This is a genomic window from Sphingomonas sp. NPDC079357 (assembly GCF_044901155.1).
Classification (GTDB): domain Bacteria; phylum Pseudomonadota; class Alphaproteobacteria; order Sphingomonadales; family Sphingomonadaceae; genus Sphingomonas.
Genome location: NZ_JBJDOM010000009.1, coordinates 57,672 through 115,247 on the forward strand (window position 1 = coordinate 57,672; position 57,576 = coordinate 115,247).

Below are 57,576 nucleotides of genomic sequence, written 5' to 3' on the forward strand. Positions count from 1 at the left end.
CGAACCTGCACTTCCTGTCGGCGCTGATGCAGCATCCGCGCTTCCGCTCGGGCGAGATCACCACCGGCTTCATCGCCGAGGAATATCCCGACGGCTTCCACGGCGCGCCCGCAAGCCCTGCGCTCAAGACGACGCTCGCCGCAGTCGGCGCTGTCGCCGCGCATGCACAGGTGACGCGTGCAAGGCTGGTCGATGGACAGCTCGGCCACGTCCTGTCCGCGCCCACCGACTGGGTCGCCCGCGTCGACGGCCACGACAACGCCGTCACGATCCGCGACGGCCGCGTGACGGTCGACGGCACGCCGCTCGACGCCGCGATCGCCTACACCCCTGGCGCGCGCAATGCACAGGTTGACGGCGACGACCCGCTGACCGTCGCGATCGCCAAGGGGCGCGACGGCTTCACGCTCACCGCGCGCGGCGCACGCCACAAGGTCCGTGTGCTGCCCGCGCATGTCGCGCCTTATGCCGCACATCTGATCGAGAAGGTCCCACCGGACCTGTCGAAGTTCCTGATCGCGCCGATGCCGGGCCTGCTCGTGCGGCTCGACGTCGCGGCGGGCGACCGCGTCGAGGAAGGGCAGGCGCTGGCGGTGGTCGAGGCGATGAAGATGGAGAACATCCTGCGCGCCGAGAAATCCGGCACGGTCGCCTCGGTGCAGGCGCAGGCCGGCGACAGTCTCGCGGTCGATCAGGTCATTCTCGAGCTGGAATGATGCGGCCGCGACATATCGCGACATATTAGCGCTGGACGCGCGCCTTATGGCTGCGTCATGCACGACGACATGAGGCGCGTTCTTCTCTGCACGACGATGGCGCTGGCGATGGCCGGCTGCACCGTCGGCCCCGATTATCGTCCGCCCGCCGCCGCCGAGCTGGCGGTGCCCGCCGGCTATTCGGTGCGCGCCGCACCGACGCCCGAGGATCTGACACGCTGGTGGCAACGGTTCGACGATCCCGTGCTCGGGCAATTGGTCGAGCAGGCGTCCGCCGCGAACACCGATGCCGCGCAGGCGGTCGCCCGGCTGCGGCAGGCGCGCGAGGCGCTGGTGCAGAGCCGCGCCAATCTGCTGCCGACGCTCAGCGGCAACACTGGCTACAGCCGGTCGGAGACGCTGCGCGGCGGTGGCCAGACGATCACGCTGCCCGACGGCACCGTCCAGAACATCGGCGGCGGGGGCGGGGCGAACAATTTCTCGCTCGGCGGCAGCGCTTCCTACCAGCTCGGGCTGTTCGGCGAGGTACGTCGCACGATTGAGGCGAGCCGCGCGCAATATGAGGCATCGGGCTTCGATTATGCCGCCGCGTTGCTGACCGTCCAGCAGGAGACCGCGCGCAACTATATCCTCGCGCGGCTATACCAGCAGCAGCTCGCCAATGCCCGCGCCAGCCTCGCGTTGCAGGAAGACAATCTCGAGATCGCGGGCTTCCGCCTCCAGGCCGGGCTCGTCTCGTCGCTCGATCAGGAACAGGCGCGGCAACAGCGCGCGCAGACCGCCGCGACGATTCCGACGCTCGAACAGCAATATAACGCCGCGGTCTCGCGGCTCGGCGTGCTGACCGCACAGGCGCCCGGCGCGCTCAAGCCGTTGCTCGCCACGGTGCGCGCAATCCCGACCGGCACGCCGCCCGCCGGGATCGGCATCCCCGCCGACGTGCTCCGCCAGCGCCCCGACGTGCGCGCCGCCGAGCGCGCGCTCGCCGCCGCCACCGCGCAGATCGGCGTCGCACAGGCGGCGCTCTATCCCAATTTCGCCTTCAGTGGGAACATCAACGCCCGCGCCAACAGCGTCGGCTCGCTGCTCGACACCGTGACGGGCGGGCTGTTCGCGGGGCTGACGCAGGCGATCTTCAACGGTGGCCGGCTACGCAGTCAGGTGCGCGGGCAGGAGGCTGCCGCCGATGCCGCGCTCGCCGCCTACAAGGGCATTGTGCTGACCGCGCTGGAGGATGTCGAGAATGCCGTCGTCGCGCTCGACACCGCCGATCGCCGCGAGCGCGAACTGGCCGTCGCCTATGACGCCGCCGGCAACGCCGCCTTGCTGTCGCGCGAACAATATCGCAGCGGATTGAGCGATTTCACGACGCTCAGCCAGCAGGAAGCGACGCTGCTCACCACCCGCAACAGCGCGGCACAGGCGCGCGCCGACGAGGCGACCGCGCTGGTCCAGCTCTTCGCGGCGCTTGGCGGCGGGTGGGACAGCACGACCGTGCCGACTGCCCCGCCGCGCGTCGCCCCCGCGCCGACGCTCGCCCAACCCGCCCCGACGCCCGCCCCCACCAACGGGAATCCCTGATGGCCGATCCCAATCTCGACGATTTCCTCGGTGTGAAGCCGCAGCCGGCGTGGCGGCGCTGGGGCAAATGGGTGCTGGTGCTCGCCGCCGTCGTGCTGGTCGGGCTGTTGCTGTCGCGCTGCGTGTTCGGCGATCCCGACAAGGTCGATTACGCCACCACGCCGGTGACGCGCGGGCGGCTGACCGTCTCGGTTTCGGCGACCGGCAAGCTGGCGCCAACCAATCAGGTCACGGTCGGCTCGCAGCTGTCGGGGCTGGTCACCAAGGTGGTGGTCGACGTCAACGACCGCGTCACCGCCGGGCAGCCGCTGGCGCTGATCGACCCCGAGCAGATCGACGACCAGATCAACGCCGCCAAGGCGACGCTCGCCGCCAACGAGGCGCAGGTCGCGCAGGCGCGCGCGACGCTGGCCGAGTCGCAGGCACAGCTCGCGCGGCTCAACGAGGTCTACCGGCTGTCGAAGGGCCGCGTTCCGTCGAAGACCGAGCTTCAGACCGGGCAGGCGGATGCGCAACGCGCCCGCGCTGCGCTCAACGTCGCCGAGGCGAACGTCACCGCCGCGCGCGCGCAATTGTCGCAGCAGCAGACGCAGCGCGCGCGCGCGATCATCCGCTCGCCGGTCAACGGCGTGGTGCTGGCGCGACAGGTCGATCCGGGCCAGACCGTCGCGGCGTCGTTCAACACCCCGACCCTGTTCGTCATCGCCGAGGACCTGACGCGCATGAAGCTGGAGGTCGCGATCGATGAGGCCGATGTCGGCGAGGTGCAGGTCGGGCAGAAGGCCACCTTCACCGTCGACGCTTTCCCCGGCAAGACCTTCCCGGCGGCGATCACCCGCGTCGACCTCGGCTCGAACCTGACCGTCAGCAACGCGACCGCGTCGTCGTCGAGCAGCACAAGCAGCACCAGCACGAGCGGGCAGGTGGTGTCCTATGCCGCCGACCTGACCGTCGCCAACCCGACGTTGCAGCTGCGCCCCGGCATGACCGCGACCGCCGACATCGTCACCGCCGATCGCCAGAACGTGCTGCTCGTCCCCAACGCCGCCTTCCGGTTCAAGCCGAGCGCGGCTGGTGGCAAGCGCGGCGGGATCACCGGCACGATCCTCGCCGGGCCGCCACGCCGCAACGCCGCGCAACGCAGCGCGACGCTCGGGCGCGGCGCGACCCAGACCGTCTACGTCAAGGGCGCGGACGGCACGCCGCAGCCGGTGCAGGTGACGACCGGCGACACCAACGGCACGCTGACCGAAGTGACCGCCGGCGCGCTCCAGCCGGGGCAGCAGGTCATCACCGGGCAACTCGCGGCGGGCGAGAGCGCGGGCGCGGCGGGCGGCGCGACGAAGGGCGGCCGGTCGCGTGGCCAGTGAGGCCGCGCCCCTGATCGCGTTGCGCAACGTGACCAAGGTCTATGGTCAGGGCGCGACGCAATTTCAGGCGCTCAAGGGCGTCGACCTCGACATCGCTTCCGGCGATTTCGTCGCGGTGATGGGGCCGTCGGGGTCGGGCAAGTCGACGACGATGAACATCCTCGGCTGCCTCGACGTACCCTCGGCGGGCACGTTCCTGTTCCGCGGGCATCACGTCGAGACGCTCGACCGTGACGAGCGCGCACTGCTGCGCCGCCGCTATCTGGGCTTCGTGTTTCAGGGCTTCAACCTGCTGAGCCGCACCACCGCGCTCGAAAATGTCGAGCTGCCCTTGCTCTACCGCGGCGACGAGAAGCGCGCGCGGCGCGCGACTGCGATGGCGGCGCTGGAGAAGGTCGGGCTCGACCGCTGGTGGGATCACACCCCCGCCGAACTGTCGGGCGGCCAGCAGCAGCGCGTCGCGATCGCGCGCGCGATCGTCACCCGCCCCGACGTGCTGCTCGCCGACGAGCCGACCGGCAACCTCGATTCGGAGCGCTCGATCGAGATCATGGAATTGCTCACCGACCTCAATCGCGAGAGCGGGATCACCGTGCTGATGGTCACCCACGAACCCGACATGGCCGCCTTCGCGCGCACCGTCGTCCACTTCAAGGACGGGCTGGTCGAGCGGATCGAGGCTCAGCACGCGCAGGGGGAGAAGGTGTCGTGAAGGTTTTCACATCCCTCGCCCCTGAAAGGGGAGAGGGTTGCGGGGACTTGGCGGCTATGCCGCCTAGTCGCAGTTGGGTGAGGGGTCAGCGGCGTGCAGCGCCGCGCGCGCCCGAGGCGCGCTCGACCCCTCACCAAGCTTCGCTAGCGAGCAAGCTCGCAAGCTGCGCTATCCTCTCCCCTGTCCAGGGGAGAGGGAAGTAACATGTTCGGCACCACGCTCCTCCTCGCGCTGCGCTCGATCCGCCGCCACATCCTGCGCTCGTTCCTGACGATCCTCGGGATCGTCATCGGCGTCGGCGCGGTGGTGACGATGGTGACGCTCGGCAAGGCGACCACCGCCGCGGTCCAGTCGCAGATCGCCGCGCTCGGCACCAACATCCTCCAGATCCGCCCCGGGCAGGGCTTCGGCCGCGGCGGCGGCGGCCCGCGCCCGCCCGACTTCACCCCCGAGGACGTGACCGCGATCGCAACGCAGATCGCCGGCGTCACTGCGGTCGCCCCGCAGGCGCAGGCCAGCGCGACCGCGATCTACGAAGGCGCCAACTGGTCGACGACGATCAATGGCACCACCGCCGCCTATTTCCAGGTCCAGCCATGGCCGCTCGCCAGCGGGCGCTACTGGACGACGCCCGAGGAACAGGCCGGCAAGGCGGTGTGCATCATCGGCAATACCGTCCGCCAGAACCTGTTCCGCGGCGGCGAGGCGGTCGGCGAGCGCTTCCGGCTCGGCGATGTCAGCTGCGACGTGATCGGCACGCTCAGCACGCGCGGGCAGGCCGGGTTCGGCGGCGATCAGGACGATGTCGTCATCATGCCGATCAAGGCGGTCCAGCGCCGCTTCACCGGGAGTCGCGACATCCGGCTGATGCTGGTCGGCGTCGACCAGCGCTACCAGACCGCCGGGGTGCAGTCCGCGATCACCGATCTGCTGCGCGAACGCCGCACGATCACCGACGGGCGCGAAGACAATTTCAACATCTTCGATACCAAGCAGATCAGCGACACGCTGACCGGCACCACCACCGCGCTGACGCGGATCGTCGCGGCGGTGGCGGCGATCAGTCTGGTGGTCGGCGGGATAGGAATCATGAACATCATGCTGGTCAGCGTCACCGAACGCACGCGCGAGATCGGCATCCGGCTCGCGATCGGCGCGGTCGCCAACGAGGTGCTGCTGCAATTCCTCGTCGAGGCGGTGGTCTTGTCGTGTCTCGGCGGGCTGATCGGGCTGGTGATCGCGCAGGCGGTGATCGCCGGGCTGACGCCGCTGCTCGACGTGCCATGGACGTTCGATCCGCAGATCAACATGGTCGCCTTCGCGATCTCGGCGGTGATCGGCGTCGTCTTCGGCTATTTCCCGGCGCGTCGGGCCGCGGCGCTCAACCCGATCGACGCACTTCGACACGAATGACGGCGGTGCGGCTCGCTACGGCCTGCTCCACCTAGTCTGCTTCGGTGAACAGACTTTACAGCGTCCCGTCGAACGCCGCGCGGCGCTCCTCGCTCGATCCGGCCCGCAGCAGGTGCGAGTCGGGGCGCATCAATGCCTCCGGCGCATGGACCAGCTCGCGGAGCCGCTCCAGATCCTCGCGCGTGTCGACGTCGATCAGCTCGGCGGCATTCGCGACGACATGCCGGCCCGCCTGGATCAGGTCGCGCGCGCCCTGATCGCCGGTGATCGCCAGCACGTCATCGAACCGATCGCACCCGAACAGCACCGGGGGGCGTGGGGTGGTGCCGTCGCTTGACGCGACCACGGCCTTGCCATCCAGATCGGCGGCGGCGTCAAACAGCCGGTAGATATGCGCCGCGGTGACTCGCGGCATGTCGGCGAGCGCGATCATCACCGCCTTGGCGTCACGCGCCCGCGCACAATCGACCCCCATCCGCACCGACGACGCCATGTCGCGATCCGTGGCGTTGTTATGCAGTACCGTGAAGCGATGAGCGGCATAGTCGATCGTGCAGCCGTCGACGACGACGATCCGTTCACGAAACGGCATGTCCTCCAGCGCGACCGCGACATGCAGCCCCAGCGGGCGCGCAAGAAATTGCTGCTCCAGCTTGTTCCCCTCGCCGAACCGGTCGGAGCGACCAGCGGCCAGCAGGATCAGGACGGTGTCTTCAACGGCGATCATGAAAGGCTCCCACCATCGCGGCGGCGATCGACAATGCGATTTCCGCCGGGCCGATCGCGCCGATGTCGATGCCCACCGGGCCATCGATGCGGTCGAGCTGATTGGGGTCAACGCCCGACGCCGCCAGTCGCTCCCGCCGCGCGGCATGGCTGCGGCGACTGCCCAGCGCACCGACATAGGCTGCGTCGCTCGCCAGCGCGGCGATCAGCGCGGGATCGTCAATCTTGATGTCGTGGCTCAGCGTCACGACCGCGGTCGCACGCCCCGGCTTCCACGCCGCCACCGCCTCGTCGGGCCAGCGATCGTCGAGCGTGATGCCCGGAAAGCGCTCCTCGGTTAGGAACCGCCCGCGCGGGTCGATCACCACCACCTCTATCCCCAGCGTCGTCGCCAGCGCAGCGAGGCTTTGCGCGATCTGCACCGCCCCGACGATCAGCAGCCGGCGGGGCGGATCGTAGCGGTTGACGAACATCTCGCCCGTCTCCTGCGGGCGCAGATCGGCGTGCCCGGTGGACAGGTCGGTGGTGACGGTCAGCGACTCGCCAGCCGCGCGCGCCGCGGCGATACGGTCGAACAATTCGGGGTCGAAGCCCTCCGCGCTGACCGGCTGGACCATCACTGAAATTTCGCCGCCGCACGGCAAGCCGACCTGCCACGCACTGTCGTCGGCGACGCCATAAGTCTTCACCGTGAACGGCGCGCCCGCGATCACCTGCGCGGCGGTGTCGAGGATATCGCCCTCGACGCACCCGCCCGAGACCGAGCCCTCGAACCGTCCGTCGGCGTGGACGAGCATATGGCTCCCACGCGGCCGCGGTGCCGAGCCCCAGGTCGAGACGACCGTGGCAAGCGCCAGCGGCTCGCCCTTCCAGACGGCCGCGGCGGCGAGGACGGAATCATTATCGGCCATGAGGTTCTTTCGGGTGAGTCCGTCACTGTGAGCGTAGCGAAGCAATCCAGTGATCGCGAGACGCCCTGGATTGCTTCGCTTCGCTCGCGATGACGAATTAGACCGCCGGCAGCTCCGCCAGCAACTTGTCGCAGGTGATCGGATAGTCGCGCACCCGTACGCCGGTCGCGTGGTAGATCGCATTCGCGATTGCCGCGCCCGCGCCCGAGATGCCCAACTCGCCGATCCCCTTGGCGTGGATCGGGTTCGCATGAATATCGCGTTCGTCGAGGAAGGCGACCTCGATTTGCGGAATGTCCGCGTTCACCGGCACATGATATTCGCCGAGATCGCGGTTCACCACCTTGCCGTTGCGCGGGTCGTGGACCAGCTCCTCGGTCAGCGCGGCGCCGATCCCGAACGTCATTCCGCCAAGGCATTGCGAGCGCGCGGTCTTCTCGTTCAGGATGCGCCCCGCCGAGAAGACGCCCAGCATCCGCTCGACGCGCACCTCGCCGGTCGTCACGTTCACCTTCACCTCGGCGAAATGCGCGCCATAGCTCGCCTGGCGGTGCAGCTTCTCCTGCTTGCCCGGCGCGATGCTCCCGGTGACGGCCATGCCCTCGCCGACCAGCTCGGCGATCGCCACCGCCCGGTTCTCGGCGATCGCGCGCCCGTCCTTCAGCGTCATCGCGTCGACCTCGACGCCCATCGCCTTGGCCAGCTTCTCGCGCAGCCCGTCGCACGCCAGATACACCGACGAGCCGGACGAGCCCGCGCCCCACGAACCGCCCGATCCCGCCGAGGGTGGGGCCGCGCCGTCGCCGAGTTCGACCGTCACGCTCTCCAGCGGCAGCCCCAGCGTCTCCGCCGCGATCTGCGCGAGGATCGTATAGGTGCCGGTGCCGATATCGGTCATGTCGGTCGAGACGATCGCGCGCCCGTCGCTGGTCAGCTCGACGCGCGCCGACGATTTCTGGAGCATGTTCGACCGTACCGCCGCCGCCACGCCGACGCCGTGCAGCCACTCGCCGCGCCGGTCGCTCGCCGGTGAAGGCTTGCGATCGGCCCAGCCGAACAGCTCGGCGCCTTTGTCGAGACACGGCACCAGCAGGCGTGACGAGAAGGGGATATCCTCCTGCGGGTCGGTCGCCGGCTCGTTACGGCGGCGCAGTTCGATCGGGTCGATCCCGACCTTGTACGCCAGCTCGTCCATCGCCGCCTCAAGCGCCAGCATCCCGACCGCTTCGCCCGGCGCGCGCATCGACCCGGCGAGCAGCCAGTTGAGCCGTACCAATTTGTGGTCGATCAGCCGGTTCTCGGCAGCATAGGCGAATTGCGTGCCGATCCCGGCCGGCTCGAAATAGTCCTCGCCCGGCAGGTTGCTGGCCAGCGTCTCGTGCGCCAGCCCGGTCAGCTTGCCGGTCGCGTCCGCCGCCAGCCGGATGCGCTGCTCGGTGTTCGAGCGGCGCACGGTCGCGTCGAACACCTGCTGGCGCGCCATCGCGACCTTCACCGGCCGGTCGAGGCGCTTGGCCGCGATCGCCGCCGCGACGCTCTCCGGCGCGATCCCCAGCTTCGACCCGAAGCCGCCGCCGACGTAACGCGAGACGATCCGCACCTTGTCCTTCGCGACGCCCAGCGCCGCGGCCAGCTGCATCTGGTCGGACGCGATCATCTGATAGCTGCCGTGGAGCACCAGCGTCCCGTCCTGCCATTCGGCGATCGAGGCGTGCGGCTCCATCGCCGCCGAATTCTGGCTGGGGGTCGTATAGGTTTCGTCGACCGTGAAGGCCGCCTCTGCCATCGCGGCGTCGACGTCGCCCGCCTCGCTGCGGGCCGGCATCTGGTCGTCGGGCGGGCGGTCCGCCTGATCGCGATGCGCGGCGAAGACATAGGCGCCCTCCGCCGCATCATGCTCGACCCGCACCCGCGCCGCGGCGTCGCGCGCCGCCTCGAAAGTCTCGGCGACGACGATCGCGACGATCTCGCCGTGATAGTCGACCTTCTGAACCCCCTGCGTCGGCGCCTTTTGCACACCGCCCTGCTGCGGGTTGCGGATGAAGCTGGGGTAGTCGGTGATGACGTCGATCACGCCGGGCAGTGCGCGCGCCTCGTCGGCCACCACGTCGCGGATCTTGCCCGATCCAAACGGCGCCCGCACCAGCACGCCATAGCTCAGCCGCTCGATCGGATATTCGGCGGCATAGGTCGCCTTGCCGGAGACCTTCAACGGCCCCTCGACGCGGTCGAGCGGCTTGCCGATCACGCCCTGCGTGCCCGCATCGAGCCAGCTGTGCGGATGCGGCTCGTTCATTGTCAGGCTGCGCGTATCCTCGCGCCCGAGCACCTTGCCGATCAGGGTCATTGCGTCACCTCGCGCAGGCTGGCGATCAACGTGCGCCGCGCCAGCGGGATCTTGAAATCATTGGTGCCGAAGCCCTTCGCGCCGTCGAGCAGGGCATCGGCCGCGGCGTTGAAGGCGTCCTCCGAAGGGGCCTTGCCGACCAGCGCCGCCTCGACCGCCGGGTTCCGCCACGGCATGTGCGCGACTCCGCCGAACGCCAGTGACGCCTTTGCAATGACGCCATTCTCGACCGTCACCACCGCCGCGACCGAGAAGAGCGCGAAGGCATAGGACGCGCGGTCGCGCACCTTGCGATACAGATGCCGCCCGCCCGTCGGCGCGGGCAGCTCGACATGCGTGATTAGCTCGCCCGCCTCCAGCACGTTCTCGATGTGCGGCGTGTCGCCGGGCAGCCGGTAGAAGTCGCCGATCGGCACGCGACGCTTGTCGCCGTCCGCCTTCTGCGTGACGATCACCGCATCGAGCACGCGCATCGCCACCGGCATGTCGCCGGGATGCGTCGCGATACACTGGTCGCTGGTGCCAAGGATCGCGTGGATGCGGTTGAACCCGCCGATCGCCTCGCACCCGCTACCCGGCTGGCGCTTGTTGCAGCCTGCGGCGGTGTCATAGAAATAATAGCAGCGCGTCCGCTGGAGCAGATTGCCCCCGGTCGTCGCCTTGTTGCGCAACTGCCCCGACGCGCCCGCGAGCAGCGCGCGGCTCAGCACCTCGTACTTGGCGATCACGCGCGGATCGGCGGCAAGGTCGCTGTTCGGTACGAGCGCGCCGATCGTCAGCCCGCCGTCCTCGCGCTCCTCGATCGTGTTGAGGTCGAGCCGGCTGATGTCGACCAATTTGTCGGGCGTCTCGACCTGCAATTTCATCAGGTCGAGCAGATTGGTGCCACCCGCGATGAACCGCCCGCCCGCGCGCACGGCGTCGGCGACACTGTCGGCGCGCGTATAATTGAAGGTCTTCATGCGTCCACCTTCGCGCTGGTGTCGGCGACCTCACGAATCGCATCGACGATATTGGGATAGGCGGCGCACCGGCAGATATTGCCGCTCATCCGCTCGCTGATTTCGGCATTGTCGAGTTCGGCATTGGCCAGATCGGCGGAGGCATGGCTCGGCCAGCCCTTCTTTACCTCGTCGAGCATTCCGACCGCCGAGCAGATCTGCCCCGGCGTGCAATAGCCGCACTGATAACCGTCGTGTCGCACGAAGGCCGACTGCAGCGGATGGAGGTTCTCGGGCGTGCCCAGCCCCTCGATCGTCACGATCTCGTCGTCCTGATGCATCACGGCCAGCGTCAGGCAGGAATTGATCCGCCGCCCGTTGACCAGCATCGTGCACGCACCGCACTGGCCGTGGTCGCAGCCCTTCTTGGAGCCGGTCAGCCCCAGATGTTCGCGGCACAGATCGAGCAGCGAGGTGCGGACATCCACCTCCGCCTCGTGCGACTGGCCATTGATCGTGAAGTACATGTGTTCCGCCTCTCGCTTACCCGCCAAGAACGTCAGTGGATCGGGGGAGGTCCGTGCGAACGATTCTCAAAGGATTCGTTCAGCTTTACGTTGCTATGCGGCGCGGAAAGGCGGGAGGTCGGTATGATGCGTAAGGTGATCTTGGCAGGTGCGGTGCTATTGGCGACCAGCGGCTGCGTGCGGACCGCGTGGAACGTCGCGACGCTGCCGGTAAAAGCGGTTGGCAAGACCGCCGACCTGATGACGACCAGCCCGAAGGAGCGCGACGAGAAATACGTCCGCAAGATGCGCAAGGAACAGGAAAAGCGCGACAAGGAATGTCGCAAGCACCCTGAAACCTGCACGGCGAATGGCGATCAGGACCAGCGCCTGCCGCCGGGCTATTAAACCCGTCGTCATTGCGATCGTAGCGAAGCAATCCGGGGCGTCCTGATCCGGTCCTGGATTGCTTCGCTATACCCGCAATGACGAACCTGTGGGCTCACCTCATTCCGTCGACGGCGCGTTGGGCTGATGCCCATCCTTTTCGTCGCCAGCCTGCTTGCCGCCATGATAGCCGCGTTCGCTCTGGCCACCCTGAAAATGTCCGCCGTCCTTGCCGCTATGCGGGTTTGGATAGGCACCGCCCTGGCTTTCGCCGCTACTGTCGCGCCGGCTCGCCACTTCGCCGCTGCCGTCGGGATCATGCGGCGTCGTGCCCTCGCCATCGGCCTGCATCGGTTGCTTGTCGGTCATGAGATCCTCCAGACCTCACCTACGCATCGGCACGGCAAAGGGTGCGTCTTCAGCTCCTATCGCCTCGCCCGGACTTGATCCGGGACCCCGCTTCTTCTTCGCGACCGAGGCAAGAAGAAATGGGATCCCGGATAAGTAACGGATGACGAGCCCCTACATCACACCAGCTCGGCCAGCGCGCTCGCCTCGAAGCCCTTCAGCCCCGCCGCGTCGCCCGCACGCACCTTCGCCACCCATTCCGGGTCGCTGATCAGCGCACGACCGACCGCGATCAGATCGAATTCGTCACGCTCCATCCGCGTCACCAGCCGGTCGAGATCGGTGCTGGTCGACCCTTCGCCGCCAAATGCCGCGAGGAACTCGCCCGACAGCCCGACCGAGCCGACGCTGATCGTCGTCGCGCCGGTCAGCTTCTTGGCCCAGCCCGCGAAGTTGAGGCCCTGCTCGCCGTCCAACTCGGGGAACTCGGGCTCCCAGAAGCGCCGCTGCGAGCAATGCAGCACGTTCGCGCCCGCCTCGACCAGCGGCAACAGCCAGTCGGTCATCGCCTCGGGCGTCTCGGCGAGCCGCGCGCGATAATCCTGCTGCTTCCACTGGCTGACGCGCAGGATCACCGGCATGTCCGGCCCGACCGCCGCGCGCACCGCCTTGACCACCTCACCCGCGAACCGCGAGCGCTCGCGGATCGTCGCGCCGCCGTAAGTGTCGTTGCGCTGGTTGGTGCCGCCCCAGAAGAACTGGTCGATCAGATAGCCGTGCGCGCCATGGATCTCGACCGTGTCGAAGCCGAGCGCCTTCGCCTCGGCCGCCGCGCGCGCGAAGGCGGCGATCGTGTCGGCGACATCCTCGTCGCTCATCGCCTGACCGCGCGCTTCCGCCGGCGCGTTAAAGCCCGACGGGCTCTCGACCGGCTGCGGCGGCGCCCAGTCCCCTGCGGGCGGGCCGCTGGTCGCGCCGGTGTGCCAGATCTGCGGCCCCATCTTGCCGCCCGCGTCATGCACCGCGTCGATCACGCCCTTCCAGCCCGCCAGCGCTTCTTCGCCGTGGAAGAAGGGAATGCCCGGATGGTTGCGCGACGATGGGCGGTCGATCACCGTCCCTTCGGACAGGATCAGCCCGACGCCCCCTTCGGCGCGCCGCCGATAATAAGCGGCATTCGCATCGCCGACCACGCCGCCCGGCGCCATCGTGCGCGTCATCGGTGCCATGACGATGCGGTTGGGCAGCTCCAGCGAGCCGAGCGAGAAGGGACGGAACAACGTATCGACCGAAGCGGAGGACATCCACGGCGCCTTTTCTTGTGATTGCGACCCTTCAGGTATATATCGGAAACCTGAGGTCAATAACGCACCTGCGATCACCTAGGTATACTCATGGAAACCGTCACCACTTGCCAGCACTTTCACGTCGATTGCCCAAGCCGCGCGCTGCTCGACCAGATCGCCGACAAATGGTCGATGATGGTGCTGACCGTTCTCGATGCCGGTCCGATGCGCTTCAATGCGATCCGCCGTCATCTGGAGGGCGTGACGCAAAAGGCGCTGACGCAATGCCTGCGCCGGCTGGAGCGCAACGGCATGGTCTCGCGCCGCGTGATCCCTGCGTCGCCGGTCGCGGTCGAGTACGCGATCACGCCGCTCGGCCACTCGCTGCACCAGCCGTTCAAGGCATTGTACCGCTGGACGATCGAGAACATGCCGCACGTCGAGCAAGCCCGCCGCAGCTTCGACGAGAAGGTGGCGGCGTAACGTCAACCCCGTTGTGCGGACCTCCTCCAACTCCGTTCGTGCTGAGGAGCCATCGAGCGAAGTCGAGATGGCGTCTCGAAGCACCGCCCCGCACGGGCCCTTCGAGACAAGGCTTCGACAGGCTCGGCCTTTCCTCAGGGCGAACGGAAAAAGGATAATGATGTGAAAAAAATCGGCTTCCTCTCCTTCGGCCACTGGTCGAACGCGCACGGCTCCGCCACCCGCTCGGCCAGCGACGTTCTCCTCCAGTCGATCGACCTCGCGGTCGCGGCGGAGGAACTCGGCGCGGACGGTGCCTATTATCGCGTCCACCATTTCGCGCAGCAGCTCGCCTCGCCGTTCCCGCTGCTCGCCGCCGTCGGCGCGCGCACGCGGTCGATCGAGATCGGCACCGGCGTCATCGACATGCGCTACGAAAACCCCTTCTACATGACCGAGAATGCGGGCGCGGCGGACCTGATCGCGGGTGGCCGGCTGCAACTCGGGATCAGCCGCGGCTCGCCCGAGCAGGTGATCGAGGGCTGGCGCTATTTCGGCTACGCCCCCGCCGCCGGGGAGAGCGACGCCGACATGGGCCGTCGCCACGGCGAATTGTTCCTGCGGCTGTTGCAGGGCGAGGGTTTTGCCAAGCCCAACCCGCAACCGATGTTCCCCAACCCGCCCGGGCTGCTCCGCCTCGAACCGCACGCCGCCGGTCTGCGCGACCGCGTCTGGTGGGGGTCGGCGTCGAACGCCACCGCCGTCTGGGCGGCGCAGATGGGGATGAACCTGCAAAGCTCGACGCTGAAGGCCGACGAAAGCGGCGAGCCGTTCCACGTCCAACAGGCCAGACAGATCCGCGCCTATCGTGAAGCGTGGACGGCGGCGGGCCACACCCGCACCCCGCGCGTCTCGGTGTCGCGCTCGATCTTCGCGCTGACCGACGACCGCGACCGCGCCTATTTCGGACGCGACGGTGGCGGCGACCAGATCGGTGTGATCGACAACATGCGCGCGGTGTTCGGCCGTTCCTACGCCGCCGAGCCCGAGCGGCTGATCGAACAGCTCCGCGCCGACGAGGGCATAGCCGAGGCCGACACGCTGCTGCTCACCGTCCCCAACCAGCTCGGCGTCGATTACAACGCGCACGTGCTGGAGAACATCCTCCACCACATCGCGCCCGCGCTGGGGTGGCGCTAGGAGGATTGCCTCCTCTTCCTTCGTCATCCCGGCGCAGGCCGGGATCCAGGCGTGCCGTAAAAGCCGAAGCGGCGGCTCTTGCGGCGACATGGACCCCGGCCTCCGCCGGGGTGACGCCGTGTGTAACGACCTGTCCTACGTCACCCGTTACCGGATAGAAGAGCAATTCGACCCGCTTTCAACCGTCCTCACACCCCCGCTATCGTCTCAACATTCGCAACATTCGCCTCGCCCTGCGAACCCCGCTAAAGCCCCGCCCTCATGATCCGCATCACCGACCTGAAACTGCCGCTCCACCATGCCGACGAGGCGCTGCCCGCCGCCATCGTCAAGCGGCTGCGCATCACCCCGCGCGACCTGATCCGCTTCACGGTGGCGCGGCGCGGCGCCGATGCGCGCGAGCATGGCCGCATCCAGCTCGTCTACACGATCGACGTCGCGGTGAAGAACGAGGGCACCGTGCTCGCGCGCAACCGCCGCGACCGCGACGTCTCGCTCACCCCCGACACCCGCTACCGCGCGCCCGAACCGGCGAAAGAGGGCGCTCCCCGCCCGGTGGTGATCGGCGCGGGCCCATGCGGATTGTTCGCCGCGCTGATCCTCGCGCAGGCCGGCTACCGCCCGATCATCCTCGAGCGCGGCAAGGTGGTCCGCGAGCGGACCGAGGACACCTGGGGGCTGTGGCGACGCAGCGTCCTCAACCCCGAATCTAACGTGCAATACGGCGAGGGCGGGGCAGGGACCTTCTCGGACGGCAAGCTCTACAGCCGCATCAAGGACCCGCGCCACCTCAACCGCAAGGTGCTGACCGAATTCGTCAAGGCCGGCGCGCCCGAGGACATCCTCACCGAAGCGCATCCGCATATCGGCACCTTCCGGCTGGTGACGATGGTCGAGAGCATGCGCGCGACGATCGAGGAACTCGGCGGCGAATATCGATTCTCGACCCGCGTCACCGGCTTCGACGTCGCGGAGCAGGGCGGGGAGCGCCGCATCCGCGGCCTGCATCTCCACGACGGCGGCTATCTGGAGGCCGAGCATGTCGTGATGGCGATCGGCCACAGCGCGCGCGACACGTTCGCGATGCTGGTCGAGGCCGGCGTCCATGCCGAGGCCAAGCCCTTCTCGATCGGCGTCCGCATCGAGCATCCGCAATCATGGATCGACCGCGCGCGTTTCGGGCCCGATGCCGGCCATCCGGTGCTCGGCGCGGCCGAATATCACATCTCGCACCACTGCTCGAACGGGCGGACGGTCTACAGCTTCTGCATGTGCCCCGGCGGCACCGTCGTCGCCGCAACCAGCGAGGAAGGCCGCGTCGCCACCAACGGCATGAGCCAATATTCGCGCAACGAGCGCAACGCCAATTCCGGCTTCGTCGTCGCGATCGACCCGGAGCGCGACTATCCCGGCGACCCGCTCGCCGGACTCGCCTTGCAGCGGCGGATCGAGGCGGACGCCTATGTCGCGGGCGGCTCGAACTATCATGCCCCCGCGCAACGCGTCGGCGATTTCCTCGCCGGCCGCGCCTCGACCACGCTCGGCAGCGTCGTGCCGTCGTACAAGCCCGGCGTCACGCCGACCGACCTCTCCGAATGCCTGCCGGATTTCGCGATCGCGGCGATGCGCGAGGCGATCCCGGTGTTCGGTCGCCAGATCAAGGGCTACGACCATCCCGACGTCGTGATGACCGGGGTCGAGACGCGCACCTCCTCGCCCGTCCGCTTCACGCGCGGCGAGGACATGCAGAGCCTCAACACCCGCGGCCTCTACCCGGCGGGCGAGGGGGCGGGCTATGCCGGCGGCATCTTGTCGGCGGCGGTCGACGGCATCCGCGTGGCGGAGGCGGTGGCGCAGCAGATCGCGCGCGCATGACGCTGATCCTGTTCAACAAACCCTATGACGTGCTGAGCCAGTTCACCGATCGCGGCTCCCCGACGACCCGCGCGACGCTGTCGGACTATATCGACGTCCCCGGCGTCTATCCCGCCGGGCGGCTCGACCGCGACAGCGAGGGGCTGTTGCTGCTCACCGACGACGGTCGCCTCCAGTCGCGCATTGCGGACCCGAAGTTCAAGCTGCCCAAGACCTACTGGGTTCAGGTCGAGGGCGTTCCCGACGATGCCGCGCTGGCGGCGCTGCGCACGGGCGTGCTGCTCAAGGACGGCATGACCCGTCCCGCCGAGGTCGAACCGCTCGACGCACCCGCCGTGTGGCCGCGCACGCCGCCGATCCGCTACCGCGCGAGCATCCCCGACGCATGGATCGCGCTGACGATTCGCGAGGGGCGCAACCGGCAGGTCCGCCGCATGACCGCGGCGATCGGCCACCCGACGCTGCGGCTGATCCGCTGGCGGGTCGGCGACTGGTCGCTCGGCGACCTCGCACCGGGGGCGTGGCGCCGCGCATGAAGATCTTCTTCGACGGCGGCTACTCGCCCGCCGGGATGGAATATGCGCTGGTCGCGGGCGGGCGGACGTACATGCGCCGCGATCTCGGCGAGGGCAGCAGCATGGAAGCCGAGTGGCTGGCGCTGATCGCCGCGCTGACGCTCGCCATCGATCTGGCACTACCCGAAGCGGTGCTGCTCGGCGATGCCGCGGCAGTGATCGCACAGGCGCACGGCGCGATCCGCTGCCCGCCGGCGTATTGCGATCATTATGAGCGTTTCCAGTCGCTCCCGCGCCCCGCCGGGCGGCTGCGCATCCGTTACATCAAACGCACGCAGAATCTGGCGGGTATCGCATTGGAAGCGGTGCAGGAAATGAGCATGTCGAACTCTCTCCCCCGTTCGCTCTGAGCGTGTCGAAGCCTGTCCTGAGCGCCTGCCGTGGCAGGCAGTCGAAGGGGGGGCCGCGGACGATGCGTTTGCGGCACGTGCGTCGACAGGCTCAGCATTAACTGGCTGAGCGTTACGGACGACCCAGGGACAGGCCCGCTACCCCGCCGCCGCGCGCTCGCACGTCAGGAATGCCACGAACCGGTTGGTCGATCCGTGCAGATCGCGCGCACTCGTCGCCAGCGCGCTCGCGCTGTTGCGCACCGTTGCCGACAGTGTCGAGGCCTTGCCGACCGTCTCGACCAGCGCGCCGATCCCGCCGCCGATCGCCTCGGCCATGTCCGCCGCGCGCGTCGCGCCGCCGTCGACCTCCAGCGCGCTGTTCCGCTGTTCGACCACCGCCACCGCGATGCCGCGTGCCGCGCACGACACTTCGGCGATCGCCTGCGTCACGTTCCGCAGCTTGTTGCCGGTATCCGCCACACCCTCCCGTATCCCGGCGATGAGCACCCCGATCCGGTCGCTCGCGCGCGTCGTGTCGGCGGAAAGCGCCTTCACCTCGCCCGCCACCACGGCGAAGCCGCGTCCCGCATCGCCCGCGCGAGACGCCTCGATCGTCGCGTTGAGCGCCAGCAGATTGGTCTGCGCCGCGATCCGGCGGATGTCGGCGAGGAAGCCCTCGATCTGCACCGCCTGCTCCTCCAGCATCGCGGCGGTCTGCACGCTGCGCTGCGCTGCGGTGCTGACCCCGTCGGTCAGCTGCGTTTGCCGTTCGGCGGCGACCGCGATCGTCTGCACCGATTGCGACAGGTCGCGGACTGACGTCGCGACCTGCGCGATGTCCGCCGCCGCCTCGGTCGCGCGCATCGCGGTCGATTGCGCGTCGCCCCGGGCGGTCGCCGTGCCGCCCTCAAGCTGGATGGCGGCCTGTTCCAGCTGCTCGCTCGCCTGCGCGATCCCGCCGACGATCGACGTGACCGAGCGTTCGAACTCGCCCGCCAGCATGATCAGTTCGCCGCGCCGTTCCAGCGCCGCGCGGGCAGCCTGATCCTCGCGCGACTGCCGCTCGCGCGCTGCGCGCTCTTCGGCGAGCCGCGCCATGTTGAGCGCGCTTTCGGTGGCCTTGCGGCCGTCCTCGGCGATCGCGGTCAACTCGCGTGCGCGGCGCAGGCTGCGCTCCTGCGCGGCGAACAGCCGCTCCAGCATCAACGTCACTACCGTCAGCGCACCGAACTGCAAACCGACCGCGACGACATGGAACAGCACCCGCGCCAGATCGCCGCTGCCATCGAACACCCAGTCCGGCGCGAACCATTCGAGGAGCAGGTGATGCACCGCGGTCAGCCCCGTGGCCAGCAGGATCGGCCGCCAGTCGGCAAGCACCAGCAACGCCGCCATCGCCACGAAGAAATACATGTGCGCGTCCATCTGCCACTCGCGCCCCTGCAGGAGGAAGACGAGCAGCGCCGGCAGGACCGAGGCCAGCACCCCCATCGTCACGCGCGCTGCCGCGTCATGACGTCCGAGCACCATCATTGCGGTCGGTCCGATATTGGCCAGCAACCCGACCGCCAGCACGACCGGCAGCTTTCCCCCGCCGATCAGCACGTCGCCCATGCACAGCCCGGCGAGCACGATCCAGCCGGCCCAGGCCCAGCCCCTGACGCCGAACATGCGCATCCGGTCGAGCGGATCGAGCTGGCCGGTCATGCGACAGCCGCCTGTCTGGAGGGAGAGCCGCACCCGGCGGGCGGCGCGGCCAGCATCAGCATTCGCCATGGCCGGCGCTGCGCCGCCAGCCGGGCACGGCTGCCGACGACCACCAGCGAGCCGCGCAGCGGTCCCGCGCCGAGCAGGGTCGCGCCTGCTGACAGCGCCACGCGTGCCGTGGCATTGACGTCGCGATCGACCATTGGAACCAGCAAGATGCGCCCTTCGGCCGGCGGATACAGGCTCATGACCGCGAGCGCGGCGACGCCGGCGCTGGCCTGTGCTACGAGTAACAGCCGGTCGTAACGGTGATCCATCCGCTAGCTTGTAAGAATTGGTACTTAACGTATGGTAATTGGGGCAAAGCTTTTTGCGCGCCCCGCTTAGCCCAGCCGCGCGAACGCCGCCGCGTGCGTCGCCGCGCCACGCTCCCCGCACGGCATCAACCCGCCCTGCACGGGCACGGCCATCAGATGCTCGCCCGCATAAGGCGAGTCGAAGTTCTTTGCGAAATCGGCATGGAAGCCGAAACGTTCATAGAAGCCCGGTTCGCCGAGCACGAAACAGAGGACGACCTGCGCCGCCTCGATGCGCTCGATCCCGGCGTGGATCAGCGCCTCGGCGACCCCTTGCCGCCGATAGCCCTCCGTCACCGCGACCGGTGCGAGCGCGACCGCGGCAATCGCCTTGCCGCCGACATCGACCGCCATCCGGCTGAACGCCACCGCGCCGACCAGCGCGCCGCTTTCCTCGTCCGCGGCGACCATCATCAGCACCATATCGCCGTTGACGCACAGCTGCCGGACCAGGTCGGCCTCATCGGCGCGCGGGAAGACCGCGCGCAGCAGCGCGTCGATCGCGGCGACGTCGCCGCCCGCCGCCGGACGGATCGCGATCGTCACCGCCGTCCTTACGCCAGCGCGATGTCTGGCGCGTCCTCGGCTTTCATCCCGATCACGTTGTAACCCGCGTCGACATGGTGGATCTCACCGGTCACGCCGCTGGCCAGATCGGAGAGCATGTAGAGCCCCGCGCCGCCGACATCCTCGATCGTCACGGTGCGGCGCAGCGGCGCGTTCAGCTCGTTCCATTTGAGGATATAGTTGAAGTCACCGATCCCGCGCGCCGCCAGCGTCTGGATCGGCCCGGCCGAGATCGCATTGATACGGATATTGTCGGGGCCGAGGTCGACCGCCAGATATTTGACGCTCGTCTCCAGCGCCGCCTTCGCCACGCCCATCACGTTGTAATGCGGGATGACCTTCTCCGCGCCGTAATAGGTCAGCGTCAGGATCGAGCCGCCCTCGGGCATCATCCGCCGCGCGCGCTGCGCCACCGCGACCAGCGAATAGGCCGAGATGTTCATGGTCATCAGGAAATTGTCGAGCGTGGTGTCGTAATAGCGGCCGCGCAGCTGCGACTTGTCCGAAAAGCCGATCGCATGGACGACGAAGTCGATCGTCGGCCATTCCTCCGCCAGCGCCGCGAAGGTCGCGTCGAGCGCGTCCATGTCCGCGACGTCGCAATCGAACAGCCGCGCGACGCCCAGTTGCTCGGCGAGCGGGCGCACGCGCTTCTCCATCGCCGCGCCCTGATAGGAGAAAGCAAGCTCCGCGCCGGCCTCGCTCAGCTTCTTGGCAATACCCCAGGCCAGCGACTTGTCGTTGGCCAGCCCCATGATGAGCCCGCGCTTGCCCGCCATCAATCCGTTCACGCGTGTACCTGCATTATGATTCACCCTGTCCGGCCCCCTCTACAACCGGTTCGGGCGGCTCCGCCAGTGCCGCGTTGAGATGCGCGCCGAACACCAGTCCCAGCCCGATCAGATAGAAGAACAACAGCATCACCACCACACCCGCCAGGCTGCCGTACGTCAGGTCATAGCCGCCGAGCTGCGACAGCGCCCACGGCAGACCCGCGGTCATGCTCACCCACCACAAGGTCGTGAACAGCGCGCCCGGCCATTTGCGCGCGTCGCTGCGGCGATATTTGCCCGGCGTCACCGAATAGAACAGCATGTACAGCGCGCCGAACATGATCGCCGCCGGCACCAGACGCGCGATGTTGAGCCACTCCGCGACATGCTGCGCGACCGGCAGCAGGCGATAGATGAACTGCTCGGCGGCGGTCAGGATACCCTGCACCAGAAAGGCGAGCAGCGCGATCACCACGGAGGCGATGATCGCGATGCTCAAGCCGAGCCGCGCGCGCCACAGCGACTGCGACGAGCGCGTGCCATACGCCTTGCGGAAGATGTCGCGGATCGTCTCGGCGAAGCTGCCGACCGTCCACAGCCCGACGAGCGCACCGAACCACAGCAACGGCCCGGTCCGCGCCTGCAGGACATTCGCGATCGGCGTCCGCAACACCTCCGCCACGTCGCGCGGCAGCACCGACAGGAAGCTCGCCAGCCCGTGTTGCACCTCGCTGCTCTGTCCGAACAGTGAGGCCACCGCCGCGGCGACGATGAAGAACGGGAACACCGTCATCAGCGCGAGATAGGCGAGGTTGCCGGCGTGGATGAACCCGTCGGTCCACACGCCGATCATCGCGCGCTTGAACACCTCCCACGCAAAGGCGCCGGGGCGGAGATGGGCGAGCTGTCGGTCGAGCCGGCGCCGTGCCGCGCCGTGATGGCGCGCGCGATCCTCAGGCGTCAGCGAAAGGGGGGCGTCGGTCACGCATCCTCAGACGCCCATCGCCGCGCGCGGGTTCCCGCCGCCGTCCCAGCCGGCCACGAACGCCTTCAGCGCCGCATCGTCGGCCGGCACGTCGACGATCAGCGTCACCAGCTGGTCGCCACGCTCGCCGCCTTTCCGGTGAAAGCCTTTTCCCTTCAGGCGCAAAGTCTTGCCGGATGTTGCCCCAACGGGCACCGTGATCATCACCGGTTTGTCGACCGTCGGGCACTTCACCTTGCCGCCCTCGACCGCTTCCTTCAGCGTGATCGGCAGATCGAGCCGCACGTCGTCGCCGTCGCGCGTGAAGTAGCGGTGCGGCTGGACCTCGATCGTCACGATCGCGTCGCCCGCGCCGCCGGGGCCGTCGTCGCCCTTGCCGGCGAGCCGCATCTGCGTGCCGCTGTCGACCCCGGCGGGCAGCTTCAGGTCGATCGTGCTGCCGCTCGCCAGCGTCACGCGCTGCGGCGCGAGCGTCGCGGCATCGGTGAACGGCACGCGCAGCGAATAGGCGACATTCCCGCCCCTGGGCGGCGGCTGCCGCCGGCCGAACCCGCTCGCGAACCCGCCGCCCGCGCCACCGCCGGCGCGCGCACGCCCGCCGCCGAACAGCCCCTCGAAAATGTCGCTCATGTCCGGGCCGCCGGCAGCGCCGCCCATCCCGCTCATGTCGAAGCCCTCGGGCCGGAACCCGCCATTCCCGGCCTGCCCGCGCCCGCCCGCGCCGAACCCGAACGGCGCGGCCGGATTGCCGTCGCCGTCGATCTCGCCACGGTCGAACCGCGCGCGCTTGTCCTTGTCGGTCAACAGGTCATAGGCGCTGGTGACCTGCCCGAACTTCTCCGCCGCCTTGGGATTGTCGCGGTTGCGGTCGGGATGCAGCTCCTTGGCGAGCTTGCGATACGCTTTCTTGATCTCCGCCTCGCTGGCGCCGCGCGCCACGCCCAGCGTCGCATATGGATCGGCCATGTCGTCCCCGGTTGGTGTGTTACTCGCCTATGTGGGGCAGCGTCGCGCGAAGCGCAATCGTTACGCAGGCTCCCCGATCGGTGCGACGTCGACGCTGACCTCCATCGCCTGCGCGCCCGATCCCAGCACCACGCCGTCGACCGGCGCGATCTCGGCATAGTCGCGCCCGATCGCGACGACGATATGGTCGCCCGCCATCCAGATGCCGTTGGTCGGATCGACCCCCACCCAGCCGCGCACCGGTCCGCACCAGATCAGCACCCAGGCGTGCGTCGCATCGGCGCCGACCAGCCGCTCCTGACCGGGCGGCGGGATGGTGCGGATATAGCCCGAGGCATAAGCGGCCGGCAGCCCGGCGGCGCGCAGCCCCGTCAGCATGATCTGTGCGAAATCCTGACAGACCCCGCTGCGCTTGGCGAACGCCTCGTGCGGCGGCGTGTCGACCAAGGTCGCGGTCGGATCGAACGCGAAGTCGCGCTGGATGCGCCGCGCCAGCGCGATCCCGGCCTCCATCACGTTGCGATCGGGCGAAAGATCCGGCGCGCAGTAATCGGCGATCGCGCGGTCGAGCGGGATCAGCGGCGAGGGGAACAGATACGCCGCCGGCCCCGCCGCCGACACGTCGCCCGACGCGCGGGCGAGCGCACAGACCTCGGCGATGGAAAGATCGCTGGCGTCGGGCACCGGCACCAGCCGGTCGACGGTGATCCGCGCGACACTCTCGATCGTCAGCCGCCGCACGCGCTCGTCGACCACCAGCCGCGTGACATGCGCCAGCCCCGCCTCGGCATAGGCCGCGGTGGTCCGCCCGGACGGCGCGACGTGCAGCGCATAGTCCTCCAGCTTCTGCCCCGGCCAGTCGATCGGCTTCAGCCGCAAATTGCAGCGCGCGAACTTGACCGCATTGCCATAGTCGAAGCGGGTGATGTGGCGGATGTCATAGCGCATCGGTCAGGCCCCGAACGATCATTTTGCCGATCACGCCAGCGTCAACCCGCTCGCCCGCAACGGCTCCGCGCCCTGCAGGAAATACCGCCGCGCGATCGCCTCCGAGAGCCGGAACAGCCGGTGCTCGATTTCCGACAGCGTCTCGGGATCAAGCAGCGCCGCCTGCGCCGGAGCGACCAACGCATGCAGCTCGGTCGCCTCGATCTGCTGCGGCTCGGCCATGCCGTCGTCGTCGAGCACCGGCAGCGCGGCGAGATGCTCGCGAATCCGCTCGACCTGGAACGCCAGCGCGCGCGGATTGCCGGGATCGAGCACGGTCAGGTCGACCACCGGCACGCGCGCGATCCCGGTCAGATAGCGCTGGCGATAGCTGATCTGGCTGTCGGCGAGGTCGAGCAGGGTCGACAGGTCGCCCGCCGACGCGCCCGTCATTCCGAAGATCCGCGCCGCGCGCGTGATGGCGCGCGCGCGCTCGATCCGCCGCCCCAGATCGTGGAACCGCCACGCCGCGGTCCGCCCCATATGCTCCGCCGACAGACCGGCAATCGCGGCATAGCGGCGCTGAAGCGATCCGGCGCGGTCGAGCATCCCGCGATGCGTCGGGAAGGGTGCATCGAGCAACCGCACCATGTCGACCGACAGCCGGTCGCGCGACCCGCCCGCGATCCGCTGCGCATGGGTGTTGATCGCCGCCACCGACTGCCAGCCGTCGCGCGCCTCCATCGCCGTCCGCGCGAACGCGATCAGGTCGGCGCGCCGGAAGCTGGCCGGGGCAGGGGCCGCGCCGCTGTCAACGATCTCGGCGACCAGCTTGGCGATCGTCGCCTCGTCGGGTGCCGCGCCGGTATCGGCGTCGATCGAATGGCCCAGCATCACGCGGATCGCCGCCAGCAAGGCCTCGCCGCGCTCCAGATAGCGCCCGAGCCAGAAGAAATTGTCCGCGACGCGGCTCGGCAGCGTGCCCGGATTGCGCCGGATGTGCAGCGAATCCGGTGCGGGCAGCAACGACACCGGCGACACCGGCTCCGCCCCGTGCACGCAGACGTCGGCCGACCACGTGCCTTCGCCCAGCACCGCCGCGCGCGGATCGGGATGCTCGCCGATCCGCGCGAACCCGCCCGGCAACACCTGCCAGTTGCCGTGCGCATCGCGCGCCGCGAACACCCGCAACGTGAACGGGCGCGGCTCCAGCCGGTCTTCGATGATCACCGGCATCGTCGAAAGCCGGACGATCTCCTGCCCGACATAATCCTGCGGCCGCCGCGTCAGGTCGTCGAGGAAGGCGGCGCGCTGCTCCGGCGTCAGATCCGCGCCCGCGACCGGCGCATCGCCGGGCAGCCCCAACGTCCGCGCCCCGAACGCCGGCGACAGCAGCATCGACCCGAACTCGCCCGCGACATGCGCCGTCTCGCGCGGCTGCCCGCACCACCAGGTCGCGATATTGGGCAGGATCAGGTCCGCGCCGGTCAACCGCGTGCTGAGCTGCGGCAGGAACGCCCCGAACGCCGGGCTCTCCAGCACACCCGCCCCCGGCGCATTGGCGAGCACGACATTGCCCTGCGCCCACACGTCGATCAGCCCCGGCACGCCGATCCGCGAGTGCGAATCGAACGCCAGCGGATCGAGCAACCGTGGATCGAGCCGCCGCCACAGCGCATCGACGCGTTTCAGCCCCGCGATCGTGCGGACGTAGAGCCGATCCTCCAGCGCGGCGAGATCGTCGCCCTCGACCAGCAACAGCCCCAGATAGCGCGCCAGATGCGCCTGTTCGGGATAGCTCGGATTGTAGCGCCCCGGTGTCAGCAGCCCGATCCGCGGATCGCTGCGCCGGCACGCCGCCGCGAGCCCCTCGCGGAACGCCGCGAAGAACGGCGCATGACGGCGGACGTTGAGCCGCGCCTGCAACCCGCCGAGCGTGCGGCTGACCGCGAGCCGGTTCTCCAGCGCATAGCCCGCACCGGTCGGCGCGCGCAGATGGTCGGCGAGCACGCGCCACTCGCCCGACGGACTGCGCCCCAGATCGATCGCGACGAAATGCAGATGGTGCCCACCCGGCGGCGCAAGCCCGACCAAAGGCCGCAGGAAGAACGGGCTGCCGGTAACGAGCGTCGCGGGGAAATAGCCGCGCTCCGCCAGCGTCGACGGGCCATAGAGATCGGCGAGGATGGTTTCGAACAGATCGGCGCGCTGGACGATCCCGCGCTCGATCAGCGCCCATTCCTGCGCCTCGATCAGCAACGGCATCGGGCTGACCGGCCACGGCCGCTCGCTATCCTCGCCGATGATGCGGAAACCGGTGCCGATATCGATCGCGTGCCGCTGCACCCGCTCGCGCGCATGGCCGAGATCGTCGCCCGCCACCGCGGACAATTCCTCCAGCACGGCCAGCCACGGCGCGGCGGGACCGGCGCGCATCGTGTCGGACGAGGTGCCTGCGTAATCGTCGAAGCGGCGGCGGGCGAGGGTGCCGGGGTCGAAGAGGGGCTGCGTGGCCAGCGGTTCCTCCTTCAGCCAACTGGCGGCGACCCTAGTGCCGGGATTGGCTGACGCAATCGGAATCGACCGATCCGCTCAAAGGTCCGGCAATATCTGCTCCGCCACGCCCCAGCCCTTGAGCGATCGCGCGTTGGCGCGGGCGATCAGTGTCTCGGCATCGCCGACGTGCCAGTGCCCGGCGCTGTCGAGATCGCGCAGCTCGGTCCACGACACCGGCGCCGCCACCGGCGCACCGGCGCGTGCCCGCGCCGCATAGGGCATGATCGCGGTCGCGCCACGCTGGTTGCGCAGATAGTCGATGAAGATCCGTCCCTTGCGCTTCGCCTTGCTCATCACCGCCACGAACCGCTCCGGGTCGGCATGGGCGAGGGCCCGCGCGAACCGCTCGGCGAAGTCGCGCACCGCCGGCCATTCCGCCTTGGGGGTCAGCGGCACGACGACATGCACGCCCTTGCCCCCCGATAACAGCGGGAAGCTGACCAGCCCCAGTTCGGCGAGCTGCTCCTCGAGGTGCGCCGCGGCGCTCTTCGTTTCCTCGAACCCCAGTCCCTCGTCGGGGTCGAGGTCGAACACCATCCGATCGGGGCGTTCGAGCGCGTCGACGCGCGATCCCCAGCCATGAAATTCGATCGTCCCCATCTGCACGCACGCGACCAGCCCGTCGGCGTCGTCGACATACAGGTAGTTTTCGGTGCTGCCGTCCTTCTCGCGGATCGGCACCTGATGCACGGTGTCGCCGAACGATCCGGCGTCATGCTTCTGGAAAAAGCATTGCCGCGCGCGGCCTTGCGGGCAGCGCACCAGGCTGATCGGTCGATGCCCCGCCCATGGCAGCATGATCCCGGCGACCGCGGCGTAATAGTCCGCCAACTGCCCCTTGGTGATCTTTCCCTCCGGGAAGATCACGCGGTCGCGATTGGTGACCTTGATTCGCGACTCGACCTTGGGTGTGGGGGCGGGCGTTTCGACGACGACTTCCGCCGCCGGCTTGTCGCCGCGCAGCCCGATGAAGCTGGAATGGCGCAACACGCCATCCGGCGTGGTTTCCGCAAAGGCGACCTCCGCGACCAGCGCCGGCTTCACCCAATGCGCGCCTTTGACCGCGACTCGCGGCGCATCGACCGTCGGGGTCTTGCGTGAGAGTTTGTCGAGCCGCGTCCGCAGATCGTCCATCGTCGCCGCATCGAAGCCGGTACCGACCTTGCCGGCATAACGCAGCGTGTCGCCGTCATGCACCCCGAGCAGCAGTGACCGCAGCCCGCGCGACTTGGTGGAGGGCAGCCAGCCGACGATCACGAACTCCTGCCGCCGGATGCACTTGATCTTCAGCCACGCCGACGTGCGCCGCCCGCGATACGGCGCGTCGGCGCGCTTGGACACAACCCCTTCATAGCCCTCCCGGCACATCGTCTCGAACAATTGCTCGCCGGACCCGACGATATGTTCGGAAAAACGCAGCCGCTCCTCGCCGTCTCCGACCAGCGTGCGGAGCCGCTCCTTGCGCGCGACATTGGGCCGGTCGCGCAGATCCTCGCCGTCGACCTCAAGCAGGTCGAACGCGAACAGCGTCATCGCGCCGCCCGCGCCGATCGCATCCTTCAACGTCGAGAAATCGGGCCGGCCATCCTTGAACGCGACGATCTCGCCATCGATCAGCGCGGTCGTCGCCGGGAGCGCGGCGGCGGCTTCGGCGATGCCGGGGAACTTGTCGCTCCAGTCGAGACCGCTGCGCGTAAAAACCTTCGCCTTGCCGCCCCCGACCGCGACCAACGCGCGATAGCCGTCGTATTTTACCTCATGTATCCACTCCGCGCCGGTCGGAACGTGATCCACGAGCGTACAAAGCTGCGGCGGCTCATAGGCGGGCGGCTTGCCTGCCTTGCGCCTTTTTGCGGGCTTTTGTTTCTTCCCCTCGGCGATCTCCTGCATCGTCCGCCCGGTCGAAACGCTGGTCAGCGCGGTCTCCACCAGCGTGTCGGTGCCGCCGGCCTCGGCATCCTCGATCTTGCGTAACAGCCAGTTTTCGCGCTTTTCTTTGCCGCGCGGTCGCAGCCGGATCAGCAGCCACTCGCCCTTCATCCGCTCGCCGTCGAGGATGAAGTGGAGGTGCCCCTTGTCGATATCGGCGGCGCTCTTGCCCTTGACCGGCGACCACGTGCCGCGGTCCCACAACATCACCGTCCCGCCGCCATATTCCCCCGCCGGAATCGTCCCCTCAAACGTCTGATAAGAAAGCGGATGATCCTCGGTCCGCACCGCCAGACGCTTCTCGTTCGGGTCGAGGCTCGGCCCGCGCGTCACCGCCCAGCTTTTCAGGACGCCATCAACCTCCAGCCGGAAGTCCCAATGCAGCCGGGTAGCGTCATGTTTTTGGACGATAAAACCATTGCCCTTGCCCGGCGCGAGCGTCCCGGCGGGCTCTGCGGTCTTCGCGAAATCGCGCTTGGCATTATAGGAGGCGAGCGGATCGGTTGTCACGCGACCCTCCGTCCGGCGTCGCCCTCAAGCACGCTTTTTCGCCGTCGGCTTGCGTGCCGGTGCCTTCTTTTCCGCAGGTTTGTCCTTTCCTTCCATCGACTTCTTGAGCGCGGCCATCAGATCGACGACGTTCGAGCCCGAGCGCGTGCCCTCGTCACCCTTGTCCTCGATGATCTTGCGGCCCTTTGCCTTGCGCTTGCGCTCGATCAGAGCCTTCAGCGCGTCGACATAGCGGTCGTGAAATTCGGCGGGATCGAACGCGGCGGCCTTCTTCTCGATCAGTGCCTCGGCGAGGTCGAGCAGTTCGGCGTCGGGCTTGTCGTCGGGAATGTCTCGGAAATATCCCTGCGCGCGGTGCACCTCGTCGGCATAGCGCAAGGTTTCCAGAATCATCCCGCGTCCGCACGGCTTGAGGCTGACGACATATTCGCGCCCGCGCATCGCGAGCTGCCCGAGTCCGACCTTCTTGGTCCGGCGCAGCGCCTCGCGCAGCACGATGAACGCCTCCTCGGCGAGATCGTCGGCAGGGACGACGAAATAGGGCTTCTCGTAATAAAGCACGTCGATCTCATGCGCATCGACGAACTGCGTCAGCTCCAGCGTCTTCTTCGACTCGAGCTTGACCGCGTCAATCTCGTCCTGTTCGAGCAGGACATACTCGCCCTTCTCGATCTCGAAGCCCTTCATGATCTCGTCGGTGTCCACCGGGCCGACGCCGGGCGCGACCTTTTCATATTTGATCCGCTGCCCGCTGGGTTCGTGGATCTGGTGGAAGGCGACCTGCGCACCGGACTTGGTGGCGGAGTAGATTTCGACCGGGATCGACACCAGCGCCAACCGGATCTGCCCCTGCCAATATGCGCGCGCCGCCATCGATTAAGACCCTCGTTGCGAGAGCGATTCAATCGCCGGGCGGGGACACGGTTCCGCCGGTTGATCTGTGTCTAGGCGGTGCCGACGACAATGATGACCTTTCGATCCGATGGCGGTAAGAGCGCCGGCATGGCCGACGATCCTTTTTCCCTGTTCGACCGCTGGTTCGCCGAGGCGCGCGAGAGTGAGCTGAACGACTCCAACGCGATGGCGCTGGCCACCGCGGATGCGCACGGGCGACCGTCAGTGCGGATGGTGCTGCTGAAGGGGCATGGGCCGGACGGCTTCGTCTTCTACACCAACCGCGGCAGCCGGAAGGCGGGCGATCTGGCGGCCAATGCACAGGCGGCGTTGCTCTTCCACTGGAAGTCCCTGCGTCGGCAGATCCGCATCGAAGGCGCGATCAGCCTCGCCAGCGATGCGGAAAGCGACGCCTATTTCGCCAGCCGCGGGCGTGATTCGCAACTTGGCGCCTGGGCATCGGAGCAATCGCGACCGCTCGACGAGCGCGCGACGTTCGAGGCGCGTTTTGAAGAAATGAAGGCGCGCTTTGACGGGCATGACGTGCCGCGACCGCCACATTGGGGCGGCTACCGCGTCACGCCCGATCATTTCGAATTCTGGCACGACCGCGCGCACCGGCTGCACGAACGACGCATCTTCACGCCGGACGGACAGGGCGGATGGACTGAAGGACTGCTGTTCCCATGACCCGCGACGAACGCCGCCGCATCATTCCGCTCGCGATGCGCGCCGCGCTGGCGAGCGTGGCGATGGCCTGCACCCTGCTGATCGTAAAGGGCTATGCCGCGTGGCATACCGGATCGATCGCGATGCTAGGCAGCCTTGCCGATACCGGACTCGACCTGCTCGCCAGCCTCGTGACGCTATATGGTGTGAAGCTCGCCGCCGAGCCTGCCGACCACGATCACCGCTTCGGGCATGGCAAGGCGGAGGCACTGGCCGCGCTGTTCCAGGTCGTGCTCATCACGGCGTCGGCGATCGGGATCGCGGTGCAGGCGATCCGGCGCTTTTCCGATCCGGTCGCCAACGAGGATGCCGGGCTGGGGATCGGCGTTTCGATAGCGGCGATCGTCGCCACGTTCGCGCTGCTCGCCTATCAGCGCAGCATCATCCGCCAGACCGGCTCGATCGCGATCATGGCCGATAACGTCCATTATCAGTCGGATATGCTGCTCAACGTCGCGGTGATCGCGGCGCTGGTGCTCGACCAGTATGTCGGTATCTCGGGCGCCGACCCGGTGTTCGGGATCGCGATCGCCGCGTGGCTGGCATGGGGTGCGTTCCAGGCGTCGAGCCAGGCGATCGACATGCTGATGGACAAGGAATGGCCCGAGGCGCAGCGCGCCGCCTTCGTCGAGGTCGCCGCGCGCCAGCCGGGCATCCGCGGCATCCACGACTTCCGCACGCGCCGTGCCGGCAGCCACGACTTCGCGCAATTTCACATGGAGGTCGACGCCAGTCTCTCGGTGCGCGACGCGCATGACATTGTAGAGCGAGTGGAATGCGCGCTGCGCGAAACCTTCCCGCGCGTCGAGACGCTGATCCACCTCGATCCCGAAGGTCATATCGATACCGACAATCCGCTGGTCGAGGCGGACGTGACGCCACACTGGTTCTCGAAGCGCCTGTAAGAGCCGCCGCGATGCGCATCCCGTTCACGCAGGTCGATGCCTTCGCGGCGCAGGCGTTCGGTGGCAATCCGGCGGCGGTGATGCCGCTGCCGTCATGGCTCGACGACGCGACGCTGCTGCGAATCGCGCAGGAGAACAATCTGTCGGAAACCGCTTTTCTGGTCTCCGATGCCGGCGGCGCGGCCGACTATGAACTGCGTTGGTTCACGCCGGCGGCGGAGATCGCGCTGTGCGGCCATGCGACGCTTGCCGCCGGGCATGTCGTGCTCGCCTCCGATCCCGACCGCGATGCGGTGCGATTCCGCACGCGGCAGTCGGGGGTGCTGGAAGTGACGCGCGACGGCGCTGGCTACGCGCTGTCGCTGCCGGCCCTTGCACCTGCGCCACGCGACATGCCCGCGATCGTCGCCTCGTTGCGTGTCGATGCGGTCGAGACCCTGTGGCACGACGGCGGCTATGCCGTCGCTGTGCTGGCCGACGAGGCGGCGGTGCGCGCCTGCTCGCCCGATCAGGCGGCGCTTGCCGCACAAGGACGGCTGCTCGTGATCGTCACCGCTCCCGGCGATACCAGCGATATCGTCAGCCGGGCGTTCACCCCCGCCTTCGGCATTCCCGAGGATCCCGTCACCGGCGGCGCCCACGCGGTGATCGTGCCGTATTGGGCGGTGCGCTTGGGGCGAGACAGCTTTTCGGCATATCAGGCCAGCGCACGTGGCGGACGCCTCGGTTGTCGCCTCGACGGTGCGCGGGTGGTGCTCAGCGGTACTTGCATCACCGTGATCGAGGGCACGTTCCTGCTGCCCTGATCGTCAGATCAGCCCCTTGGCACGCAGGCTGACCTGCCCGTTGAGCCCGACGATCAGATGATCGTGGACCGCGATATTCAGCGGCTTGCCCGCCGCGACGATCGCGCGGGTGATGTCGATGTCGGCGCGGCTCGGCGACGGATCGCCCGACGGATGATTGTGGACGAGGATCAACGCCGCCGACCCGAAATCGAGCGCGCGCTTGATGACCTCGCGCACGTGCACCGCCGCTTCGTCGATCGTTCCGCGCGCCATTATCTCGTCACGCACGAGCATGTTGCGCGTATTCAGATGCAGAACGCGGAACCGTTCGACCATGTCATGCGCCATATCGGCATGAAGATAATCGGACAGCGCCTGCCAGTTCGCCAACACCGGCGCTTCGCGCGTGCGGGTGCGGACCAGCCGGATTGCGGTGGCGTGAGCGACGCGGACCGCCGCGGCGCTGGTCTCACCCATCCCGGGAACGCGCGCCAGCGCCGCGGCATCGGCCGCGAACACGCCCGGCAAACCCCCGAACTCACGCAGCAACGCCTTGGCGAGCGGCTTGGTATCTTGTCGGGGGATCGCGAGCGCGAGCAGATATTCGAGCAATTCATGGTCGAGCAGCCCGTCGGGGTCGGCGAGCAGGCGCGCGCGCAGCCGGGCGCGGTGTCCCTTCGCATCCATCGTGCGCGTCTCGTTGTCGGCCATGCGCGCCGGACTAGGTCGGTTCGCCCCACCGCGCAATTGCGCGGCTCGCGCATGCTGCCCTATGACAGCGAGACGATGACCGAAGCAGGCCAGCAACCGACAGGGCGCGCGTGAGCGACGCAGGCCGGCGCATGGCGATGGCGGTATCGGTCGTGGCGCTCGCGGCGGGCGGCGGGTTGTGGCTGTCGCGCGTACCGATTGCGACGCGGGTGATCGACAAGGAACTGGCAGCCAAGGGCGTGCCCGCGCGCTACCATATCGCCGATCTGGGGCTGGGCCGCCAAAGGCTGACCGATGTCGTGATCGGCGATCCGGCGCACCCCGATCTGGTCGCAGACTGGATCGAGACGCAGACCGATCTGACGCTGTCGGGGCCAAAGCTGATCGCGACGCGCGCCGGGCACGTCCGCGTCGCTGCGCGGCTGCGCGATGGCAAGCTCTCGTTGGGGACGATCGACCGGTTGTTGCCGCCGTCCTCCGGCGGACCGCTGACGCTTCCCGCGCTCGACGTCGATGTCGCCGATGCACGGATTGCGCTCGACACGCCTTATGGAACTGCTGCGTTACGGCTGAGCGGGCGCGGACGGCTCAACGACGGCTTTCGCGGGCGGCTCGCTGCGACGGCGCCGCTCCTGACGGTGGCAGGCTGCCGGATCGGTGGGCTTCAGACCGACATGGCGCTGCGCGTGACCGCAACCGCCCCACGCGTCGCCGGACCGGCAAGAGCGTCCACCATCGCGTGCAAAGGCGTGGTGGCACAGGCGATGGCGGGGGATCTCGATCTCGGGCTGTCGCCGCACTTAGACCGCTGGTTCGGGCGGGCGCAGGTGACGGCGGCGCGGGTCCGGAGCCCGGCGGCGACGCTTCGCAACGTTAATCTCGCAACGCGCTTCCGCGGCGACGCTGCCCGCACCTCCGGGGTTGGGACCGCGATGGTCGATGGTGTGCAGACAGTGACGGCGAGCAGTGGCGCGACCGACTGGCACGGTCAGTGGCGACTGTCGAACGGGCGCGCGACGCTGGCGGGGCGGCTCACCGCGCAGCATGTCGCACTGGCCGCCGCGCGGCAGCGCGCGATGGCGACCCTTGGCGCCGTCGCGGCGGGGCTGCCGGTCGCGCCGCTGGTGGCGGGTGCGGCGCGCGACGCGGCGCGCGCGAGTCGCGACATGCAGGTCGTCGCCGAACTGGCGCTGACGACCGGCGACCGCACGCTGCTGACGATCGAGCGCGGTCGCGTCACCGCCGCGACGGGGGCGCACGCGGCGCTCGACGATGGTGCGGTAACGGTCGGACACCCGGATGGCGTGCAGCTTGCCGGACGGCTGACGCTGGGCGGCGGCGGGCTGCCCAGCGCGACGATGCGAATCGCACAACCGGCACCGGGCGCGGCGATCAGTGGGTCGGCGCAGATCGCGCCTTATGCGCGCGATGGTGCGGCGCTGTCGCTGACGCCGGTGCGCTTCACGACCGGCGGGCAGGGCCCGACGCGCATCACGACCGAGGCGACGCTCAGCGGCCCGCTGGCGGGCGGACGGGTCGAGCGGCTGCGCGTGCCGATCGCCGCACTATGGGATCGGCGCGGGCAATTGACCGTCAACCGCGACTGCACACCGATCGGGTTCGAGCGGCTGGCGGTCTCCAGCCTGAGGCTCGATCGCGCCGCGTTGCGACTGTGCCCCATCGGCGCGGCGCTGGTCGCGGTCAGGTCTGGCGGGGTGAGCGGCGGGGCGCGGCTCGGCGCGACCCGGCTCGACGGGACGCTTGGCGGATCGGCGTTCCGGCTCGAAACCGCCGGGGCGATGCTGGCGCTGGCCGAGCGCGGCTTCGTGCTGACCGATGTCGCGACGACGATCGGCACCACCCGGATCGCGGCGACCCGCCTCGCAGGTCGGGTCGTGGGCAGCGGAGCGCAAGGCACGTTCGCGGGTGGCGGCGGGCAGATCGGCACGGTACCGCTGTTGATGAGCGCCGGCGAGGGAAACTGGCGGTTCGATGGCCGACGGCTGACGCTGCATGGCGCGTTGCGGGTCGCTGACACTGCCGCAACGCCGCGTTTTCAGCCGATGGCCGCGCGCGACATCGCCTTTGCGCTCGACGGCGACGCGATCCGCGCGACCGGCGATCTGATCGAGCCGACCACCAACACCCCGGTCGCGAAGGTGACGATCGATCACCGCCTGTCGCAGGGCAGCGGTGCGGCGACGCTGGCGGTGCCCGGCCTAACCTTTGCCAAGGGTTTCCAGCCCGAGCTACTGACGCGACTGACCTTCGGGGTGATCGCCGACGTCTCGGGCACGATGCGCGGGCAGGGGGAGATTCGCTGGACACCGCGCGGGGTCGACAGCACCGGCACCTTTTCGACCGATGCGATGAACCTCGCCGCCGCGTTCGGCCCGGTGACGGGGCTTGCGGGGACGATCCGCTTCACCGACCTGCTCGGGCTGGTGAGCGCCCCCGATCAGGTCGCGACCGTCGCTTCGATCAATCCCGGCATCGCCGTCACCGACGGGCGCATCATCTACCGGCTGCTTCCCGATCTAAAGGTGCAGGTCCAGACGGCGCGCTGGCCGTTCGCGGGCGGCACGCTGACCCTTGACCCGACCGTTCTGGATTTCGGCGCAGAGGCCGCACGGCGGATGACGTTTCGCGTCGACGGCATGGATGCGGGCAAGTTCCTGCAGCAGTTCGATTTCTCAAACCTCAACGCTACCGGCACGTTTGACGGCGTGCTGCCGATGATCTTTGACGAGCAGGGCGGCCGGATCGCGGGTGGGCGGTTGACCGCGCGCGAGGGTGGCGGGTCGATCGCCTATCTGGGCGAGCTGACCAAGAAGGATCTCGGCGTCTGGGGCAACCTCGCTTTCCAGTCGCTGCGTTCGCTGACCTATCGCAGTCTCGACGTGCAGATGAACGGGCCGCTGGCGGGCGAGATGGTGACCGGCGTCAGCTTCACCGGGATCAAGCAGGGCGCGGGGGCGAAAAGCAACTTCCTGCTCCGCCGGCTGACCCGCCTGCCGATCCGCTTCAACATCACGATCCGCGCGCCGTTCCGCGGGCTGATCGATTCGGCGGCGAGCTTCTACGACCCGCAGCGGCTTGTGAAGCGCAACCTGCAGGCCTTGATCGACGAGCAGAACCGAAAAACGGGCGTTCAGCCGCCCGCAAGCGAGAATGTACCATGACGGCAACAGGATTGACGAACGCGATGCGCCCTACAACCTATGCTCTGATGGCGATGTTGACGCTGGCCGGCGGATTGGGAGGATGTGTGAACATCTCCGCCCCCGACAAGCCGATCCAGATCAATCTCAACATCAACGTGACGCAGGAAGTGGTGTACCGTCTCGACAATGACGCCAAGTCGCTGATCCAGCAAAACCCGGGGATTTTCTAAGCCATGCGTATGAAGAGCCTTGTCCTGATCGCTGCGCTGGCTGCGGTCGCAGTGCCGGTTGCCGCTTGGGCGCAGCGCGACCCGGCCTATGCGGCTGCGCGTGCAGCGGGCGAGATCGGCGAGCAGCCCGACGGTTATCTCGGCGTTGTCGGCAGCGGCTCGGCGTCGCTGCGCGCCCTCGTCAGCAACATCAACATCCAGCGGAAGGCGGCCTACACGCAAAAGGCGCAAGCGTCGGGCGCGACCGTCGAGCAACTCGCCTTCACCAGCGGCTGCAACCTGATTGCACAGACCAGGCCGGGCGAGAAGTATCGCACGCCGGACGGTTCGTGGGAGACGCGCGGCGCCGGCGCCCCGCAACGCGACCCCCGCTGCGTCTGACAGGAGAGCGGGCCGAAGGCGGCCCCCTCGATCCCGTCGCCCCTGCGCAGGCAGGGGCCATGTCTGCGTCGTGCGTCGCTGCGGTCTGACACATACGCTGCCCGCCTTGTGTCAAAAGTCTCCCGGCACGCCACAGCCATAGGCTCCTGCCTGCGCACTAGCGACGGCGGGGCTTCCCGGGACCGACGGGCGTTCGCAACGGTTGACACCCCCGGACCCCCCGTCTAACCGGACCCTGCCTTGGCGGGGCTGCTCGCCGCTTGCGCGCACCCGTGTCCCCGGCGAGAAATAACCAGGGTGAGGGTGGCTGCGTGGCGGAGAACGGTTCCGGACGGGATTTCCACGACGCGGACGACCCGCGCCTGACCCAGCTCGATCGTCGACTGGAACAGGCGCGCCGGGACGAAGCGATTCGGCAGGGAACGGTACGTAACGACGCGGATGCAGGGTATTCGCTCGGCAATCGCGTACTCGCCGCCCTGATCGGAAGTCTGGTCGGATCGGCGCTGATCGGCTGGTGTATCGACCGCTGGATCGGCACCGCGCCCTGGGGACTGATCGTCATGCTGTTCCTCGGAATCGCGGTGGCGTTCAGGCAAATCATTCGGTTGACGAGCAGGCGCCCGGGCGATCCGGGCGCTTGACGTATGTGAGAAACGGGAACCTCGCAGTGGCGGCAGAAGGCGGCAAGATCGATCCGATGCACCAGTTCCTGATCGAGCCTCTGCTCGGTCGGCCCTGGATCGTGGGCGGCTATGATCTGTCCTTCACCAATTCGGCGCTGTGGATGGTCATCACGTTGGTCGCGCTGTGGCTGTTCATGCTCGGCGGGATGAAGCGTGAGCTGGTCCCCGGCCGCTGGCAGGCGGCGGTGGAGGGCTTCACTGGCTTTGTCCAGAACATGCTGACCTCGAACGTTGGTCCGGAGGGCAAGCGCTTCGTCCCCTACGTCTTTTCGCTGTTCATGTTCATCCTGTTCGCCAACGTGCTGGGCCTGATGCCGGTCGGCGTGTTCGGGCTGCATCCGTTTACGGTCACCAGCCATCTGACCGTCACCGGCGTGCTGGCGATCATCAGCTTCGCGATCGTGCTGATCGTCGGCTTCGGCAAGCACGGCTTCCACTTCTTCAGCCTGTTCGTGCCGCACGGCACCCCGCTGCCGATGATCCCGCTGATCTTCGTCGTCGAGCTGCTGAGCTTCCTCGTCCGCCCGTTCTCGCTGGGTCTGCGACTGTTCGTCGCGATGACCGCAGGGCACATTTTGCTCAAGGTGCTGGCGGCGTTCGTCATCAACGGCATCAATCTCGGGCCGGGCTATATCGCGATCGTGTCGCTGCCCAGCTTCGTGCTGATGATCGGCATCACGCTGCTAGAGCTGCTGGTCGCGGCGATCCAGGCGTACGTCTTCGCGCTGCTGACCAGCGTCTATCTGAACGACGCGGTCAACCTGCACTGAGTTTCCTTTTCCACCACTGAGTTTCAACGGGAGTTATTATCATGGACGCAAACGCCGCCAAGCTGCTCGGCGCCGGTCTCGCTGCGATCGGCATGGGCATCGCCGCGCTGGGCGTGGGCAACGTGTTTGCCGCCTTCCTCGAAGGCGCGCTGCGCAACCCGGGTGCCGCCGACGGCCAGCAGGGTCGCCTGTTCATCGGCTTCGCCGGTGCCGAGCTTCTGGGCCTGCTCGCCTTCGTGACGATGATCATCCTGGTGTTCGTCGCGTAACTACGCCGACGACATGGCCCCGCCCGCGTCGGGCGGGGCTGACCTAGGAAGCGGATCACCATGCCCCAAATCAGTCAGATCGCCGCCACCTATGCCTCGCAGCTCTTCTGGCTGCTCATCACCTTCGGCATCCTGTATTTCGGGATCGGCAAGATGATGGTGCCAAGGGTGCAGGGCGTGATGGAGCTGCGCGAATCGAAGATCGCGCAGGACCTTGCCAGCGCCGAAACGGCGCGGGTCGAGGCCGACCGGACCGAGGCGGCATGGAATGCCGACATGGACGCGGCGCGCGCCACGGCACAGGCCGAAGTGGCTGCCGCCAAGGCGAAGGCTCAGGCCGCTGCCGAGGCGCAGCTGCGCAGCGCGGACGCCGATCTTGCCGAGCGCATCGCGCATCACGACGTCGCCATCGGCAATGCCAAGGCGGCGGCGATGGTCAACGTACAGACGATCGCGACCGAAGCCGCGCAGGAGCTGGTGCAGCGCCTGTCCGGCGTCGCGATCCCCACGGACGCCGCCAACGAGGCGGTCCGCAGGCAGCTGAATCATGGCTAATCCCTCTTCGACGCTGGCGCAGGATCTCGAGGCGCAACCGCTCGAGCATCAGGACATGGCGAACGGCAGCGGCATTCACGCCGCCGGCACCAGCGCGGGCGATGGCGAGTTGCACGCTGCACCGACGGCGCTTGGCCTCAACGATACCGGCTGGGTCGGCATCGCCGCTTTGGTCGTGTTGATCGGCATGGTCGTGTGGAAGGTGCCGGCGGCGATTGGTGCGATGCTCGACAAGCGCATCGGCGAAATTCGCCACCAGCTCGACGAGGCCGCCTCGCTCCGCAAGGAAGCCGAGGCACTGCGCGACGAATATGCCGCTCGTGCCCGCGGTGCCGAGGCAGACGCCGCCAAGATGCGCGACAATGCGCATCACGAGGCGGCCGAAATTCTCGCCAAGGCCAAGCACGACACCGAGGCGCTGATGGAGCGTCGCACGCGCATGGCCGAGGATAAGATCGCGGCCGCCGAGCGCGCCGCGATCGCCGAGGTTCGCGCGCGTACCGCCGAAGCCGCAACCGCTGCTGCCGCGGCGCTGATCGCCGAGCGCCATGACGCCGGGGCCGATCGTGCGCTGGTCGACCGCGCAATCTCCGGGGTGGGCCGTCTCAACTGACCTGATGGTCTTCGAGGACGGAACGGAGCGGGCGCCCATGGCGCCCGTTTTCGTTTTGGCGTCTGGCCCCTTCGCGCCAGCTCTCCTGCCACTGACGACATCGGCCCCCCCCCCCCCACAGCGTTGACAAGGAACCTTCTTTCGTCATTGCGAGCGGAGCGAAGCAATCCAGTGCCGGGTCAGGACGTCCTGGATGGTTTCGCCACGCTCGCAATGACGGATCGGTCGAGCGTCATCTGACCCGAAGGAAGCCCGACGATGCGTTTCTCGATCACCGCCGCCTTGCTGCTCGCCTCGGCCGCCGCGCCCACGATGGCGCAGGCACCCGCTGCCCGGACTACCGTGCCCGCCAGCGCCGACGCGCGGCTCCGCCAGCTCTTCCATGACAGCGACGAGGGCAGCCTGCGCCGCAACCCGGTGCAGGCGCTGTTCCGCGGCGACATGCGATATGCGGACCAGCTCGGCGACTTCTTCTCCGACGCCCACCTTGCAGCAGAAGAAGCGGCGACGCGTCAGGACCTCGCGACCCTCGCGACAATCGACCGCGCAAAGCTGACTTCGGTCGACCAGATCGCGTACGACGTGTTCAAGCAGCAGGCCGAACTGAACCTGCGCGGCTATGCGCCCGACCTGATCGCTGCCCAGATCGTTCGCCCGCTCGATCATTTCTACGGGCTGCACACGTTCTACCCCGAACTGGCGTCGGGGCAGGGCGCGGCGCCGTTCAAGACCGTGGCCGATTATGACAACAATCTAAAGCGCAACGCGCAATATGCCGCGCAGATCGACGCTGCGATCGCGCGCTTCCGCGAAGGCATGAAGACCGGGATTGTCCAGCCCAAGCTGGTTGTCCGTAACATGATCGGCCAGCTCGACAATCTGCTCGCGGGTGGCGTGGAGGCATCGCCGTTCTACGGCCCGGTCAAGACCTTCCCGAACGACATTTCGGCGGCCGACCAGACACGGTTCCGCACGGCTTACACGCGCCAGATCACCGAGGTGCTGAACCCGGTGCAGCAGCGGCTGCGCGACTTTCTTCAAAACGACTACCTGCCTGTCGCGCGCGACAGCGTCGGGCTGTCGGCGATGCCGGGTGGGGCCAAGCTCTACGATTATCTGATCGAGTCGAACACGACGCTGCCGCTCAAGGCCGACGCCGTCCACAAGCTCGGCCTTTCCGAGGTCGCGCGAATCACCCGCGAGATGGAGGCACAAAAGGCCAAGGTCGGCTTCAAGGGCACGCTCCCTGAATTCTTCACTTTCCTGCGCACCGACAAGCGCTTCCAGCCGTCGTCGGCAGCGCAACTCCGCGAAGGCTATGAGGCGATCGGTCGCCGCGTCGACATGCGCGTGCGTGACCAGTTTTCGCTGGTTCCCAAGACGCGTCTGGAGATCCGTCCGGTCCCGGCGTTCAAGGAGAAGACCGACGCTGGCGGTTCGTACCAGTCGGGTACCCCCGACGGTTCGCGGCCCGGCGTCTTCTACTACAATACGTACGACCTGCCGACGCGCTACATGTGGGAAATGGAAACGCTCTACCTGCACGAAGCGGTGCCTGGGCATCACTTCCAGATCAGCCTCGCGCAGGAGAATGATGCGCTGCCCGCGTTCATGCGCTTCGGCGGCAACACCGCCTATGTCGAGGGCTGGGCGCTATACTCCGAGACGTTGTGGCCGCAGCTGGGCATGGAAACCGATCCGTATCAGCGGATGGGCGGGCTCAACGACGAGATGCTGCGCGCGATGCGGCTGGTGGTCGACACCGGCATCCACGCCAAGGGTTGGACCCGCGATCAGGCGATCGACTACATGCTCGCCAACTCGCCGATGTCGCGCACCGACGCGACCGCCGAGGTCGAGCGCTACATCGCGATCCCCGGGCAGGCGCTGGCGTACAAGATCGGACAGTTGACGATCTCGCGTGTGAAGGCGGACGCGGAAAAGAAGCTCGGCGCGCGTTTCGATCCGCGCACGTTCCACGCGCAGGTGCTCGACACGGGCGCGCTGCCGATGCCGGTGCTGGAGAAGAAGATCGCCGACTGGGTCAAGGCCGGCGGCAAGTAAGCTCCCGTCGCCCCTGCGCAAGCAGGGGCCCATATCTTTCGAATGACGCGCCCGGCCTGACACACGCGGCGCGCTCCCTGTGTCGGGCCCTGCGACGCACGACACAGACATCGGCCTCTGGTTGCGCAGGGGCGACGGTCTCCCCGTTGCCCCACCTCGCCACACTACCTAGATCGCGGGGGATGACAGGCAGCTACGGCCCCCCCGACCGCTTCAACGAGGAAAAGGCCACCTACGCGATCCGCGGCGCCGATGCGCCCGATCTGGAAGGCGGAGTGGCGGCGATCCGCAACGTGCTCAAGACGCTGCCGCTCAAGCCCGGCGTCTACCGGATGCACGACGCCAAGGGCGACGTGCTGTACGTCGGCAAGGCGCGCGCGCTGAAGAACCGTGTCGGTAATTACGTGCAGGTCGACCGCCTTTCCAAGCGGCTCCAGCGGATGGTGGCGCAGACGCGGTCGATGACCATCGTCACCACGAACAACGAGGCCGAGGCGCTGCTGCTCGAGGCGCAGCTCATCAAACGCTACCGCCCTGCGTACAACGTGCTGCTGCGCGACGATAAGTCGTTCCCGTTCATCCTTTTACGCGCCGACCATCAGTTTCCGCGCATCCAGAAGCATCGCGGCGCGCGCCGCGCCAAGGGCGATTATTACGGCCCGTTCGCCAGCGCCGGCAGCGTCAACAACACGCTCAACGCGCTCCAGAAACTTTTCCTGCTGCGGTCGTGCACCGACGGCTTCTTCAAGACCCGCGACCGCCCATGCCTGCTGTACCAGATCAAGCGCTGCTCCGCGCCCTGCGTCGGGCGGATCGACGAGGCCGGCTATGCCGAGCTGGTCAGCGATTCCAAGAAGTTCCTTGCCGGCAAGGCGACCGATGTGCAGGCCAAGCTCGGCGCACAGATGGAAGCGGCCGCCGCCAACATGGACTTCGAGCTGGCCGCGATCCTGCGCGACCGGCTCAAGGCGTTGACCTTCATCCAGGGCACGCAGTTCATCAATGCCGAGGGGGTCGGCGACGCCGACATCTTCGCGCTGGCGTGCCACGAAGGGCTGATCGGGATCGAGGCCTTCTTCATCCGCGGCGGGCAGAATTGGGGCCACCGCAGCTTCTTCCCTGCGCACACCGCCGATGTGCCCGAGGATGAGGTGCTGACTCAGTTCATGGCGCAATTCTATGAGGAGGTGCCGCCGGCACGGACGATCCTCATCGACCGCGTGCTGCCCGATGCCGAGGTGCTGGTCGAGGCGCTGTCGGAACAGGCCGGGCGCAAGGTCGAGATGACCGTCCCGCAGCGCGGCGTGCGCAAGCGGCTGCTCGATCAGGCGTCGCGCAACGCCAAGGAAGCGCTGGAGCGGCGGCTCGCCGAAAGCACAACGCAGGCGCGGCTGCATCGCGAGCTGGCGGAGCTGTTCGAGCTGGGCGATTCGCCCGACCGGATCGAAGTCTACGACAACAGCCACATCCAGGGCACCAACGCGCTCGGCGCGATGGTCGTCGCCGGCCCGGAGGGCTTCCGCAAGGGCCAGTATCGCAAGTTCAACATCAAGCAGGCCGCGACCGACGACGATTATGCGATGATGCGCGAGGTGCTGACGCGTCGCTTCTCGCGCGCGCTGGAGGAGAACCCCGATCGCGACGGCGAGACCTGGCCCGATCTGGTGCTGCTCGACGGCGGGCGCGGGCAGCTCAACGCCGCCAAGGCGGTGCTGGAGGATCTCGGGATCGAGGACGTCTGTCTGGTCGGGGTCGCCAAGGGTCCGCATCACGGTCGCGAGGGGCGCGAGGTCTTCCACCTCATGGACGGGCGCGAGCTGACGCTGCCGGTCAATGCGCCGTTGCTGTTCTATCTCCAGCGCTTGCGCGACGAGGTCCACCGCTTCGCGATCGGCGCGCACCGGGCGAAGCGCGCGAAGGCGATTGGCGCGAGCCCGCTCGACGAGGTGCCGGGGATCGGCCCGGCGCGCAAGAAGGCGCTGCTGATGCACTTCGGCACCGGCCGCGCGGTGCGGAATGCGTCGCTGGAGGATCTGCGCAAAGCACCGGGCGTGAGTGCGGCGGTCGCGCAGCAGGTGTACGACTTCTATCATGCGAAGTGAGTGCTTCGCCGCCTGTCCGTCATTCCCGCGCAGGGGGGAATCTAGAACCTCTGACGGTCGCGTTTCCATCGGCGGACCTGCGCGTCTGGATTCCCGCCTTCGCGGGAATGACGGACGGGCATTGTCATGCACCTGACTGTCGACGCCATCCTGCTCTCGGTCCGCGCACACGGCGAGCATGGTGCGGTGGCGCGAGCGTTGACCCGCGAGGATGGCGTCCGCCCCGGCTACGTCCGCGGCGGTCACGCCCGCGGGCTGCGGCCTGTGTTACAGCCGGGCAATTTGATCCGCGGCGAGTGGCGCGCGCGCACCGAGGAGCAGCTAGCCGCGCTCACCTGCGAGCTGGTGTACAGCCGCGCGGCGCTCCACGAATCGGCGCTCCCCGCCGCGGGGCTCGAGTGGCTCACCGCGCTCACCGCCGCCGCGCTCCCGGAGGCGCAGCCCTACCCGTACCTTTACGACGCGCTCGGCGGCGCGCTCGACGCGATCGAGGCAGCGCCCAGCGCGCGCGGCTGGGCAGCGGCGATGGCGCGCTATGAATTGCTGCTGCTCGCCGAGCTCGGCTTCGGGCTCGACCTGACGACGTGCATCGCGAGCGGCGACACCGACGACCTCGCCTTTGTCAGCCCGAAAAGCGGTGCGGCAGTGTCGCGCGCCGCGGCGGCGGGCTATGAGGCGCGGCTGTTCCCGCTGCCCGCGTTCCTGCGCGACGGCGGCGCGGCCGACGGCGCGCAAGTGCTTGAGGCGCTGGCGATCACCGGCCACTTCCTCGCGCGCGACGTGCTGCTCGAACGCCGCCGCGATCCGTTGCCGGCGCGCGCGCGGCTGATCGAACGATTGAAGAGGGCGGTTGCGTGACGCGCGCGGGCGCGCCATGCGGTGCGGCCATGACACACGGCAAGCTCATCGCAATCCTGCCCGGCGACGGGATCGGCCCCGAAGTGACCGCCGAGGCGCGGCGCGTGCTCGACGCGCTCGATCTCGGGCTGGTGTTCGAGGATGCGCCGGTCGGCGGCGCGGGTTATCGCGCCAGCGGCCATCCGCTCCCCGAGGCGACGCTGGCGCTCGCCACGCGCGCCGACGCGGTGCTGTTCGGCGCGGTCGGCGATCCGGAGTTCGATTCGCTCGAACGCGCGCTGCGTCCCGAACAGGCGATCCTAGGGCTGCGCAAGAACCTGACGACCTTCGCCAATCTCCGCCCCGCCAAAATGTTCGCCGGGCTGGAAGACGCCTCGACGCTCAAGCCCGAGGTCGCGAACGCGATCGATCTGGTGATCGTCCGCGAGCTGAACGGCGACGTCTATTTCGGCGCGAAGGGCCGCGGCACCACCGAGGCAGGACTGCGCGAAGGTCACGACCTGATGCGCTACGACGAAAGCGAGGTCCGCCGGATCGCGCATGTCGGATTCCAGACCGCGGCGAAGCGGCGCGGCAAGCTCTGCTCGGTCGACAAGGCCAATGTGCTCGAGACCTCGCAATTGTGGCGCGACGTGGTGATCGAGGTCGCCGCTGACTATCCGCACGTCGAATTGTCCCACATGTACGTCGACAATGCCGCAATGCAGCTCGTCCGCAACCCCGGCGCGTTCGACACGATCGTCACGGGCAATCTGTTCGGCGACATCCTCTCCGATCAGGCGAGCATGTGCGTCGGCTCGATCGGGATGCTGCCCTCGGCGTCGCTCGATGCGCAGGGCAAGGGGCTGTACGAGCCGATCCACGGCTCCGCGCCCGACATCGCCGGGCAGGGCAAGGCCAATCCGTGCGCGGCGATCCTCTCGGCGGCGATGATGCTGCGCCACTCGCTCGATGCCGGCGCGGCGGCGGACCGGATCGAGGCGGCGGTGTCGGCGGCGCTGGCGACCGGCGTGCGGACCCCCGATCTCGGCGGCACCGCGACGACGCGGGCGATGGGCGACGCGGTGCTGGCGGCGCTCTAACTTCCTTTTACCGCCCCGGCGAACGCCGGGGTCCAGCTGGGAAGGCCGTGTTGGTCGAACGCTGCGTCTTGCCACGAAGGACTCCCAACTGGCCTCCGGCGTTCGCCGGGATGGTAGGTAAGGACTGATGCTCGACCTCGCGGTTGTCGTTCCGACCTTCAACGAGCGCGGCAACGTCGCGGCGGTGGTGGCGCGGCTGGCGGCGGCGCTCGACGGGCTCGATTGGGAAGTGCTGTTCGTCGACGACGACAGCCCCGACGGCACCGCCCAGACCGCGCGCGACCTCGCGCTCCACGACCCGCGCGTGCGGGTAATCCAGCGGATCGGCCGGCGCGGGCTGTCGAGCGCATGTATCGAGGGGATGTGCGCCACCGCCGCGCCGATCGTCGCGATCATGGACGGCGACCTCCAGCATGACGAGACGTTGCTGCCGGCGATGCTTGCCGCGCTCCGCGACGATCCGACCCTCGACCTCGCGATCGGCTCGCGCTTCGTCGCGGGCGGCGGGACCGGCGAATGGGACCGCGACCGCGTCGCCAAATCGGCGCTGGCGACGCGGATCGCCGCGCGGGTGGTGCGCACCGAACTGAGCGACCCGATGAGCGGCTTCTTCGCGATCCGGACCGAGGTGCTGCGCGGGCTGGTGCCGGAACTGGGCGGGATCGGCTTCAAGATCCTGCTCGACATCATCGGAGCATCGCCGCGCCCGTTGCGTTTCATCGAACTGCCCTATGTCTTCCGCACGCGCGCGGTCGGGGAGAGCAAGCTCGATCACGTCGTGGCGATGGAATATCTGATCGCGCTCTACGACCGGCGGCTGGGGCGCGTCGTGCCGGTGCGCTTCGCGATGTTCTCGATGATCGGCGCGCTGGGCGCTGGCGTGCATATGAGCGTGCTGTCGCTGCTCTATGTCGTTGTGGGAACGACGTTCCTGGCCGGGCAGATCGTCGCGACCTTTGCGGCGATGACGTTCAACTTCTTCCTCAACAATGCGCTGACCTATCGCGATCGGCGCCTGCGCGGCGCACGCGCGCTGCTCGACGGCTGGGTGGCCTTCTGCCTCGTCTGTTCGGTTGGGGCGGTAGCGAACGTCGGCGTGGCGGCGTTCCTCCACGACGTGCGGCAAGGCGCGTGGGCGGCGTCGGCGCTGCTCGGCGTGTTGGTCGGCGCGGTGTGGAATTACGCGCTCTCTTCGCGATTTACCTGGGGACGATATCGCTGAGTAGTCAGAGTGCCCTCACACCCAGCTATTGAACCACGTAAAGCGATGGAATGCCGCCGGATTGGCCAGCGCCTGCGCGCTGAGCACCGGCAGGAAATACAGCCACAGCGCAAACACCAGCAGCAGGAACAGCTCGATCCACCGCCCGAGGGCCGCGCGATGATGATCGATCGCCACCGCCAGCGCGACGCACAGCAGCACGCTCGACGGATAGTAATAATAATAGAAGCCCAGCGACTTGGGGATGATCGCGAAGATCGCCACCGAGAAGGTCCACAGCGCCGCGGGTGCGAGCAGTCGCGCCGCGCCCGTCCGCACCCACGCCTGATAGCAGGCGGCCACCGCGGCCAGTCCGCCCCACATCACCGCCGGGTTGCCCAGCAGCAGGATACCGCGCTGTGCGCCGTCGACGGGCTCGTAAAGGTACCAGATGGGGCGGATCAGGAGCGGCCACGTCCACCAGGTTGATTGATAGGTGTGCGGCGGGAGCTTCTGCGTCTGGCGCAGGTACATGTCCCATTGAAAGTGCGGCAGCGTGTGGAGCGTCAGCGCGTCGTTGGCGTAGAAGAAGGCGGGCGCGAAGGTCAGGAAATAGGCCGCCATCGACAGCCCGCCGAGCAGCGCGAGCGCCGGAACGGTGCCGAGCCCCGGCCAGCGTTGCGGCCGCTCGCGCCGCATCAGCAGGAAGGTGACGCCCGCGGCGGCGACATACGGCGCGGCAGTCCATTTGCACGCGGTGGCCAGCCCCATCAGCACGCTGCCCGCGCTCCACCGCGCGACGCTGCCGTCGCGGATCGCCGAACTGAGCAACACGATGCCCCAGATCAGGAACGCGACCATGAAGGTGTCGAGCATCGCGATCCGCGCCTGGATGTAGATCGTGAAGCCGAGCACCGCGAAGGCCGTGGCGAGCAGCGCCGGCCGGACCCGTTGCGTCAACAAATGGGTCAGCGCGAAGACGCCCGCGACCGTCGCGCTCCCGGCCAGCGTCGAGGCAACACGCCACCCGAACGGCACGTCGCCGAACAGATGGATGCCGGCTGCGATCAACTCCTTGGCCAGCAACGGATGTTCGATATTGGTCGGGCCCGACAGCGCGAGCAATGCGCGGGCGGCGGGCAGGTAATGGACCTCGTCGAACACCGGTTTGGCCGGCACCGACAGGCGGAAGACGAACATCAGCCAGCTGAAGACGGCGACGCCGAGCGCGATCAGCCGCGGCGTTTCCTGTTGTCGTCCCACCCTCGTCACCGCCGCATTTCCTCCACCACGCCCCGCGCGGGCTTGCGACAGGCTTGCGGCGGCGACAAGCCCGCTGGTGACGGTTTGACTTGTTCTGGCGGGCGCGCGGAGGCTAAGCGGAGGCATGAAGCGGCACAGCGGACAGGATCGGTCGATCACCCAGCACTGGCGCCCTGCGACCCTCGCGGTTCGCGGCGGCACCGCCCGGTCGGAATATGGCGAAACATCCGAAGCGATGTTCCTGACATCGGGCTATTGTTACGATCGCGCCGAGGATGCGGCGGCGCGCTTCGCCGGCGAACAGACCGGCATGACCTATTCGCGACTCCAGAATCCGACCGTCGAGATGCTCGAACAGCGGATCGCGTTGCTGGAGGGCGCCGAGGCGTGCCGCACGATGGCGACCGGCATGGCGGCGATGACCGCGGTGCTGCTGTGCCAGCTGCAACAGGGCGATCACGTCGTCGCGGGGCGCGCGGCGTTCGGCTCGTGCCGCTGGCTGGTCGATACCTTGCTCCCCAAGTTCGGCATCCAGACCACCACCGTCGACGCGCGCGATCCGCAGGCGTTCGAGGATGCGGTGCGTCCCAATACCAAGGTGTTCTTCTTCGAGACGCCCGCCAACCCGACCATGGACGTTGTCGATCTGCGCGCGGTGTGTGGAATCGCGCGTGAGCGCGGGATCACCAGCGTCGTCGACAATGCCTTCGCCACCCCCGCGCTTCAGCGGCCGATGGAATTCGGCGCCGACGTCACCGCCTATTCCGCGACCAAGATGATGGACGGGCAGGGCCGCGTGCTCGCCGGGGCGGTGTGCGGGACGCAGGACTTCATCGACAACACGCTGCTGCCGTTCACGCGCAACACCGGCCCGACGCTCAGCGCCTTCAACGCCTGGGTGGTGCTCAAGGGTCTCGAAACGCTCGACCTGCGCATCCGCCGCCAGTCCGAGAATGCGCTCGCGGTCGGCCGCTTCCTCGAAGCGCGCGTGCCGCGCATCCTCCATCCCGGCCTGCCGAGCCACCCGCAGCACGAACTTGCGATGTCGCAGATGAGCGCGGTCGGCGGCATCTTCGCGTTCGAGGTCGCCGATCGTGCGCAGGCGCACGCGCTGCTCAATGCGCTGGAACTGATCGACATCTCGAACAACATCGGCGACTCGCGCTCGCTGATGACGCACCCCGCCTCGACCACCCACTACGGCGTGTCGGCGGAGGCACGCGCCGAGATGGGCGTCACCGAGGGGCTGCTGCGCCTCAACGTCGGGCTCGAGGATCCGCAGGACCTGATCGACGATCTCGACCGCGCGCTGGCGCAGGTCGGCTTGTGAGCACCGCCATCGGCATGGAGGCGTTGTTCACCGACGCCGCCACGACCGAGGAGGTCACGGTCCGCGTCTCGGTCAGCTATCTTGCCGAACAGTCCGAACCGGCGCGCGGGCGGTGGTTCTGGGCCTATCATATCCGCATCGAGAACGATGGCGCGGGCGCGGTGCAACTTCTGACCCGGCACTGGATCATCACCGATGGCGGCGGTGCGCGCCACACCGTCGAGGGCGAGGGTGTGGTCGGCGAACAGCCGGTGATCCGTCCCGAGGGCAGCTACGACTATGTCTCCGGCTGCCCGCTTTCGACGCCGAGCGGGGCGATGCAGGGCAGCTATCGCATGGTCGGCGAGGACGGGCGCGTCTTCGACGTCGCGATCCCGCGCTTCGCGCTCCACGCGCCGGCGGTGGCGGAGTAGGGCGGTGAAGCGCACCCATCTGCCGCTCAACGGCCTGCGCGTGCTCGACGCCGCCGCGCGCCATCTGTCCTTCACCCGCGCCGCCGACGAACTGGCGGTTACGCCCGCCGCGGTCGGGCAGCAGATCCGCGCGCTCGAGGATACGCTGGGCGTCGTCCTGTTCCGCCGCACCACCAAGGGTCTGGAGCTGACCCCGGAGGGTGAGGCCGGGCTCGCGCCGCTGCGCCAGGCGTTTCTCGAATTCGAGGAAGCGGTGCGCGCGATGCAGGCCGGGCAATCGTCCAAGTCGCTGACGATCGCGGCCCCGCGCGACGTGACCGAGAAGTGGCTGCTGCCGCGGCTGGCGGAAATCGCGGCCGCCGACCCGGACTTGCGCTTCGTGCTGGTCGCCGCGGACGAGGGGATGGACTTTACCGAGGCCAACCTCGATCTCGCGATCCGCTGGGGCGAGGGGCCGGGCACGCACGAAGGCGAGGCGATCGAGAGCGAGGGGCTGGTGACGGTCGCGCGCGTCGCGGGGGCTGCGGATACCGCGATCCTGTGGCCGGGCGCGCCCGAGCCGGACAGCGCGGGCCAGGTGCGGGTCGGCGACGCCGGGCTGGCGATCGACGCCGCCGCTGCTGGTCTCGGCCGCGCAACGGTGCCGGAAATGCTCGCGGCGCGCGACATCGCCGCCGGGCGGGTCGTGGTGGTGGGTGAGGCGCAGCCGTCGCGCATGGGCTATTGGTTGGTCGCGCCGACCCCGCAATGGCGCCAGCGCAAGGTGCAGGTGCTGGTCGAGGCGCTCGGGCGCTAGGCTTGCCGCCCGCTACCCGCGTCCGCTCCGCAGCGGCAGGATCAGCGCTCCCCCCGCCAGCGTCAGCGCGGCAAGCACCAGCAGCAGCGTCGTGAAATTGCCCGGCGTCGCCAGCGCCCAGGTCAGCAGCGGCCCGAGCAGCGACGGCACGGTGTTCGACAGGTTGATGAGCCCGAGATCGCGCCCGCGATGGCGCGGATCGGGGAGCAGCCGCACCGCGAACGCCTGATGCAGTGCGAGGAACACTGCCGCTGCCACCGAATAGGTAACGAAGCCGATCGCCCCTGCCACCGGATGCGCGACCACCGCCATCGCCAATAGCCCGAATGTCGCGGCCACCGCCGCCCCGACCAGAAACGGCGTGCGCCGCGCCGCCTGATCCGACAGCCGCCCGGCGAGCACCGCCACGGGTAGCGGCAGGATGTAGCTGATCGTCAGCAGCGTGCCGACGCGCGCGGCAAGCGTCGGGCGCGGCACGCTGCCGACGATGCTCTGGAAATAATATAGAAGATACAGGGACAAAGCGCCCCCGGCGAGTTGCACCAGCAGCCGCGCGATGCTGGCGACCCACAAGCGATGCGCAGGCGCTGCGGTGGGTTGGGGCGGTGCGGCGGATACAGGTGGTCGACGAACGAGCAGCAGCGGCAACACCGCCGCGATCGTCAAGCCGGCGATCAGCGCCAGTTGCGCCGCCTCACTCCGCCCCGCATCGGCGACCAGAAACGCCGAGACCGCCCCCGCCGCCGGTGGCCCGATCGCCAGCAGTCCACCGGCCAGTCCGCGCTGTTCGTCGGGAATCTCGTCGGCCATGATCGCCATCATCGGCGCGAGCACGGCGTTGACCGCGCATTGGAACGCCAGCACCGCCGCGATCAGTACCGCCGGCCGCGCCGACAGTGCGATCGCGGCATAACTGAGCAACAGCGCCACCAGCCCGCCCGCGATCCAACCGCGCCGCCCGCCGCCGCGCGCCACCGACCGATCGCTGAGCCAGCCGAACAGGATGTTCGCGCCGCTGGCGGTCGCTGCGCCCATCACCACCGCCACCGTCAACCAGCCGATCCGTGCCTCGCCGGCCAGCCGATCGATCTTGAGCGGCAGCAGCAGCGACAGGAACGGCAGATAGCCGATCACCGCCCCGGCATGGGCGAGCGAAAAGGCGGCGAGCAGCCGATGGTTGGCGTGAAGAGCGCGGGGCATATGCGTTCCGCGCTAGCACGGAAACATGCTCCTAGGGCAACGAGGCCCGGTCAGGCGGCGGCGCGGCGCCCGATGATTCGCACCGCTTCGGGAAGCATTGCCACGGGCAGCGGCTCGCCGAAGAGGAAGCCCTGCATATGCTCGCACCCCATCCGCAGCAGCGTTTCGAGCTGGTCGGGTGACTGGACCCCCTCGGCGACACATTCCAGCGACAGCGCGCGACACAGGCCGACCATCGCCTCCACCACTGCCCAGCCGCGTTGCGCCTGGAGATCGTTGATGAAGCTGCGGTCGATCTTGACCTTGTCGAGCGGCAGCTGGTGCAGATTGCTCAGGCTGGAATGGCCGGTGCCGAAATCGTCGAGCGCCACCTTCATCCCCAGCCGCCGCAGGCGTTGCAGGACGCGCGCTGCGCTGGCCGGATCGCGCATGACCGCGGTTTCGGTCACTTCGATCCAGATCCGCCTCGGTGAGACACCGGAGGCGAACACCTCATGCTCGATCGCCGCCAGCGTTGCGGGCGAGTGCAGGTCGCATGCCGACATGTTGAAGGATAAGGCGACGTCCGGCGGCAGTAGCCGCGCCGCCGCCAATCCCTTGCGGAACATCGCCAGCGTGATCCCGTGGATCAGCGTCGAGCGTTCGGCGATCGTGATGAAGTCGCTGGGGGAAACGTCACCGACCAGCGGGCTGCGCCAGCGTGCAAGCAATTCGATCGCCTCGACCTGCCCGGTGCGCGCGCCGACGATCGGCTGGCCGTAGACGTGCAGTTCCTCGTCGAAGACGCACGCCTGCAAGGCCGCCTCGATCGCCCGATCGCGACGGATCGCGGTTTCCAGATCGTGCGTGAAGACGCACAGTCCACCGCCCTGGACACGCTTGGCATGGTAGAGTGCGTAATCGGCGCGGTCGAACAATTCGGTCGCCACGCGCCCGGCGTCGGGGAAGGTGGCGATCCCCAGCGAGCCTCCGACCGTGACGGTCAGTTCGGCAATCGTGAACGGCTCGGCCAGCGCCGCGCACAGCCGCTCGCCCACCGCCGCCGCGGTGCGGGCGTTGCCGGAAACGAGCAGGCCGAACTCGTCACCCCCCAGACGGTACAGCGTTGCACCGGCGGTGAGCAGGGCGTGCAGCCGCTCGGCCATTTGCACCAGCAGGATGTCGCCGACATGATGGCCGAACGTATCGTTGACCGGCTTGAAACGATCGAGGTCGAGCAGCCCGACCGTGAACGGGCCGGCCTCGCCGCTGGCGACCAGATCGGCAAGATCATCGTGGAAGCGGCGACGGTTGGGCAGATTGGTCAGACTGTCGGTTCGGGCGAGGCGCTCGTTGTCGTGGTTCAGCCGGATCAGCTCGTCATGCTGCCGTTTGAGCCGGGTCTGCGAGATCACCTGCTGGCGGAAATTGTCGAAGCCGTTGAACAGCACGCGCAGCAGCACCGTCAGCACCAGCGCGACGTCCGCCGCGATGATGGTGTAGGTCATGTCCTGTCGTACCAGACAGGCGCTGATGAAGGCAGGGATGACGATCAACCCGACGAGCAACGCGGCCTGTGGCAGCGCGCCCAGGCAGAAGATGCAGCCGATCGCGGTCGTCGTGACGTAGATCATCACATGCGCCTGCTGGATCGCATCCCCGTAATCGAGCAAGGCGAATGACCACAGGCCGTACGCGAGCGCGATGACCGGACCGAGCGTCGTGATGAAGCGCAGCCGGCGACGCGCGTCGCCCGGTGTCGGTTGCGGGATCAGCCGGCCGCGCCGCCACCAATGCACCAGCCGCACGCTGCTGAGCGCGAAAAGCGCCGCGGGGATGATCGTGCTCAACGTGAACGGGGCGACGACATGGTGCGTGACGACGATCGCCACCGAATTGACGAGCAATAATGCATAGAGGAAAGGCAGTTGACGCTGGAGCGCAACCAGCTGCGCGACGGCGAGCCGCGGATCAGCGCCCAATCCGGCATACCAGCAATAAAGTCGCCGGCATCTCCTCCCCAGCACCATTTCCCCCGCGTTCAGTTCCCCGTGTCTGGCATTACGGGTGAAAACTTAGCAAGGCCCTAATCCGGTCTTTCCTTATGATCGATAAGCTCCATTCGCTGCGGCATTGTGCCTATGTCGATGTTTTCCCTGCGGAAGCGCCGCAGCAAGATCGTCAACACCGCACTCCGCGTCGCATAGGCGACGCGCGGCGAGGCGACATGGGCGAAGCAGTTGAAGAAGATTCGGCCGTCGACGATCGAATCGATGAAGACCTTGGGCGCGGGATCGTCGAGCACGTCGACTTCGGCGGCGAAGGTTTCGCCGACGATCGTGCTCACCCGGTCGGCATCCGCGTCGAGCGGCACCGAAAACTGGACCTGGATGCGACCCAGCGGCCCGGCCAGCGTCTTGTTGAGCACCGATTTGGTGATGAGTTCGGAATTGGGGACGATCAATGTTGAATGATCGGGCAGCGCGATCTCGGTCGAGCGAACGCTGATCCGCTTGACGTCGCCCTCGTCGGTGCCGACGCGGATCCAGTCCCCGATCTTGATCGGCCGCTCGGCCAGCAGGATCAAGCCGGACACGAAGTTGGACGTGATCGCCTGCAGCCCGAAGCCGATCCCGACCGACAGCGCCGACAGCAACAGCGCGATCCGCTCCACCCCGATCCCGAGCGAGGCGAGCGCCCAGATCACCGCCAGCGCGACGCCGACGTAGCGGGCCACCAGCCCCACGGAATTGCGCGCCGATCCGTCGAGATCGGTGGCCGGCAGATATTTGTCCTCCAGCCAGCGGCGGAATGCGCGCACCAGTGTCAGCCCGATGAACAGCACCGCGATCCCGCGCACGATCGCGCCCGGCGATACCGAGATCCCGCCGACCTGCACGCCCTGCGCGAGCAGGACGAGCCGCGCCGTCAGCGTGCTGATGCCGCTTCCGGCACCGAACGGAACGAAGAACAATCCGAGCGCGAGGATCGCCAGCGTCAGGCGCACCACGCCGGAAAGCAGCACGCCAAATTGGTCGATGACGGCGCCCCGCAGTCCCAATCCACGCGACATCGCGCGACCGAGCGCGCTGTCGCGGGCGAAGATCGTCACCGCCAGATCGTCGACGGCCGCCATCAGCAGATAGGTCGCCGCGGCGAGTACCACGCTCCATCCGATCAACTGCATGACGAACAATGCGAAACCCAGGAAGCCGACCAGCAGCGCCGCCAGCGTCGCGAGCGCCAGCAACCACGCAAACAGCGCCACCGCCCCCAGCCCGGCGCGGGTCGGCGCAGTCGCCGCTTCCTCCGCACGGTTCGCCCGCAGCCGCCCCACTGCGAGCAGCGCTCCGGCGAGCAGCGCAAGATGTAAAATGATTTCCGCGACATGCGTCGCGCTCTGCGCCGCCGGGCTGGTGCCGATCGCGCCGTTCAGCGCTTCCAGCATGTAGCTCACGAAGGCAGTTACGGCGAGCAGCCAGCTATACGGCCGCAACTCGACAGCCACATCGTCTGCGATCGGTGCCACCCGCCAACTCGGCTGTTTGCGCATCAACAACGCCCCCGTAACCGCAGAGGCGAAACAGGCGTAGGTCGTCGCCACGGTCAGCGCGTCGGCAGCCGCTTCCCACGAAGCGGGCAACAGTCGCGCCCAGCGCAGGCCCGCCATCAGTACGGCAATGGCGAGAAACGGTATTAAGGTGCCGATCAACACGCGCCAGATCGCAGCGGCGGAGCGCCGCACGCGGTGTCCTGGCGCGTCCTCAATCAGGAAGCGCTGCCCCAGTTGCAGCGCCGCGGCGCGGACCGGAAAGCCGATCGCCAGTGCGGCGAACAGCCCGAGCACCGCGGGCCACAGACGCTCGCGGCTTCGCGCAATCGCATCCAGGCCATTGGCCAGATAGCTTTCGGTCCGCCGCAGGTCGCGTGGCAGGGCATCGACGACTGCCACCCAGAAGCCCGGCAGCACGGGCGACGGGCTACGCGCAGTGATCGTCTGGCTGAAGCGTTCGGCGACGCTCTGGTCGAGTTCGTCGGCAAGTTGCTGCGCCTCGACCCCGACCAGCCGCCCACGCTTCACGCTCGAGTCGAGCAGCATGTGCTGACGCGACAGCCGTTGGCGTTGCGCGCGGAGGTCGGCGGCTTCGGCGCTGCCGGCGGGGCCGAGCCCGGCCAGCCGCGCATCGACGAGCGCGAGTTGCTCGGCGAGGTCCGCGGTCGCGGCGGTGGCAGCGACACGCGCCGCAATGATCCGTTCACGCAGCGCACCGCGCGCGTCATCGTCGATGCGCAAGTCCAGCGCACGGTCGACCGCGCGGACATCCGCCTCTGCCCGCACCAGCCGTGTCGCCGGGCTAACCTCGTTCCCCTGGGCAGCGGCCGACAGAGGGAGACACAGAAACAGCAGCGCCAGCGCCGCGCGGATCGGGGAACGGATCGGCATGCGCGGCCGATAGCAGAAGCGCCCCTCCCGTGCGACGCGCGCGACTCAGAGGAAGGGACGGCCCCCCGTGACCGGCACGGTCGCGCCGGTATGTAGCTCGCTTCGTCGCTGGCGAGCATGACATAGGGCGGCGCGAGTTCGGCCGGCTGAGCAGCGCGGTCGAGCGGCGTGTTGCTGCCGAAGGTCTTCACCTTCTCGGGCGGCATCGTCGAGGGAATCAGCGGGGTCCATACCAGACCCGGCGCCACCGCGTTCACCCTTATCCTCTGTTCCGCGAGCATCTGGGCGAGCCCGGCAGTGAAGTTGTGAATCGCGCCCTTGGTGGTTGCATAGGCGAGCAACTGTTCGTTCGGGCTGTCGGCGTTGATCGACGTGGTGTTGATGATCGATGAGCCGGCGCGCAGGTGCGGCAGCGCGGCCTTGGAAAGATAGAACATCGCGTGAATGTTGACCGCGAAGGTCAACTGCCACCCCTTGTCGGAGATGTCCGCCAGCGACTGTAAGCTGGCCTGATGGGCGGCATTGTTGACCAGCACGTCGATTCTTCCGAACGCCGCAACGGTCTGATCGATCACCGCCCGGGCATGAGCCGGATCGCTGATGTCGCCGGCGATCAGCAGCGCTTGTCGTCCGGCGCTCTCGATGAGTTGCTTCGTCTCCGCGGCATCTTTGTGCTCGTCGAGATAGGCGATCGCGACATCGGCTCCCTCGCGTGCGTACGCCAGCGCGACCGCCCGGCCGATCCCACTGTCACCACCGGTAATCAAGGCCTTGCGCTCGATCAGACGGCCATGCCGACATAGCTGGTTTCGCCATGGTCGGGGCGCGGGTTCATCGCAGCGGTAATGCCGGGCATCGACTGTTGCTGCTCGGGATAGGGCGGGGCGGGGCGATTGGTTATGAAGGCAAGCTCCTGGAAACAAGGGGGAGCGCGACCAATGGGTGGTTGCGTCACGCCGTTCCCTGAAGTCACCTCGATCAGCCCGCTATCACCCCGATTGCGGGTCGCAGCGCCGACGCTGACGCACATTCGTCGTCGTCGGGCAAAAAAAGTGTCATCGAATCGCTTGACCGTTTCTGCGACCCCTATTAGAGGGCTGTTCACCGACGGGGCGCACCTACTGAGGCGCGGTTTTGTTGGTCGCCACATGGACGGACAGCGGTCTTTCGCTAGGGATAGCGGGA

Annotated in this window: 52 protein-coding genes and 1 pseudogene (1 of these 53 cut by a window edge); 30 read left to right on the plus strand and 23 right to left on the minus strand. The window is 68.1% G+C overall.

The features are described from left to right. The 5 genes from ACI2JO_RS18110 to ACI2JO_RS18130 all read left to right on the plus strand — a co-directional run. Positions 1-716, plus strand: the 3' end of a protein-coding gene (locus ACI2JO_RS18110) for a biotin carboxylase N-terminal domain-containing protein (protein ID WP_404722000.1). Its footprint begins 1,384 nt before the window's first position; the window shows 716 of its 2,100 coding nt (coding positions 1,385-2,100); its start codon lies off the left edge, out of view; the stop codon is at positions 714-716. 69 nt (positions 717-785) lie between these two features. Then, complete coding sequence (locus ACI2JO_RS18115; RefSeq protein ID WP_404722001.1) at positions 786-2,297, plus strand: efflux transporter outer membrane subunit; 1,512 nt, start codon at positions 786-788, stop codon at positions 2,295-2,297. Beyond that, positions 2,297-3,667: an efflux RND transporter periplasmic adaptor subunit gene (locus ACI2JO_RS18120; protein WP_404722002.1), complete on the plus strand. Its 1,371-nt coding sequence runs from the start codon at positions 2,297-2,299 to the stop codon at positions 3,665-3,667. The genes ACI2JO_RS18115 and ACI2JO_RS18120 overlap by 1 nt, the downstream gene beginning before the upstream one ends. Next, positions 3,657-4,379: an ABC transporter ATP-binding protein gene (locus ACI2JO_RS18125; protein ID WP_404722003.1), complete on the plus strand. Its 723-nt coding sequence runs from the start codon at positions 3,657-3,659 to the stop codon at positions 4,377-4,379. Before ACI2JO_RS18120 ends, ACI2JO_RS18125 begins: the two co-directional genes overlap by 11 nt. A gap of 204 nt (positions 4,380-4,583) precedes the next feature. After that, entirely contained in the window at positions 4,584-5,792 is a 1,209-nt protein-coding gene (locus ACI2JO_RS18130) for an ABC transporter permease (protein WP_404722004.1), read from the plus strand. A 55-nt stretch (positions 5,793-5,847) separates the two neighbouring features. Here ACI2JO_RS18130 and ACI2JO_RS18135 read toward each other — a convergent pair whose 3' ends face one another. The 5 genes from ACI2JO_RS18135 to ACI2JO_RS18155 all read right to left on the minus strand — a co-directional run bounded on the left by ACI2JO_RS18135 (position 5,848) and on the right by ACI2JO_RS18155 (position 11,244). Further along, positions 5,848-6,519, minus strand: coding sequence for an NTP transferase domain-containing protein (locus ACI2JO_RS18135; protein ID WP_404722005.1), 672 nt, complete (start codon positions 6,517-6,519; stop codon positions 5,848-5,850). Further along, entirely contained in the window at positions 6,506-7,429 is a 924-nt protein-coding gene (locus ACI2JO_RS18140; RefSeq protein WP_404722006.1) for an XdhC family protein, read from the minus strand. Before ACI2JO_RS18140 ends, ACI2JO_RS18135 begins: the two co-directional genes overlap by 14 nt. 97 nt (positions 7,430-7,526) lie before the next feature. Beyond that, complete coding sequence (locus ACI2JO_RS18145) at positions 7,527-9,776, minus strand: xanthine dehydrogenase family protein molybdopterin-binding subunit (RefSeq protein ID WP_404722007.1); 2,250 nt, start codon at positions 9,774-9,776, stop codon at positions 7,527-7,529. Beyond that, positions 9,773-10,738: an FAD binding domain-containing protein gene (locus ACI2JO_RS18150; protein ID WP_404722008.1), complete on the minus strand. Its 966-nt coding sequence runs from the start codon at positions 10,736-10,738 to the stop codon at positions 9,773-9,775. The genes ACI2JO_RS18145 and ACI2JO_RS18150 overlap by 4 nt, the downstream gene beginning before the upstream one ends. Then, the gene (locus ACI2JO_RS18155) at positions 10,735-11,244 is read right to left on the minus strand and encodes a 2Fe-2S iron-sulfur cluster-binding protein (RefSeq protein ID WP_404722009.1); all 510 of its coding nucleotides are present in this window, start codon (positions 11,242-11,244) and stop codon (positions 10,735-10,737) included. The genes ACI2JO_RS18150 and ACI2JO_RS18155 overlap by 4 nt, the downstream gene beginning before the upstream one ends. Positions 11,245-11,370: 126 nt before the next feature. Between ACI2JO_RS18155 and ACI2JO_RS18160 the strand changes: the two genes are divergently transcribed. After that, positions 11,371-11,631, plus strand: a complete 261-nt coding sequence (locus ACI2JO_RS18160; RefSeq protein ID WP_404722010.1) for a hypothetical protein — start codon at positions 11,371-11,373, stop codon at positions 11,629-11,631. A gap of 99 nt (positions 11,632-11,730) precedes the next feature. Here ACI2JO_RS18160 and ACI2JO_RS18165 read toward each other — a convergent pair whose 3' ends face one another. Both ACI2JO_RS18165 and ACI2JO_RS18170 read right to left on the minus strand, forming a co-directional pair. Then, a complete protein-coding gene (locus ACI2JO_RS18165; RefSeq protein WP_404722011.1) occupies positions 11,731-11,979 on the minus strand; it encodes a hypothetical protein in 249 nt (82 codons plus the stop codon). A 158-nt stretch (positions 11,980-12,137) separates the two neighbouring features. Continuing rightward, complete coding sequence (locus tag ACI2JO_RS18170; protein WP_404722012.1) at positions 12,138-13,262, minus strand: NADH:flavin oxidoreductase; 1,125 nt, start codon at positions 13,260-13,262, stop codon at positions 12,138-12,140. Between the two features lie 90 nt (positions 13,263-13,352). On the opposite strand from ACI2JO_RS18170, the gene ACI2JO_RS18175 reads away from it, so the two are divergent. The 5 genes from ACI2JO_RS18175 to ACI2JO_RS18195 all read left to right on the plus strand — a co-directional run bounded on the left by ACI2JO_RS18175 (position 13,353) and on the right by ACI2JO_RS18195 (position 17,706). Then, a complete protein-coding gene (locus ACI2JO_RS18175) occupies positions 13,353-13,727 on the plus strand; it encodes a winged helix-turn-helix transcriptional regulator (RefSeq protein WP_404722013.1) in 375 nt (124 codons plus the stop codon). 162 nt (positions 13,728-13,889) lie between these two features. Beyond that, complete coding sequence (locus tag ACI2JO_RS18180) at positions 13,890-14,906, plus strand: LLM class flavin-dependent oxidoreductase (RefSeq protein WP_404722014.1); 1,017 nt, start codon at positions 13,890-13,892, stop codon at positions 14,904-14,906. Between the two features lie 261 nt (positions 14,907-15,167). After that, a complete protein-coding gene (locus ACI2JO_RS18185) occupies positions 15,168-16,781 on the plus strand; it encodes an NAD(P)/FAD-dependent oxidoreductase (RefSeq protein ID WP_404722015.1) in 1,614 nt (537 codons plus the stop codon). After that, positions 16,778-17,317 carry a pseudouridine synthase gene (locus ACI2JO_RS18190; protein WP_404722016.1) on the plus strand — a complete coding sequence of 180 codons (540 nt, stop codon included), beginning with the start codon at positions 16,778-16,780 and terminating at the stop codon, positions 17,315-17,317. Before ACI2JO_RS18185 ends, ACI2JO_RS18190 begins: the two co-directional genes overlap by 4 nt. After that, positions 17,314-17,706 carry a reverse transcriptase-like protein gene (locus tag ACI2JO_RS18195; RefSeq protein ID WP_404722017.1) on the plus strand — a complete coding sequence of 131 codons (393 nt, stop codon included), beginning with the start codon at positions 17,314-17,316 and terminating at the stop codon, positions 17,704-17,706. Before ACI2JO_RS18190 ends, ACI2JO_RS18195 begins: the two co-directional genes overlap by 4 nt. 138 nt (positions 17,707-17,844) lie before the next feature. Here the strand turns inward: ACI2JO_RS18195 and ACI2JO_RS18200 are convergent, their stop codons facing one another. The 10 genes from ACI2JO_RS18200 to ACI2JO_RS18245 form a co-directional block, all read right to left on the minus strand. Continuing rightward, positions 17,845-19,395 (minus strand): methyl-accepting chemotaxis protein, encoded by a 1,551-nt coding sequence (locus ACI2JO_RS18200; RefSeq protein ID WP_404722018.1) that lies wholly within the window; start codon positions 19,393-19,395, stop codon positions 17,845-17,847. Further along, entirely contained in the window at positions 19,392-19,712 is a 321-nt protein-coding gene (locus tag ACI2JO_RS18205) for a hypothetical protein (RefSeq protein WP_404722019.1), read from the minus strand. Before ACI2JO_RS18205 ends, ACI2JO_RS18200 begins: the two co-directional genes overlap by 4 nt. 66 nt (positions 19,713-19,778) lie before the next feature. Continuing rightward, positions 19,779-20,297: a GNAT family N-acetyltransferase gene (locus tag ACI2JO_RS18210; protein ID WP_404722020.1), complete on the minus strand. Its 519-nt coding sequence runs from the start codon at positions 20,295-20,297 to the stop codon at positions 19,779-19,781. A gap of 8 nt (positions 20,298-20,305) precedes the next feature. After that, positions 20,306-21,109 (minus strand): enoyl-ACP reductase FabI, encoded by an 804-nt coding sequence (gene fabI / locus ACI2JO_RS18215; RefSeq protein ID WP_404722021.1) that lies wholly within the window; start codon positions 21,107-21,109, stop codon positions 20,306-20,308. A gap of 13 nt (positions 21,110-21,122) precedes the next feature. Beyond that, on the minus strand, positions 21,123-22,076 hold the full coding sequence (locus ACI2JO_RS18220; protein WP_404722022.1) for a YihY/virulence factor BrkB family protein: 954 nt from the start codon (positions 22,074-22,076) through the stop codon (positions 21,123-21,125). A 6-nt stretch (positions 22,077-22,082) separates the two neighbouring features. Next, entirely contained in the window at positions 22,083-23,042 is a 960-nt protein-coding gene (locus tag ACI2JO_RS18225; protein ID WP_404722023.1) for a DnaJ C-terminal domain-containing protein, read from the minus strand. A gap of 60 nt (positions 23,043-23,102) precedes the next feature. Beyond that, entirely contained in the window at positions 23,103-23,990 is an 888-nt protein-coding gene (locus tag ACI2JO_RS18230; RefSeq protein WP_404722024.1) for a transglutaminase N-terminal domain-containing protein, read from the minus strand. Positions 23,991-24,020: 30 nt separating this feature from the next. Beyond that, complete coding sequence (locus ACI2JO_RS18235) at positions 24,021-26,405, minus strand: circularly permuted type 2 ATP-grasp protein (protein WP_404722025.1); 2,385 nt, start codon at positions 26,403-26,405, stop codon at positions 24,021-24,023. Positions 26,406-26,561: 156 nt separating this feature from the next. After that, a complete protein-coding gene (gene ligD, locus ACI2JO_RS18240; RefSeq protein WP_404722026.1) occupies positions 26,562-28,964 on the minus strand; it encodes a DNA ligase D in 2,403 nt (800 codons plus the stop codon). A 24-nt stretch (positions 28,965-28,988) separates the two neighbouring features. After that, entirely contained in the window at positions 28,989-29,837 is an 849-nt protein-coding gene (locus tag ACI2JO_RS18245) for a Ku protein (protein ID WP_404722027.1), read from the minus strand. A 129-nt stretch (positions 29,838-29,966) separates the two neighbouring features. On the opposite strand from ACI2JO_RS18245, the gene pdxH reads away from it, so the two are divergent. The 3 genes from pdxH to ACI2JO_RS18260 are packed head-to-tail and all read left to right on the plus strand — an operon-like array spanning position 29,967 to position 32,298. Continuing rightward, on the plus strand, positions 29,967-30,548 hold the full coding sequence (gene pdxH, locus ACI2JO_RS18250; protein WP_404722028.1) for a pyridoxamine 5'-phosphate oxidase: 582 nt from the start codon (positions 29,967-29,969) through the stop codon (positions 30,546-30,548). Then, positions 30,545-31,492, plus strand: a complete 948-nt coding sequence (locus ACI2JO_RS18255) for a cation diffusion facilitator family transporter (protein ID WP_404722029.1) — start codon at positions 30,545-30,547, stop codon at positions 31,490-31,492. The genes pdxH and ACI2JO_RS18255 overlap by 4 nt, the downstream gene beginning before the upstream one ends. Positions 31,493-31,503: 11 nt before the next feature. Beyond that, positions 31,504-32,298, plus strand: a complete 795-nt coding sequence (locus ACI2JO_RS18260; RefSeq protein WP_404722030.1) for a PhzF family phenazine biosynthesis protein — start codon at positions 31,504-31,506, stop codon at positions 32,296-32,298. A gap of 3 nt (positions 32,299-32,301) precedes the next feature. Here the strand turns inward: ACI2JO_RS18260 and radC are convergent, their stop codons facing one another. Beyond that, entirely contained in the window at positions 32,302-32,991 is a 690-nt protein-coding gene (gene radC / locus ACI2JO_RS18265; RefSeq protein WP_404722031.1) for a DNA repair protein RadC, read from the minus strand. Between the two features lie 110 nt (positions 32,992-33,101). Here radC and ACI2JO_RS18270 point away from each other — a divergent pair, with 110 nt between their 5' ends. The 13 genes from ACI2JO_RS18270 to ACI2JO_RS18330 all read left to right on the plus strand — a co-directional run bounded on the left by ACI2JO_RS18270 (position 33,102) and on the right by ACI2JO_RS18330 (position 46,987). Beyond that, positions 33,102-36,173, plus strand: coding sequence for a YdbH domain-containing protein (locus ACI2JO_RS18270; RefSeq protein WP_404722032.1), 3,072 nt, complete (start codon positions 33,102-33,104; stop codon positions 36,171-36,173). A gap of 23 nt (positions 36,174-36,196) precedes the next feature. Continuing rightward, entirely contained in the window at positions 36,197-36,385 is a 189-nt protein-coding gene (locus ACI2JO_RS18275) for a YnbE family lipoprotein (protein ID WP_404722033.1), read from the plus strand. 9 nt (positions 36,386-36,394) lie between these two features. Beyond that, positions 36,395-36,766 (plus strand): YdbL family protein, encoded by a 372-nt coding sequence (locus tag ACI2JO_RS18280; protein WP_404722034.1) that lies wholly within the window; start codon positions 36,395-36,397, stop codon positions 36,764-36,766. A 311-nt stretch (positions 36,767-37,077) separates the two neighbouring features. Beyond that, entirely contained in the window at positions 37,078-37,410 is a 333-nt protein-coding gene (locus tag ACI2JO_RS18285) for an AtpZ/AtpI family protein (RefSeq protein WP_404722035.1), read from the plus strand. 26 nt (positions 37,411-37,436) lie between these two features. Then, positions 37,437-38,222, plus strand: a complete 786-nt coding sequence (locus ACI2JO_RS18290; RefSeq protein ID WP_404722036.1) for a F0F1 ATP synthase subunit A — start codon at positions 37,437-37,439, stop codon at positions 38,220-38,222. Positions 38,223-38,263: 41 nt separating this feature from the next. Next, a complete protein-coding gene (locus ACI2JO_RS18295; protein WP_019515901.1) occupies positions 38,264-38,491 on the plus strand; it encodes a F0F1 ATP synthase subunit C in 228 nt (75 codons plus the stop codon). A 60-nt stretch (positions 38,492-38,551) separates the two neighbouring features. Then, positions 38,552-39,046 carry an ATPase gene (locus ACI2JO_RS18300; RefSeq protein ID WP_404722037.1) on the plus strand — a complete coding sequence of 165 codons (495 nt, stop codon included), beginning with the start codon at positions 38,552-38,554 and terminating at the stop codon, positions 39,044-39,046. After that, on the plus strand, positions 39,039-39,659 hold the full coding sequence (locus ACI2JO_RS18305; protein ID WP_404722038.1) for a hypothetical protein: 621 nt from the start codon (positions 39,039-39,041) through the stop codon (positions 39,657-39,659). The genes ACI2JO_RS18300 and ACI2JO_RS18305 overlap by 8 nt, the downstream gene beginning before the upstream one ends. A 258-nt stretch (positions 39,660-39,917) precedes the next feature. After that, on the plus strand, positions 39,918-41,723 hold the full coding sequence (locus ACI2JO_RS18310; protein WP_404722039.1) for a DUF885 domain-containing protein: 1,806 nt from the start codon (positions 39,918-39,920) through the stop codon (positions 41,721-41,723). 182 nt (positions 41,724-41,905) lie between these two features. Next, complete coding sequence (uvrC, locus tag ACI2JO_RS18315) at positions 41,906-43,825, plus strand: excinuclease ABC subunit UvrC (RefSeq protein WP_404722040.1); 1,920 nt, start codon at positions 41,906-41,908, stop codon at positions 43,823-43,825. Between the two features lie 126 nt (positions 43,826-43,951). Further along, positions 43,952-44,683 (plus strand): DNA repair protein RecO, encoded by a 732-nt coding sequence (recO, locus tag ACI2JO_RS18320; protein ID WP_404722041.1) that lies wholly within the window; start codon positions 43,952-43,954, stop codon positions 44,681-44,683. A gap of 29 nt (positions 44,684-44,712) precedes the next feature. Continuing rightward, on the plus strand, positions 44,713-45,765 hold the full coding sequence (gene leuB / locus ACI2JO_RS18325; protein WP_404722042.1) for a 3-isopropylmalate dehydrogenase: 1,053 nt from the start codon (positions 44,713-44,715) through the stop codon (positions 45,763-45,765). A 127-nt stretch (positions 45,766-45,892) separates the two neighbouring features. Next, on the plus strand, positions 45,893-46,987 hold the full coding sequence (locus tag ACI2JO_RS18330; RefSeq protein ID WP_404722043.1) for a glycosyltransferase: 1,095 nt from the start codon (positions 45,893-45,895) through the stop codon (positions 46,985-46,987). Between the two features lie 15 nt (positions 46,988-47,002). On the opposite strand, the gene ACI2JO_RS18335 is transcribed toward ACI2JO_RS18330, so the two are convergent. Further along, a complete protein-coding gene (locus tag ACI2JO_RS18335) occupies positions 47,003-48,238 on the minus strand; it encodes a glycosyltransferase family 39 protein (protein WP_404722044.1) in 1,236 nt (411 codons plus the stop codon). A gap of 115 nt (positions 48,239-48,353) precedes the next feature. Here ACI2JO_RS18335 and ACI2JO_RS18340 point away from each other — a divergent pair, with 115 nt between their 5' ends. From ACI2JO_RS18340 to ACI2JO_RS18350, 3 genes are read left to right on the plus strand one after another with little or no spacing between them, the layout of a single operon-like run. After that, positions 48,354-49,559 carry a trans-sulfuration enzyme family protein gene (locus tag ACI2JO_RS18340; protein ID WP_404722045.1) on the plus strand — a complete coding sequence of 402 codons (1,206 nt, stop codon included), beginning with the start codon at positions 48,354-48,356 and terminating at the stop codon, positions 49,557-49,559. A 14-nt stretch (positions 49,560-49,573) separates the two neighbouring features. Continuing rightward, complete coding sequence (gene apaG, locus ACI2JO_RS18345) at positions 49,574-49,972, plus strand: Co2+/Mg2+ efflux protein ApaG (protein WP_404722054.1); 399 nt, start codon at positions 49,574-49,576, stop codon at positions 49,970-49,972. A gap of 4 nt (positions 49,973-49,976) precedes the next feature. After that, positions 49,977-50,768: a LysR family transcriptional regulator gene (locus tag ACI2JO_RS18350; protein ID WP_404722046.1), complete on the plus strand. Its 792-nt coding sequence runs from the start codon at positions 49,977-49,979 to the stop codon at positions 50,766-50,768. Between the two features lie 12 nt (positions 50,769-50,780). On the opposite strand, the gene ACI2JO_RS18355 is transcribed toward ACI2JO_RS18350, so the two are convergent. From ACI2JO_RS18355 to ACI2JO_RS18370, 4 genes and pseudogenes are all read right to left on the minus strand, one after another. Then, the gene (locus ACI2JO_RS18355) at positions 50,781-51,968 is read right to left on the minus strand and encodes an MFS transporter (RefSeq protein ID WP_404722047.1); all 1,188 of its coding nucleotides are present in this window, start codon (positions 51,966-51,968) and stop codon (positions 50,781-50,783) included. Positions 51,969-52,018: 50 nt separating this feature from the next. Next, entirely contained in the window at positions 52,019-53,929 is a 1,911-nt protein-coding gene (locus ACI2JO_RS18360; RefSeq protein ID WP_404722048.1) for a putative bifunctional diguanylate cyclase/phosphodiesterase, read from the minus strand. Between the two features lie 104 nt (positions 53,930-54,033). Continuing rightward, positions 54,034-56,391, minus strand: a complete 2,358-nt coding sequence (locus tag ACI2JO_RS18365; RefSeq protein ID WP_404722049.1) for a DUF3772 domain-containing protein — start codon at positions 56,389-56,391, stop codon at positions 54,034-54,036. A gap of 45 nt (positions 56,392-56,436) precedes the next feature. Next, a pseudogene (locus ACI2JO_RS18370) lies at positions 56,437-57,292 on the minus strand (SDR family oxidoreductase). Positions 57,293-57,576: the final 284 nt, after the last annotated feature.

Bases quoted from the DNA above. Each gene is read 5' to 3' on its own strand.
- ACI2JO_RS18120 (WP_404722002.1), top strand. From the start codon at position 2,297: ATGGCCGATCCCAATCTCGACGATTTCCTCGGTGTGAAGCCGCAGCCG.
- ACI2JO_RS18130 (WP_404722004.1), top strand. From the start codon at position 4,584: ATGTTCGGCACCACGCTCCTCCTCGCGCTGCGCTCGATCCGCCGCCAC.
- ACI2JO_RS18205 (WP_404722019.1), bottom strand. From the start codon at position 19,712: ATGGATCACCGTTACGACCGGCTGTTACTCGTAGCACAGGCCAGCGCC.
- ACI2JO_RS18170 (WP_404722012.1), bottom strand. From the start codon at position 13,262: ATGTCCTCCGCTTCGGTCGATACGTTGTTCCGTCCCTTCTCGCTCGGC.
- radC (WP_404722031.1), bottom strand. From the start codon at position 32,991: ATGGCCGACAACGAGACGCGCACGATGGATGCGAAGGGACACCGCGCC.
- apaG (WP_404722054.1), top strand. From the start codon at position 49,574: ATGGAGGCGTTGTTCACCGACGCCGCCACGACCGAGGAGGTCACGGTC.
- ACI2JO_RS18140 (WP_404722006.1), bottom strand. From the start codon at position 7,429: ATGGCCGATAATGATTCCGTCCTCGCCGCCGCGGCCGTCTGGAAGGGC.
- ACI2JO_RS18225 (WP_404722023.1), bottom strand. From the start codon at position 23,042: ATGGCCGATCCATATGCGACGCTGGGCGTGGCGCGCGGCGCCAGCGAG.
- ACI2JO_RS18155 (WP_404722009.1), bottom strand. From the start codon at position 11,244: ATGTACTTCACGATCAATGGCCAGTCGCACGAGGCGGAGGTGGATGTC.
- ACI2JO_RS18330 (WP_404722043.1), top strand. From the start codon at position 45,893: ATGCTCGACCTCGCGGTTGTCGTTCCGACCTTCAACGAGCGCGGCAAC.
- ACI2JO_RS18260 (WP_404722030.1), top strand. From the start codon at position 31,504: ATGCGCATCCCGTTCACGCAGGTCGATGCCTTCGCGGCGCAGGCGTTC.
- ACI2JO_RS18235 (WP_404722025.1), bottom strand. From the start codon at position 26,405: ATGCGCGCCGGTCCCGCCGCGCCGTGGCTGGCCGTGCTGGAGGAATTG.
- ACI2JO_RS18145 (WP_404722007.1), bottom strand. From the start codon at position 9,776: ATGACCCTGATCGGCAAGGTGCTCGGGCGCGAGGATACGCGCAGCCTG.
- ACI2JO_RS18175 (WP_404722013.1), top strand. From the start codon at position 13,353: ATGGAAACCGTCACCACTTGCCAGCACTTTCACGTCGATTGCCCAAGC.
- ACI2JO_RS18150 (WP_404722008.1), bottom strand. From the start codon at position 10,738: ATGAAGACCTTCAATTATACGCGCGCCGACAGTGTCGCCGACGCCGTG.
- ACI2JO_RS18275 (WP_404722033.1), top strand. From the start codon at position 36,197: ATGCGCCCTACAACCTATGCTCTGATGGCGATGTTGACGCTGGCCGGC.
- ACI2JO_RS18295 (WP_019515901.1), top strand. From the start codon at position 38,264: ATGGACGCAAACGCCGCCAAGCTGCTCGGCGCCGGTCTCGCTGCGATC.
- ACI2JO_RS18165 (WP_404722011.1), bottom strand. From the start codon at position 11,979: ATGACCGACAAGCAACCGATGCAGGCCGATGGCGAGGGCACGACGCCG.
- ACI2JO_RS18355 (WP_404722047.1), bottom strand. From the start codon at position 51,968: ATGCCCCGCGCTCTTCACGCCAACCATCGGCTGCTCGCCGCCTTTTCG.
- ACI2JO_RS18160 (WP_404722010.1), top strand. From the start codon at position 11,371: ATGCGTAAGGTGATCTTGGCAGGTGCGGTGCTATTGGCGACCAGCGGC.
- ACI2JO_RS18230 (WP_404722024.1), bottom strand. From the start codon at position 23,990: ATGCGCTATGACATCCGCCACATCACCCGCTTCGACTATGGCAATGCG.
- ACI2JO_RS18190 (WP_404722016.1), top strand. From the start codon at position 16,778: ATGACGCTGATCCTGTTCAACAAACCCTATGACGTGCTGAGCCAGTTC.
- ACI2JO_RS18310 (WP_404722039.1), top strand. From the start codon at position 39,918: ATGCGTTTCTCGATCACCGCCGCCTTGCTGCTCGCCTCGGCCGCCGCG.
- ACI2JO_RS18115 (WP_404722001.1), top strand. From the start codon at position 786: ATGAGGCGCGTTCTTCTCTGCACGACGATGGCGCTGGCGATGGCCGGC.
- ACI2JO_RS18245 (WP_404722027.1), bottom strand. From the start codon at position 29,837: ATGGCGGCGCGCGCATATTGGCAGGGGCAGATCCGGTTGGCGCTGGTG.
- ACI2JO_RS18305 (WP_404722038.1), top strand. From the start codon at position 39,039: ATGGCTAATCCCTCTTCGACGCTGGCGCAGGATCTCGAGGCGCAACCG.
- ACI2JO_RS18200 (WP_404722018.1), bottom strand. From the start codon at position 19,395: ATGACCGGCCAGCTCGATCCGCTCGACCGGATGCGCATGTTCGGCGTC.
- ACI2JO_RS18135 (WP_404722005.1), bottom strand. From the start codon at position 6,519: ATGATCGCCGTTGAAGACACCGTCCTGATCCTGCTGGCCGCTGGTCGC.
- ACI2JO_RS18195 (WP_404722017.1), top strand. From the start codon at position 17,314: ATGAAGATCTTCTTCGACGGCGGCTACTCGCCCGCCGGGATGGAATAT.
- ACI2JO_RS18280 (WP_404722034.1), top strand. From the start codon at position 36,395: ATGAAGAGCCTTGTCCTGATCGCTGCGCTGGCTGCGGTCGCAGTGCCG.
- pdxH (WP_404722028.1), top strand. From the start codon at position 29,967: ATGGCCGACGATCCTTTTTCCCTGTTCGACCGCTGGTTCGCCGAGGCG.
- ACI2JO_RS18300 (WP_404722037.1), top strand. From the start codon at position 38,552: ATGCCCCAAATCAGTCAGATCGCCGCCACCTATGCCTCGCAGCTCTTC.
- recO (WP_404722041.1), top strand. From the start codon at position 43,952: ATGCACCTGACTGTCGACGCCATCCTGCTCTCGGTCCGCGCACACGGC.
- ACI2JO_RS18255 (WP_404722029.1), top strand. From the start codon at position 30,545: ATGACCCGCGACGAACGCCGCCGCATCATTCCGCTCGCGATGCGCGCC.
- ACI2JO_RS18365 (WP_404722049.1), bottom strand. From the start codon at position 56,391: ATGCCGATCCGTTCCCCGATCCGCGCGGCGCTGGCGCTGCTGTTTCTG.
- uvrC (WP_404722040.1), top strand. From the start codon at position 41,906: ATGACAGGCAGCTACGGCCCCCCCGACCGCTTCAACGAGGAAAAGGCC.
- ACI2JO_RS18185 (WP_404722015.1), top strand. From the start codon at position 15,168: ATGATCCGCATCACCGACCTGAAACTGCCGCTCCACCATGCCGACGAG.
- ACI2JO_RS18340 (WP_404722045.1), top strand. From the start codon at position 48,354: ATGAAGCGGCACAGCGGACAGGATCGGTCGATCACCCAGCACTGGCGC.
- leuB (WP_404722042.1), top strand. From the start codon at position 44,713: ATGACACACGGCAAGCTCATCGCAATCCTGCCCGGCGACGGGATCGGC.